The sequence below is a fragment of the Streptomyces sp. NPDC033180 genome, assembly GCF_055577645.1.
This window is the reverse complement of sequence record NZ_JBVIPU010000001.1, coordinates 1,132,956-1,190,626: the sequence shown is the minus strand read 5'-3', so window position 1 is coordinate 1,190,626 and position 57,671 is coordinate 1,132,956. Positions and strand designations below refer to the sequence as shown.

At 70.7% G+C, this 57,671-nt stretch carries 42 protein-coding genes, 1 tRNA gene and 2 pseudogenes (2 of these 45 cut by a window edge); 26 read left to right on the top strand and 19 right to left on the bottom strand.

Annotated elements, in window-relative coordinates; all coding sequences use genetic code 11:
- On the bottom strand, positions 1–1,237 hold the 5' portion of the coding sequence (locus ACZ5WE_RS05315) for a PucR family transcriptional regulator ligand-binding domain-containing protein (protein WP_467687321.1). It extends 293 nt beyond the left edge of the window; only the first 1,237 of its 1,530 coding nucleotides appear in the window; the start codon lies at positions 1,235–1,237; its stop codon lies off the left edge, out of view.
- A gap of 167 nt (positions 1,238–1,404) precedes the next feature.
- Between ACZ5WE_RS05315 and ACZ5WE_RS05310 the strand changes: the two genes are divergently transcribed.
- The 7 genes from ACZ5WE_RS05310 to ACZ5WE_RS05280 all read left to right on the top strand — a co-directional run bounded on the left by ACZ5WE_RS05310 (position 1,405) and on the right by ACZ5WE_RS05280 (position 12,661).
- Positions 1,405–2,874: a sodium:solute symporter family protein gene (locus ACZ5WE_RS05310; RefSeq protein ID WP_467687323.1), complete on the top strand. Its 1,470-nt coding sequence runs from the start codon at positions 1,405–1,407 to the stop codon at positions 2,872–2,874.
- 87 nt (positions 2,875–2,961) lie between these two features.
- Entirely contained in the window at positions 2,962–3,960 is a 999-nt protein-coding gene (gene speB / locus ACZ5WE_RS05305; RefSeq protein ID WP_467687325.1) for an agmatinase, read from the top strand.
- A complete protein-coding gene (locus tag ACZ5WE_RS05300; protein WP_467687326.1) occupies positions 3,957–5,642 on the top strand; it encodes a thiamine pyrophosphate-binding protein in 1,686 nt (561 codons plus the stop codon). Before speB ends, ACZ5WE_RS05300 begins: the two co-directional genes overlap by 4 nt.
- A 164-nt stretch (positions 5,643–5,806) precedes the next feature.
- Positions 5,807–6,745 carry a serine hydrolase gene (locus tag ACZ5WE_RS05295; RefSeq protein ID WP_467687328.1) on the top strand — a complete coding sequence of 313 codons (939 nt, stop codon included), beginning with the start codon at positions 5,807–5,809 and terminating at the stop codon, positions 6,743–6,745.
- Between the two features lie 128 nt (positions 6,746–6,873).
- A complete protein-coding gene (locus ACZ5WE_RS05290; protein ID WP_467687330.1) occupies positions 6,874–10,611 on the top strand; it encodes an ABC transporter ATP-binding protein in 3,738 nt (1,245 codons plus the stop codon).
- Positions 10,612–10,707: 96 nt separating this feature from the next.
- A complete protein-coding gene (locus tag ACZ5WE_RS05285) occupies positions 10,708–11,103 on the top strand; it encodes a hypothetical protein (protein ID WP_467687332.1) in 396 nt (131 codons plus the stop codon).
- 139 nt (positions 11,104–11,242) lie between these two features.
- The gene (locus tag ACZ5WE_RS05280; protein ID WP_467687334.1) at positions 11,243–12,661 is read left to right on the top strand and encodes a S28 family serine protease; all 1,419 of its coding nucleotides are present in this window, start codon (positions 11,243–11,245) and stop codon (positions 12,659–12,661) included.
- A 113-nt stretch (positions 12,662–12,774) separates the two neighbouring features.
- Here ACZ5WE_RS05280 and ACZ5WE_RS05275 read toward each other — a convergent pair whose 3' ends face one another.
- The 3 genes from ACZ5WE_RS05275 to ACZ5WE_RS05265 all read right to left on the bottom strand — a co-directional run bounded on the left by ACZ5WE_RS05275 (position 12,775) and on the right by ACZ5WE_RS05265 (position 16,688).
- The gene (locus ACZ5WE_RS05275) at positions 12,775–13,395 is read right to left on the bottom strand and encodes a hypothetical protein (RefSeq protein ID WP_467687335.1); all 621 of its coding nucleotides are present in this window, start codon (positions 13,393–13,395) and stop codon (positions 12,775–12,777) included.
- A 112-nt stretch (positions 13,396–13,507) separates the two neighbouring features.
- On the bottom strand, positions 13,508–15,346 hold the full coding sequence (locus ACZ5WE_RS05270; protein ID WP_467687337.1) for a glycoside hydrolase family 3 protein: 1,839 nt from the start codon (positions 15,344–15,346) through the stop codon (positions 13,508–13,510).
- Between the two features lie 397 nt (positions 15,347–15,743).
- Entirely contained in the window at positions 15,744–16,688 is a 945-nt protein-coding gene (locus tag ACZ5WE_RS05265) for a LysR family transcriptional regulator (protein ID WP_467687338.1), read from the bottom strand.
- A 123-nt stretch (positions 16,689–16,811) separates the two neighbouring features.
- On the opposite strand from ACZ5WE_RS05265, the gene ACZ5WE_RS05260 reads away from it, so the two are divergent.
- Positions 16,812–17,843: an EamA family transporter gene (locus ACZ5WE_RS05260; RefSeq protein ID WP_467687340.1), complete on the top strand. Its 1,032-nt coding sequence runs from the start codon at positions 16,812–16,814 to the stop codon at positions 17,841–17,843.
- Here the strand turns inward: ACZ5WE_RS05260 and ACZ5WE_RS05255 are convergent.
- From ACZ5WE_RS05255 to ACZ5WE_RS05240, 4 genes and pseudogenes are all read right to left on the bottom strand, one after another.
- Positions 17,791–18,513: pseudogene (locus ACZ5WE_RS05255) on the bottom strand (sugar phosphate isomerase/epimerase family protein); the annotation flags it as partial. The gene ACZ5WE_RS05260 and the pseudogene ACZ5WE_RS05255 overlap by 53 nt on opposite strands.
- Positions 18,510–19,469: a bifunctional helix-turn-helix transcriptional regulator/GNAT family N-acetyltransferase gene (locus tag ACZ5WE_RS05250; RefSeq protein WP_467687342.1), complete on the bottom strand. Its 960-nt coding sequence runs from the start codon at positions 19,467–19,469 to the stop codon at positions 18,510–18,512. The gene ACZ5WE_RS05250 and the pseudogene ACZ5WE_RS05255, both read right to left, overlap by 4 nt.
- 124 nt (positions 19,470–19,593) lie before the next feature.
- The gene (locus ACZ5WE_RS05245; protein ID WP_467687343.1) at positions 19,594–20,166 is read right to left on the bottom strand and encodes a Uma2 family endonuclease; all 573 of its coding nucleotides are present in this window, start codon (positions 20,164–20,166) and stop codon (positions 19,594–19,596) included.
- A gap of 41 nt (positions 20,167–20,207) precedes the next feature.
- Complete coding sequence (locus ACZ5WE_RS05240; protein ID WP_467687345.1) at positions 20,208–21,266, bottom strand: LacI family DNA-binding transcriptional regulator; 1,059 nt, start codon at positions 21,264–21,266, stop codon at positions 20,208–20,210.
- Positions 21,267–21,387: 121 nt separating this feature from the next.
- Here ACZ5WE_RS05240 and ACZ5WE_RS05235 point away from each other — a divergent pair, with 121 nt between their 5' ends.
- From ACZ5WE_RS05235 to ACZ5WE_RS05225, 3 genes are read left to right on the top strand one after another with little or no spacing between them, the layout of a single operon-like run.
- On the top strand, positions 21,388–22,554 hold the full coding sequence (locus tag ACZ5WE_RS05235) for a Gfo/Idh/MocA family protein (RefSeq protein ID WP_467687346.1): 1,167 nt from the start codon (positions 21,388–21,390) through the stop codon (positions 22,552–22,554).
- Positions 22,551–23,714 carry a dihydrodipicolinate synthase family protein gene (locus tag ACZ5WE_RS05230; RefSeq protein ID WP_467687348.1) on the top strand — a complete coding sequence of 388 codons (1,164 nt, stop codon included), beginning with the start codon at positions 22,551–22,553 and terminating at the stop codon, positions 23,712–23,714. Before ACZ5WE_RS05235 ends, ACZ5WE_RS05230 begins: the two co-directional genes overlap by 4 nt.
- Complete coding sequence (locus ACZ5WE_RS05225) at positions 23,711–24,547, top strand: sugar phosphate isomerase/epimerase family protein (protein ID WP_467687350.1); 837 nt, start codon at positions 23,711–23,713, stop codon at positions 24,545–24,547. Before ACZ5WE_RS05230 ends, ACZ5WE_RS05225 begins: the two co-directional genes overlap by 4 nt.
- A 511-nt stretch (positions 24,548–25,058) precedes the next feature.
- Here ACZ5WE_RS05225 and ACZ5WE_RS05220 read toward each other — a convergent pair.
- The gene (locus tag ACZ5WE_RS05220) at positions 25,059–25,577 is read right to left on the bottom strand and encodes a DUF937 domain-containing protein (RefSeq protein ID WP_467687352.1); all 519 of its coding nucleotides are present in this window, start codon (positions 25,575–25,577) and stop codon (positions 25,059–25,061) included.
- Positions 25,578–25,861: 284 nt separating this feature from the next.
- Between ACZ5WE_RS05220 and recD2 the strand changes: the two genes are divergently transcribed.
- Complete coding sequence (gene recD2 / locus ACZ5WE_RS05215) at positions 25,862–28,171, top strand: SF1B family DNA helicase RecD2 (protein ID WP_467687354.1); 2,310 nt, start codon at positions 25,862–25,864, stop codon at positions 28,169–28,171.
- 182 nt (positions 28,172–28,353) lie between these two features.
- On the top strand, positions 28,354–29,643 hold the full coding sequence (locus ACZ5WE_RS05210) for a citrate synthase (RefSeq protein WP_367042047.1): 1,290 nt from the start codon (positions 28,354–28,356) through the stop codon (positions 29,641–29,643).
- Positions 29,644–30,104: 461 nt separating this feature from the next.
- Here the strand turns inward: ACZ5WE_RS05210 and ACZ5WE_RS05205 are convergent, their stop codons facing one another.
- The 4 genes from ACZ5WE_RS05205 to ACZ5WE_RS05190 all read right to left on the bottom strand — a co-directional run bounded on the left by ACZ5WE_RS05205 (position 30,105) and on the right by ACZ5WE_RS05190 (position 34,243).
- The gene (locus tag ACZ5WE_RS05205) at positions 30,105–32,342 is read right to left on the bottom strand and encodes a heavy metal translocating P-type ATPase (protein ID WP_467687357.1); all 2,238 of its coding nucleotides are present in this window, start codon (positions 32,340–32,342) and stop codon (positions 30,105–30,107) included.
- An 81-nt stretch (positions 32,343–32,423) separates the two neighbouring features.
- A complete protein-coding gene (locus ACZ5WE_RS05200; protein ID WP_467687359.1) occupies positions 32,424–32,744 on the bottom strand; it encodes a heavy-metal-associated domain-containing protein in 321 nt (106 codons plus the stop codon).
- A 146-nt stretch (positions 32,745–32,890) separates the two neighbouring features.
- Complete coding sequence (locus tag ACZ5WE_RS05195) at positions 32,891–33,088, bottom strand: helix-turn-helix transcriptional regulator (RefSeq protein ID WP_467687361.1); 198 nt, start codon at positions 33,086–33,088, stop codon at positions 32,891–32,893.
- Positions 33,089–33,343: 255 nt separating this feature from the next.
- Complete coding sequence (locus ACZ5WE_RS05190) at positions 33,344–34,243, bottom strand: sugar phosphate isomerase/epimerase family protein (RefSeq protein ID WP_467687363.1); 900 nt, start codon at positions 34,241–34,243, stop codon at positions 33,344–33,346.
- Between the two features lie 165 nt (positions 34,244–34,408).
- Between ACZ5WE_RS05190 and iolC the strand changes: the two genes are divergently transcribed.
- The 9 genes from iolC to ACZ5WE_RS05145 all read left to right on the top strand — a co-directional run bounded on the left by iolC (position 34,409) and on the right by ACZ5WE_RS05145 (position 47,282).
- Positions 34,409–35,410, top strand: coding sequence for a 5-dehydro-2-deoxygluconokinase (gene iolC, locus ACZ5WE_RS05185; RefSeq protein WP_467687874.1), 1,002 nt, complete (start codon positions 34,409–34,411; stop codon positions 35,408–35,410).
- Positions 35,410–36,288 (top strand): Cgl0159 family (beta/alpha)8-fold protein, encoded by an 879-nt coding sequence (locus ACZ5WE_RS05180; RefSeq protein WP_467687876.1) that lies wholly within the window; start codon positions 35,410–35,412, stop codon positions 36,286–36,288. Before iolC ends, ACZ5WE_RS05180 begins: the two co-directional genes overlap by 1 nt.
- Positions 36,289–36,297: 9 nt before the next feature.
- The gene (iolB, locus tag ACZ5WE_RS05175; protein ID WP_467687365.1) at positions 36,298–37,113 is read left to right on the top strand and encodes a 5-deoxy-glucuronate isomerase; all 816 of its coding nucleotides are present in this window, start codon (positions 36,298–36,300) and stop codon (positions 37,111–37,113) included.
- A 34-nt stretch (positions 37,114–37,147) separates the two neighbouring features.
- Positions 37,148–39,022: a 3D-(3,5/4)-trihydroxycyclohexane-1,2-dione acylhydrolase (decyclizing) gene (iolD, locus tag ACZ5WE_RS05170; protein ID WP_467687367.1), complete on the top strand. Its 1,875-nt coding sequence runs from the start codon at positions 37,148–37,150 to the stop codon at positions 39,020–39,022.
- A gap of 24 nt (positions 39,023–39,046) precedes the next feature.
- Entirely contained in the window at positions 39,047–40,549 is a 1,503-nt protein-coding gene (gene mmsA, locus ACZ5WE_RS05165; protein ID WP_467687369.1) for a CoA-acylating methylmalonate-semialdehyde dehydrogenase, read from the top strand.
- A 125-nt stretch (positions 40,550–40,674) separates the two neighbouring features.
- Positions 40,675–43,320 carry an alpha/beta fold hydrolase gene (locus tag ACZ5WE_RS05160; RefSeq protein WP_467687371.1) on the top strand — a complete coding sequence of 882 codons (2,646 nt, stop codon included), beginning with the start codon at positions 40,675–40,677 and terminating at the stop codon, positions 43,318–43,320.
- Positions 43,317–44,204: an ABC transporter permease gene (locus ACZ5WE_RS05155; RefSeq protein WP_467687373.1), complete on the top strand. Its 888-nt coding sequence runs from the start codon at positions 43,317–43,319 to the stop codon at positions 44,202–44,204. The genes ACZ5WE_RS05160 and ACZ5WE_RS05155 overlap by 4 nt, the downstream gene beginning before the upstream one ends.
- A 162-nt stretch (positions 44,205–44,366) precedes the next feature.
- Positions 44,367–45,398, top strand: coding sequence for a pentapeptide repeat-containing protein (locus tag ACZ5WE_RS05150; RefSeq protein WP_467687375.1), 1,032 nt, complete (start codon positions 44,367–44,369; stop codon positions 45,396–45,398).
- 156 nt (positions 45,399–45,554) lie between these two features.
- Positions 45,555–47,282, top strand: a complete 1,728-nt coding sequence (locus ACZ5WE_RS05145) for a vWA domain-containing protein (protein WP_467687377.1) — start codon at positions 45,555–45,557, stop codon at positions 47,280–47,282.
- Positions 47,283–47,771: 489 nt separating this feature from the next.
- Here the strand turns inward: ACZ5WE_RS05145 and ACZ5WE_RS05140 are convergent, their stop codons facing one another.
- From ACZ5WE_RS05140 to ACZ5WE_RS05130, 3 genes are all read right to left on the bottom strand, one after another.
- Positions 47,772–49,466 carry an arabinofuranosyltransferase AftB family protein gene (locus ACZ5WE_RS05140; protein ID WP_467687379.1) on the bottom strand — a complete coding sequence of 565 codons (1,695 nt, stop codon included), beginning with the start codon at positions 49,464–49,466 and terminating at the stop codon, positions 47,772–47,774.
- A 276-nt stretch (positions 49,467–49,742) separates the two neighbouring features.
- A complete protein-coding gene (locus tag ACZ5WE_RS05135) occupies positions 49,743–51,020 on the bottom strand; it encodes an acyl-CoA dehydrogenase family protein (protein ID WP_467687381.1) in 1,278 nt (425 codons plus the stop codon).
- A 40-nt stretch (positions 51,021–51,060) separates the two neighbouring features.
- Positions 51,061–51,531 carry an SCP2 sterol-binding domain-containing protein gene (locus tag ACZ5WE_RS05130; protein WP_467687383.1) on the bottom strand — a complete coding sequence of 157 codons (471 nt, stop codon included), beginning with the start codon at positions 51,529–51,531 and terminating at the stop codon, positions 51,061–51,063.
- A gap of 69 nt (positions 51,532–51,600) precedes the next feature.
- On the opposite strand from ACZ5WE_RS05130, the gene ACZ5WE_RS05125 reads away from it, so the two are divergent.
- From ACZ5WE_RS05125 to ACZ5WE_RS05115, 3 genes and pseudogenes are all read left to right on the top strand, one after another.
- Positions 51,601–52,275 (top strand): TetR/AcrR family transcriptional regulator, encoded by a 675-nt coding sequence (locus ACZ5WE_RS05125; protein ID WP_467687385.1) that lies wholly within the window; start codon positions 51,601–51,603, stop codon positions 52,273–52,275.
- Between the two features lie 199 nt (positions 52,276–52,474).
- The gene (locus ACZ5WE_RS05120) at positions 52,475–54,460 is read left to right on the top strand and encodes an AMP-dependent synthetase/ligase (protein WP_467687387.1); all 1,986 of its coding nucleotides are present in this window, start codon (positions 52,475–52,477) and stop codon (positions 54,458–54,460) included.
- A 173-nt stretch (positions 54,461–54,633) separates the two neighbouring features.
- Positions 54,634–55,419, top strand: a pseudogene (locus ACZ5WE_RS05115) (GMC oxidoreductase); the annotation flags it as partial.
- 136 nt (positions 55,420–55,555) lie between these two features.
- Here the strand turns inward: ACZ5WE_RS05115 and ACZ5WE_RS05110 are convergent.
- From ACZ5WE_RS05110 to ACZ5WE_RS05100, 3 genes are all read right to left on the bottom strand, one after another.
- The gene (locus ACZ5WE_RS05110) at positions 55,556–56,014 is read right to left on the bottom strand and encodes a PIN domain-containing protein (RefSeq protein WP_467687389.1); all 459 of its coding nucleotides are present in this window, start codon (positions 56,012–56,014) and stop codon (positions 55,556–55,558) included.
- Positions 56,004–56,273, bottom strand: coding sequence for a prevent-host-death protein (locus tag ACZ5WE_RS05105; RefSeq protein WP_467687391.1), 270 nt, complete (start codon positions 56,271–56,273; stop codon positions 56,004–56,006). The genes ACZ5WE_RS05110 and ACZ5WE_RS05105 overlap by 11 nt, the downstream gene beginning before the upstream one ends.
- Before the next feature lie 201 nt (positions 56,274–56,474).
- Positions 56,475–56,547 (bottom strand) — tRNA-Arg (locus ACZ5WE_RS05100).
- 307 nt (positions 56,548–56,854) lie between these two features.
- On the opposite strand from ACZ5WE_RS05100, the gene ACZ5WE_RS05095 reads away from it, so the two are divergent.
- On the top strand, positions 56,855–57,671 hold the 5' portion of the coding sequence (locus tag ACZ5WE_RS05095) for a dynamin family protein (protein ID WP_467687393.1). Its footprint extends 839 nt past the window's final position; 817 of the gene's 1,656 nt are visible here — the first part of the coding sequence; the start codon lies at positions 56,855–56,857; its stop codon lies off the right edge, out of view.

The following is a 57,671-nucleotide window of genomic DNA, read 5'->3' as shown; positions in this document are numbered from 1 at the left end:
CGCGGGTGGCCTCGGCGCGGCGCAGGGCGCGGCCGGCCTGGGCGTCGGCGGCGGGCAGGTCCCCGGTGGTCGCCGGGGCGGACGCGCCGAGGGCCCAGCCCGGCTGCCCGGTGAGCTGGCGGTCGGCGGGGAGGAGGAGCCGTACGAGGTCCTGTCCGGCGTCCGTGTCGACCATGCCGCTGCCCAGCGCGGCGGCCAGCGCGGACGCGGCGACGGAGAGCGCCACAGGGTCGTTGCCGGCATCCCCGCGCGCGTGCACCACGGTCCACTCGTCGGCCCCCAGGAGAGGCGCGACATCGCCCACCGCCGAGCCGAGCAGCAGCCGCACGAGTGCCGCGGACCGCACGGAGTCGGCGGCGCCCTGGTGCTTCCCGGTGAGGAGGGAGAGCAGCACGACGGCCACCCCGGTGATGGTGTGGTCCCCCGGCTCGCGCTGCTCGGCGGCGACCCCGAGCGCGAACCCCTGCCCGCCGCCGAGCGCGTACGCGGCGAGGTGGACGCCGCCCACGGAGTCGGTGGCGGAGGCGGGAGCGGGGCCGGGGCGCCCCGCCGGACGTACGACTTCGGAGAGGTCACGCACCGCCTGTCGCGCCCCCGTGGCCGGAGCCGGCCCCGCGGTGTGGAGCACCGCGCCGTCCGGGGCGTAGAGCGCCGCCCAGCCGCCGAGCCGCGCCGCCAGCTGGCGAAGCACCGCGGGCACCGGGTCGGGGCGCGCGGCAGCCGTGGCGAGGCCTTGCTGTGCCTCGGTCACGCGCCGCAGCTCCGCGTGTCTGGCCTCCGCCACCAGCTGCCACACCGCGCGGGCGACGCCGCTGAAGGTCGTACGCGGCGGCACCTCGAGGAGCGGCAGACCGTAGTGGTCGCAGGCCGTCACCAGGGCCTGCGGCACCGTGTCGTGCACGGGCGCGACGCCGAAGCCGAGGGCCGCGCCGCCCGCCTCGACGATCCGCGCCACGTAGGCGTCGAGGTAGGCGCCCGCGCCGACCGGATCGGTGATGTGCACGCCCGCCGTCAACAGCAGCTCGCCGCCCAGGAGGTACGGGTACGGGTCCGCCATCTCCGAGGTGTGCACCCACTGGACGGCCGCCCCGCTCTCCCCGGCGTCAGGGCCCGCGATCTGGCGCAGGCCCAGATCCTCCCGGGCCAGGAGCGCGGTGAGCGGGACCGGCGGGGTGGGGGGAGCGATGGAGGAGGCGGATGAGGCGGCGGGGTCCGGCACGGTGGATGTTCCATCCATATCGATCACGGGGAGTGGATGAAACGTACACTTCAGCGTTGCTTTCCGGCCACCTAAGGTCGTGCCGACCCCAGGCCGCGGGTACGGGCGGATGTCCCCGCGGCCGGTTGCCACCCCCCCACCCCCATCTGCACGACACGCCACCGAGGTGCGCGAAGGAGGGCCCTATGGCCGTCGACTACACAGTGATCGTCGTCTATCTCGCCGGCATGCTCGCCATGGGCTGGTGGGGCATGCGCCGCGCCAAGTCCAAGAGCGAGTTCCTGGTCGCCGGACGCCGCCTCGGGCCGTGGATGTACTCGGGGACCATGGCCGCGATCGTCCTCGGCGGCGCGTCCACCATCGGCGGCGTCGGCCTCGGCTACCAGTACGGGCTCTCCGGCGCCTGGATGGTCTTCACGATCGGCCTCGGCCTGCTCGCGCTGAGCGTCTTCTTCTCGGCGCGCATCGCCCGCCTGAAGGTCTACACCGTCTCCGAGATGCTCGACCTGCGCTACGGCGGGCGCGCGGGCGTCATCTCCGGGGTCGTCATGTGGTCGTACACGCTGATGCTCGCCGTCACGTCGACCATCGCGTACGCCACGATCTTCGACGTCATCTTCGACATGAACCGCACCCTGGCGATCATCCTGGGCGGCTCGATCGTCGTCGCGTACTCGACGCTCGGCGGCATGTGGTCCATCACGCTCACCGACATGGTGCAGTTCGTGGTGAAGACCATCGGCGTGCTGCTCCTGCTGCTGCCCATCGCGGTCGTCAAGGCCGGAGGCTTCAGCGAGATGAAGGCCAAGCTGCCCACGGAGTACTTCGACCCGCTGGGCATCGGTGGCGAGACGATCTTCACCTACGTCCTGATCTATACGTTCGGCATGCTCATCGGGCAGGACATCTGGCAGCGCGTCTTCACCGCGCGCAGCGACAAGGTCGCCCGTTACGGCGGTACCGTCGCCGGTACTTACTGTCTCGTCTACGCGATCGCCGGCGCCGTCATCGGCACGGCGGCCAAGGTCATGTACCCGAAGCTGCCGAGCGCCGACGCGGCCTTCGCGACCATGGTCAAGGACGAACTGCCCATGGGCGTACGGGGCCTGGTGCTCGCCGCGGCGCTCGCCGCCGTGATGTCCACGTCCTCCGGAGCGCTCATCGCCTGCGCGACCGTCGCCAACAACGACATCTGGTCGCGGCTGCGGGGCGTAGTGAAGGCCGGCGGAGCGGACGACGAGCCGCACGACGAGGTGAAGGGCAACCGCCTCTTCATCCTGATCATGGGCATCGGCGTCGTCTGTATCGCCATCGCCCTCAATGACGTGGTCCAGGCACTCACCGTCGCCTACAACCTGCTCGTCGCCGGTCTTCTCGTGCCCATCCTCGGCGGACTGCTGTGGAAGCGCGGCACCGCCGAGGGCGCGCTCGCGGCCATCGTCACCGGTGGACTCTCCGTCGTCGGGCTCATGTGTGGGTACGGAATCCTCGCCAACGAGCCCATCTACTACGGCCTGTTGATCTCCCTCGGCGTGTACGTCGTCGTCTCCCTCGCCACGAAGCCCACCGACGCCGACGTCCTCGCGGCCTGGCGCGAGCGGCTCGCGGGCCGGGGGTCCGAAGAGGCGGAGCCGCAGGCTCCGGTGACCGTCTAGTTTCTCCGCGCGGCCCACTGCCAGTGGGCCGCGTGACACTTGTTCCAGCAGCACAGCATCACTCGCACCAGCAGGAGGAAACCGACCATGAGCAGCGCCGAGACCCCGACCCCCCGCGGCCCGGTCGATTCCTCCCGCGTCCCCCGGTACGCGGGCCCGGCGACGTACGCCCGCCTGCCCCGTCTCGACGAGGTGGGCGGCAGGACGGACATCGCCGTGGTCGGCGTGCCCTTCGACACCGGCGTCTCGTACAGGCCCGGCGCCCGCTTCGGCGGCAACGCGATCCGCGAGGCCTCGCGCCTCCTGCGTCCGTACAACCCCGCGCAGGACGCGTCGCCCTTCGCGCTCGCCCAGGTCGCCGACGCGGGCGACATAGCCGCCAACCCGTTCAACATCAACGAGGCGGTCGAGACGATCGAGGCCGCCGCCGACGACCTCCTCGGCTCCGGCGCCCGCATGATGACCCTCGGCGGCGACCACACCATCGCCCTGCCGCTGCTCCGTTCGGTCGCCAAGAAGCACGGCCCGGTGGCCCTGCTGCACTTCGACGCGCACCTGGACACCTGGGACACGTACTTCGGCGCCGAGTACACGCACGGCACGCCGTTCCGCCGGGCCGTCGAGGAGGGCATCCTCGACACGGAGGCGCTCAGCCACGTCGGCACGCGCGGTCCGCTGTACGGCAAGCAGGACCTCACCGACGACGAGAAGATGGGCTTCGGCATCGTCACGTCGGCGGACGTCTACCGCCGCGGCGCCGACGAGGTCGCCGACCAGCTGCGCCAGCGCATCGGCGACCGCCCGCTGTACATATCCATCGACATCGACTGCCTGGACCCGGCCCACGCGCCCGGCACGGGCACCCCGGAGGCGGGCGGTATGACGTCGCGCGAGCTCCTGGAGATCCTGCGGGGGCTCTCCTCCTGCAACCTCGTCTCGGCGGACGTCGTCGAGGTCGCCCCCGCCTACGACCACGCGGAGATCACGGCCGTCGCCGCCTCGCACACCGCGTACGAGCTGACGACGATCATGTCCCGCCAGATCGCGGAGGCCCGCCGGGCCACCGAGGGGAGCGCGGCCAAGTGACGCACGACCACGACGTAGTACTGCGGCCCACGGACGCGCAGCAGGAAGCGGCCCTGAACCCGCCCGCCGGGCGCAACGGCGGCGACCTCGTCGTCGAGACCCTCCAGGGCCTCGGCGCGACGACGGTCTTCGGCCTCCCCGGCCAGCACGCGCTCGGCATGTTCGACGCCCTGCGGCGCTCGTCCCTGTCGTACGTGGGGCTGCGCGTCGAGAACAACACGGGCTTCGCGGCGGACGCGTACGGCCGGATCACCGGTGAGGTGGCCCCGCTCCTTCTCTCCACCGGCCCCGGCGCGCTGACCTCGCTCGCCGCGCTCCAGGAGGCGGCTGCCGGGTCCTCGCCCGTGCTCGCGATCGGCAGCCAGATCCCGGTGGCGGGACTCGGTGGCGGCCGGCACGGCTACCTCCACGAGCTGCGCGACCAGCAGGCCTCCTTCCGCGACATCGTGAAGTCCGTCCACACGGTGCGCACCGCCTCGCAGATCCCCTCCGCGATCGCGGCGGCCTGGGAGTCGGCGCTCACCGCCCCGCACGGCCCGGTCTGGGTGGAGATCCCGCAGGACGTGCTGCTCGCCGAGACGACCCTGCCCGTGGTGACGGCCATGGACGCGACCCCGGACGAGGTCGTCCCGCGCCCCGAGCTGACCGCGGTGGCGGCCGACCTGCTGTCCCGGGCCGAGCGCCCGGCGATCATCGCGGGCGGCGGAGTCGTGCGGTCCGACGCCTCCGGAAAGCTGCTCGCCCTCGCGGAGCTCGTGAACGCCCCGGTCGTCACGACCTTCGGCGGCAAGGGCGCCTTCCCCTGGGAGCACCCGCTGTCGCTCCAGTCCTGGCTGGAGGACCGGTACACCACGGACTTCCTGGAGGACGCGGACGTCCTCCTGGTGGTCGGCTCGGGCCTCGGCGAGCTCTCATCGAACTACCACACGTTCAAGCCGCGCGGCCGGGTCATCCAGATCGAGGCCGACGCGGGGAAGCTGGAGTCCAACCACCCGGCGCTCGGCATCCACGCGGACGCGCGGCTCGCGCTCTCGGCGCTCCTGGAGACGATCGACGCCCCGAGGGAGGACGCTTCCGCCCCCGAGCGGGTCCGAGCCGTGCTCTCGCAGGTCAAGGAGCGGATCGCCGCCCAGGAACTCACCCTGGAGCAGCAGATCCTCACATCGGTCCGCGACGCCCTTCCGGACGCGGCCCCGTCGTTTTGGGACATGACGATCCTGGCGTACTGGGCCTGGTCCGCGTTCGACGCACGCCACCCGAACACGATGCACTCGGCCCAGGGCGCGGGCGGCCTCGGGTACGGCTTCCCGGCGGCGCTCGGAGCCGCTGCCGCCGACCCCTCGAAGCCGGTCCTTGCCGTATCGGGCGACGGCGGCGCGATGTACTCGATCGCGGAACTGGCCTCGGCCAAGCAGCACGACCTGCCGGTCACCTGGCTGATCGTGGACGACGGGGGCTACGGAATCCTCCGGGAGTACATGGCGGACGCCTTCGGCGAACCCACGGCGACGGAACTCTCCCGCCCCGACTTCGTCGCGCTCGCGGAGTCCTTCGGGGTGCCGGGCGTCCGTACGACTCCCGAGACCCTCCGCGACGACCTCGCGAAGGCCCTCGGGGAGCCCGGCCCCTCGGTGGTCGTGCTCCCGGCGGTGCTGCGGATGTTCGAGCCGACGCATCTCTGAGCCACGGGTGTCGTGACACGGGCTGATTACAGATCGGTCATCTGTTCTCAAACTCGTGCATCCATGTACGGGTACCGGTGAGTCATCTGGGGTGAGTGCGCCGGGGGGCGCGCTTGTACGGGCCCCGAGGGTCTTGTACGGACCCAAGGGGATGGGGAAACTCCATGACTCACCCGGTATCCGGGATATCCAGGCGTGCCCGCGTGCTCTCGGCGGGACTCGCCGCCGGGGTGCTCGTGCCGCTCGGCACGGCCGCGACCGCCACGCCCGCCGTCGCGGCGACGGCACCGGAGGTCACCTGCACCTCCGCGCAGTCCGGCCTGGCCGCCAAGCTGACGAAGGACATCACGGCGGCGCTGAAGAACCGCAAGGGCACGGTCGCGGTCGGCCTGCGCGATCGCGCCACGGGCACCACCTGCACCCTGCGCGCGGGCACCTCGTTCGACTCGGCGAGCGTCGTCAAGGCGACCGTTCTCGCGGCGCTCCTGTGGGACGCCCAGAAGACCGGCCGCGCGCTGACGTCCCGCGAGAAGTCCCTCGCGACCTCCATGATCACCAAGTCCGACAACGCGGCCACCAGCACGCTCTGGCGCCAGCTCGGCGCGGCCAAGGTGAAGGGCTTCCTCAGGGCCGCCAAGATGACGAAGACGGTGCCGGGATCCGGCGGCTACTGGGGCCTGACCCGGATCAACGTCACCGACGAGCAGAAGCTCCTCGCCCTGATCACCGGCGGGAACACCGTCCTGACCGACGCTTCCCGCGCCTACCTCCTCAAGCTGATGGGCAAGGTCGTCTCCTCGCAGCGCTGGGGCACCCCGGCGGGTGCGCCGTCCGGCGTCGCGATACACGTCAAGAACGGCTGGCTGCAGCGGTCGACCCACGGGTGGCGTGTGCACAGCATCGGCGCGTTCAAGGGCGGCGGCCACGACTACACCCTCTCCGTGCTCACCCACGGCAACAGCACCATGAACTACGGCGTCGCCACCATCCAGGGCGTGGCCAAGGCCGTCCACAAGGACCTGGCACCCAGGACCTCGGCGGCCGGGCGCTACGCCCCGACGGCCACGCCGCGGGAGGCGTTCGTGCCGGCTCCCGCCGCTTGATCGTAGGTTCGAGTCGCCCCACCTCTGAGTGGTCCTAGGACCTCCGACCTGTCTTTGTTGCGGTGGGATGAAATTCTCGTCCCGCCGCGTTGGGCCTCTCGGCAGGTCAGGTCGACGGGAGGCAGCACGTGGTGGAGCAACGGGGCGGGGCCGGGCCGGAGAAATCCGGCTGGGGCAAGCGACTGACCGGGTACGCGTGGCGCTACCCGAAGGACGTCGTGCTCGCGCTCGGCGCCTCGCTCGCCGGCATGGCCGTCATGGCGCTCGTCCCGCTCATCACCAAGGTGATCATCGACGACGTCATCGGGGACAAGTCGCGCGAGATGGGCCCCTGGGTCGGCGCCCTCATCGGCGCCGCCGTCCTCGTCTACGTCTTCACCTACATCCGCCGCTACTACGGCGGCCGCCTCGCCCTCGACGTCCAGCACGACCTGCGGACCGAGATGTACGAGACGATCACCGGGCTCGACGGACGGCGGCAGGACGAGCTGTCCACCGGTCAGGTCGTCGGACGTGCCACCAGTGACCTCCAGCTCATCCAGGGCCTGCTCTTCATGCTGCCGATGACCATCGGCAACATCCTCCTCTTCGTGATCTCCCTCGTGATCATGGCGTGGCTCTCCATCCCGCTCACCCTCGTGGCGCTCGCCGTGGCCCCCGCTCTCTGGTTCATCGCCAAGCGCAGCCGGGGCCGCCTGCACCCCTCCACCTGGTACGCGCAGGCCCAGGCCGCCGCCGTCGCCGGAGTCGTGGACGGCTCCGTCTCCGGCGTACGCGTCGTGAAGGGGTTCGGCCAGGAGGATCAGGAGACCGGGAAGCTCAGGGAGGTCGGGCGCAAGCTCTTCGCGGGACGCCTTCGCACCATCCGGCTGAACTCCAAGTACACGCCCGCCCTGCAGGCCGTGCCCGCGCTCGGGCAGGTCGCGATGCTCGCGCTCGGCGGCTGGCTCGCGGTGCGCGGGCAGATCACGCTCGGCACGTTCGTCGCCTTCTCCAGCTACCTCGCCCAGCTCGTCGGACCCGTCCGCATGCTCGCCATGGTCCTCACCGTCGGCCAGCAGGCCCGCGCGGGCGCCGAGCGCGTCCTGGAGCTCATCGACACCGAGCCGACGCTGACGGACGGCACCAAGGAGCTGCCCGCCGACGCCCCGGCCACCGTCGAGTTCGACGACGTCTCCTTCGCGTACGAGGACAGCCGCCCCGTCCTCGACGGGCTCTCCTTCGAGATCCAGCCCGGCGAGACCCTCGCCGTCGTCGGCACGTCAGGCAGCGGCAAGTCCACCGTCTCGCTGCTGCTGCCCCGCTTCTACGACGTGACGCACGGCGCCGTCCTCGTCGGCGGCCACGACGTGCGCGAGCTGACCACCGACTCGCTGCGGGCCGCGATCGGCCTCGTACCCGAGGACTCCTTCCTCTTCTCCGACACCATCCGCGCCAACATCGCGTACGGAAAGCCGGACGCCACCCAGGAGGAGATCGAGACCGCGGCACGCGCCGCCCAGGCCGACCGCTTCATCGCGGAGCTGCCCGACGGGTACGACACCACCGTCGGCGAGCACGGGCTCACCCTCTCCGGCGGCCAGCGCCAGCGCGTCGCCCTCGCCCGCGCCATCCTCACCGACCCCCGCCTGCTCGTCCTCGACGACGCGACGTCCGCGGTGGACGCGCGGGTCGAGCACGAGATCCACGAAGCCCTGCGCGGCGTCATGGCCGGGCGGACCACCCTTCTCATCGCCCACCGCCGATCGACCCTCAACCTCGCTGACCGCATCGCCGTCCTGGACGGCGGACGCCTCGCCGCCATCGGCACGCACGAGGAGCTGACGGCCGACTCCCCGCTCTACCGGCGCCTGTTGACCGACCCTGACGAGCTCGGCGGCGTCTCGCCGGGCCGCACCGTCCCGGTCGACCTCCCCGAGGACACCTCCGTACGCGACGAGCTCGACGCCGAGTTCGACGCCGAGCGCGGCATCACCCCGCAGCTCTGGGTCGGCGACCGTGAGCCGAAGGACACCGCGATGTCCGGGATGCCCGCGACGCCCGAACTCCTCGCGCAGGTCGACGCGTTGCCCCCGGCCACCGACGCTCCCCACGTCGACGAGGCACGCGCGGTCGCCAAGGAGGATTCGTACGGCCTGCGTCGTCTCCTCGCCGGATTCGGTAAGCCGCTGCTCCTCGCCCTGCTCCTGGTCGCGGTCGACGCGGGCATGGGCCTGCTGCTTCCCGTGCTGATCCGGCACGGCATCGACGAGGGCGTGTCGCAGCTCGCGCTCGGCGCCGTGTGGGCGGCCTCCGGCCTCGCGCTGCTCACCGTGCTCGCCCAGTGGACTGCGCAGATCGGCGAGACGCGGATGACCGGACGGACCGGCGAGCGCGTGCTCTACTCGCTGCGTCTGAAGATCTTCGCCCAGCTCCAGCGGCTCGGACTCGACTACTACGAGCGGGAGTTGACCGGGCGGATCATGACCCGGATGACCACGGACGTGGACGCCCTGTCCACCTTCCTGCAGACCGGCCTGGTCACCGCCTTCGTCTCCGTCGTCACCTTCTTCGGCATCATGGTCGCGCTCGTCGTCATCGACGTGGAGCTCGCGCTCGTCGTCTTCGCGACGCTGCCGCCGCTGATCATCGGTACGTTCTTCTTCCGCCGCTCCAGCGTCAAGGCGTACGAGCTGGCGCGTGAGCGCGTCTCGGTGGTCAACGCCGACCTCCAGGAGTCCGTCGCGGGGCTGCGCATCGTGCAGGCGTTCCGGCGCGAGCGCTCGGGCGGAAGGAAGTTCGCGCAGGCCAGCGCCGACTACCGCAGCGCCCGTATCCGCGGGCAGTGGCTGATCTCCATCTACTTCCCGTTCGTGCAGCTGCTCTCCGCGGTCGCCGCGGCGGCGGTCCTGATGGTCGGCGCGGGACGCGTGGAGGCGGGGACGCTGACGACCGGCGCCCTGGTCGCCTACCTCCTCTACATCGACCTGTTCTTCGCGCCCGTCCAGCAGCTCTCCCAGGTCTTCGACGGCTACCAGCAGGCCACCGTCTCGCTCGGTCGCATCCAGGAACTGCTCCGGGAGCCGACATCGACCGAGGCCGCGGACGAGCCACTCGACGTCCTCTCCCTGCGCGGCGAGATCGCCTTCGAGGACGTGAACTTCGCGTACGGCTCCGCCGACGAACCGGAGGAGGCGCTCAGCGACGTACGCCTGCGCATCCCCGCGGGCCAGACCGTCGCGTTCGTCGGCGAGACCGGCGCGGGCAAGTCGACCCTGGTCAAGCTCGTCGCCCGGTTCTACGACCCGACCGGCGGCCGTGTGACGGTGGACGGCACGGACCTGCGGTCCCTCGATCTGACCTCGTACCGCCACCGCCTCGGCGTCGTGCCGCAGGAGGCCTACCTCTTCGCGGGCACGGTGCGCGACGCGATCGCCTACGGGCGGCCCGACGCCACCGACGCCCAGGTGGAGGCCGCGGCCCGCGCGGTCGGCGCGCACGACATGATCGCCACCCTGGACGGCGGCTACCTCCACGAGGTCTCCGAGCGCGGCCGCAACCTCTCCGCGGGCCAGCGCCAGCTGATCGCCCTGGCCCGCGCGGAACTCGTCGACCCGGACATCCTGCTCCTGGACGAGGCGACCGCGGCCCTCGACCTCGCCACGGAGGCGCAGGTCAACCAGGCCACCGACCGCATCGCGGGCAAGCGCACCACGCTGGTCGTCGCCCACCGCCTCACCACGGCCGCCCGCGCGGACCGGGTGATCCTGATGGACCACGGCCGGGTCGCGGAGGACGGCACGCACGACGAGCTGCTCGCACTCGACGGGCGGTACGCGACGCTGTGGCGCACGTTCGTGGGGGAGACGGAGCCGACGGCAGCCTGACCCGGTGAACCAATCGGGGCGGGGGCGCAACCACGCGCCCTTCGGTCCGCGTCCGTACATCAGTACGCTGATGCGGATGTGTCGGGAGGGAAACCGGTGAGCAGTGGTCGAATACGGCGGAGCCTTGCGCTCGGCGCCGTCGTCCTTGCGGCTGCCGTCCTGCTCGGTGTCGCGGGCGCCGGTGCGGCGCAGGCGCAGGCATCGGCCGGGCGCTGCGCCGGGCACAAGGTGCGCACCCTCTCCTTCAGCACCGGCAAGGTCGTCGTCTACAAGAGCCGCGGCTATGTCTGCGCCGTCACGTTCGCCAAGCGCCCCGGCGCCCGCAAGACGATGTCCGTCAGCGTCCAGGCCCGCGGCAACCGCCCGGCCAGGGACAAGGGCCGCTACACGCGTCAGGCGGGCCCGGTGACGGTGCACGCGGGGCACCGGTGCGTGTGGGTGAAGGGGTCCGTGGGCGGCGGGAGCACCAGCTCGGGCTGGATCCTGTGCTGACGGCTCACTGATCGCATGGTGCACGTTGTGTGCCCCTTTGTGACGTACTGCTTCCTGACGTGACGCAAGAGCCCCTAGTGGTGAGCGAGTTGCTCCGATAAGTTCCGGCGGACGCAATCGCGAACTTAGGGGAGAGTGCATGCGCAAGGCGCTCAGATGGCTGCTGTCGCTCGTCGTGCTGATAGGCATAGGCACCGCGGGCACAGTGAGTGCGGCAGGGGCGGCCACCGCCGCGAAGCCGCAGGCCACCGACATCAAGGACAGGCTCCTCGCGATACCGGGCATGAGCCTGATCGAGGAGAAGCCGTACACCGGCTACCGCTACTTCGTCCTCAACTACACCCAGCCGATTGACCACCGGCACCCCTCCAAGGGCACCTTCAAGCAGCGCCTGACGGTCCTGCACAAGGACACCGCCCGCCCCACGGCCTTCTTCACCAGTGGCTACGGGGTTTCCACGACCCCCAGCCGCAGCGAGCCGACGCGGATCATCGACGGCAACCAGGTCTCCATGGAGTACCGCTTCTTCACGCCGTCCCGCCCCGAGCCGGCCGACTGGTCCAAGCTCGACATCTGGCAGGCCGCGAGCGACCAGCACCGCATCTTCAAGGCGCTGAAGCCCGTCTACGACAAGAAGTGGGTGGCCACCGGCGGCTCGAAGGGCGGCATGACCGCCACGTACTACGAGCGCTTCTACCCGCGTGACATGGACGGCGTCGTCGCGTACGTCGCCCCGAACGACGTGGTGAACAAGGAGGACTCGCGCTACGACGAGTTCTTCGAGACGGTCGGCACCAAGGAGTGCAGGGCCAAGCTGGAGGCCGTGCAGCGCGAGGCGCTCGTGCGCCGCGAGCCGCTGGAGAAGAAGTACGCCGCGTTCGCCGAGGCGGGCGGCTACACCTTCAAGACCGTCGGCAACCTGGACAAGGCGTTCGAGGCCGTCGTCCTCGACCTGGTGTGGGGCTTCTGGCAGTACCAGCCGGAGTCGGCGTGCGCGGCTGTGCCGGACGCGTCCACCGCCTCCGACCAGGTGATCTTCGACTACGTCGACACGGTCGGCGGCTGGACCTCCTACACGGACCAGGGCCTGACCCCGTACACCCCGTACTACTACCAGGCCGGTACGCAGCTGGGCTCGCCCGACATCTCGCAGCCCTGGCTCGGCGACCTGAGCCGCTACGGCTACCAGCCGCCGCGCAACTTCGTGCCGCGTGAGATCCCGATGAAGTTCCAGTCGGGCGCCATGAAGGACGTGGACCGCTGGGTGCGCCACAACGCGCAGCGGATGCTGTACGTCTACGGCGAGAACGACCCGTGGGGCGCGGAGCCGTTCCGTCCCGCCAGGGGCGCGAAGCACGACTCCCACGTCTTCACCGCGCCGGGCGCCAACCACGGCGCGAACGTGGCCGGCCTCGTCCCCGCGGAGAAGGCAAAGGCGACGGAGCGCATCCAGGCCTGGGCCGGGGTCTCCACTGAGGCCGCCGCGAAGCCGCTGGCTCCTTACGACGCGAAGCTCGACCGCAAGGACACGGACCGGGAGCTGAGTCTGCGGCCGTAGGGACAGAATCTCGCCGGACGGGCTGAGAATCAGCCCGTCCGGCGTTTGAGGACCGGGGTCTGGGGCGGAGCCCCAGTTTCGGGAAGGGGCGGGATCGGGGAAAAGAAACCCGCTCACACCCGCACCGCACACCCCACCGGCTCCCCACCCCCCAGTGACACGTACAGCTGTGTCGCGGCGGGACACGCGTCACGTGACGGAGCCGCCGAAGTCACCCTGTACTCAGGGGGCTTCGCCCCGGACCCGTCGCAGGCGGTCTCCCGCACCTCTCCCCGCCCCGCGCTGTAGACGCAGTCCCCGACCACCGTCCGGGGCCCGCCCCCGCCCCCGGGGTCCCCGGGATGCGGCAGCTCCAGATTCCGCATGCAGGCGTACCCCCGCGGCACCTCCCCGTTCCCGTCCTCGTCCCCCGTGGGCCGGTTCTCGCTGATGTGGAGTACGAAGTCCGTGCGGGCGGGGCACGAAGGGCCCTCCGCGACCTTGCCGTCGTAACGGGCGATGACCCTCGCCGCCGCCCGCTCACTGGTGCAGGACACCTCCGTGAACGTCTCGCGCCCCCGCGAACTGCACTCGTCCACCGAGAGGAAGACGGCTCCGTACCCGGATGACACCGACGAGGACGGCTGCCGGTTCCCCGCCTCCGATCCCGGGTCCGGGGACTTCTGGCAGCCGGTCACGCCGACGAACGCCACCAGCAGCAGCCCCGCACACCTCAGGCCAAGCATGACAAGCATGGCGAACCCCCCGATTGTGCACCCAGCGTGACCCGCCGGGGCGGGCGCACGCCAGGCGCGTGGGGTGCTTTGGGTCAGGTGGCGGTGGCGCGCGGGTGGCGCGGCGTACGGATCAGTACGTAAGGCCGTGCCCGACCGGATACAGCACCTGCCCCGGATCATCCGCGCGCTGCACCGGCACGGGCAGCCGCCCCCGCGGCTCCGCGCGCCCCGCGATCACCCGTACCGCGGCGCGCAGTTCGACGTCCGTCCAGCAGTACGCGGCAAGCGACGCGCCCACGCCCCGAAGCCACGCCACGTCGTACGGATTGCGGATCGCCACGGCGACGACGGGAACGCCCGTCGCCACCAACGCCTCGACCAGGGCGATCTGCGCGCTCCCCGCCCCCACGTTGTACGTGCCCACGACCACCGCGTCCTTGCCCGCGGCCGACGCCACCGCTTCGGCGATCTTCGCGGCGGAGGGTGCCGTGCCCGTCGGCAGGACCGTCGGCGAGAAGCCGAGCTCCGTCAGCTCGCGCCCGATGACGGTCGTCGGCGGGCCCGTCGTCCCCGACGGCGACGCCGGGTCCGCGCCCACGACGAGTACCTCCCGGTGCCTGCGCCGTGACAGCGGAAGCAGCCCGTCCGCGTTGAGGAGGAGGGTCGCCGTCTTCTCCGCGATCCGGTCGGCCGCGGCGAGATGCGCCCGCGTGCCGACCGCCCGGTCGACGCCGCGCGAGGTGACATAAGGGTCGGAGAAGAGGTCCAGCTTCGCCTTGAGGCGCAGGATGCGAAGGATCGATTCGTCAAGCCGCGCCTCGGTCAACTCGCCGTCCCGCACGGCCTGGAGCACCGCGTTCCAGGCGATCTCCGGCTTCGGCGGGTTCAGGAGCTGGTCGACGCCCGCCTTCAGCGCGAGCACCGGCACGCGGTCGTCGCCGTACTTCGTGCGCACCCCCTGCATGCCGAGCGAGTCCGTCACCACGACCCCGTCGTAGCCGAGTTCCTCGCGCAGGATGCCGGTGAGGATGGGGCGGGAGAGCGTGGCCGGGTCCTCGGCAGGGTCGAGAGCAGGGACCACGATGTGCGCCGTCATGATCGAGTCGATGCCCGCTTCCACCGCCGCGCGGAACGGCGGGGCGTCCAGGGTCTCCCACTGCTCACGGGTGTGGTGGATGTACGGCAGCTTGGAGTGGCTGTCGTCCTTGGTGTCGCCGTGCCCGGGGAAGTGCTTGGACGTGGCCGCGATGTCCGTGCCCTGGTAGCCCTTGACCTGCGCGGCGACCAGGTCGGCGACCGCTTCGGGGTCCGAGCCGAAGGAGCGTACGGCGATGACGGGGTTGGCGGGGTTGACGTTCACGTCGGCGACCGGGGCGTAGTTCTGCCGGATGCCGAGCGCGCGCAGTTCGGTGCCCGCGACGCGGGCCGCCTCGCGGGCGGTGGAGCGCGAACCCGCGGCGCCCAGGGCCATCGCGCCGGGCAGGAGCGTGGCGGGCATGCCGACGCGGGCGACGGCGCCGTGCTCCTGGTCGGTGGAGATGAGCAGCGGGATGCGGGCGGTGGGGGAGTCCGCGGGGGCCTTCGGGGTGAGGGCCGCGCGCTGGATGCCGTTCGACAGGTCGGCAATCTGGTGCGGGGCGCGGGTGTTGTGGGCCCAGCCGAAGTAGATGATGCCGCCGAGGTGGTACTTGGCGACCGCCTCCGCGGCGGTGCGGACGCCGAGGTGACCGAGGTTGGAGTCGATGTCCGCCTGGTCGGGCTCGGTGGCGGAGTGGCCGTACACATGCATCACGAAGAGCTGACCGACCTTCTCCTCGAGGCTCATGCGGGAGATCAGCTCCCGCAGCTTCCGGTCGCGACCGCGATCGCCGCTGCCGGCCGCGTGGGCGGCGGAGGGCGCGGCCAGGGCCGTCGCCGCGACGGCCGTGGCGGTGAGCAGGGTGCGTCTGGAGGCGTTGCGGTGGGGCATGTGAGCTCCTTCGGGGACGTCCTTCGTGGACGGATGCCGGACCGGAGCCGGACTGGGGAAACCGGCTGAAGGAAACTTTCCGAGAGTCACGGATATCCCGAAGATTTCTGCCGGTCAAGAGACTCGGCAGCGACAGTCGGCCCACTGCGGAGAAGAGGGGCCGTCACCGGCGCTGTTGGAGGGGGGCGCACCGGTGACGGCATGCTGCCGGCCGCGGGCGGCAGAGAGGGTGGTCAGCGTTCGCAGCCAGCAGCGATGCCGACACCGCCCAGCGGAGACTCACCCGGCAGTACGCCGGTTGGACGGTGGCCGCTCCGCGCGGGTTCCCGGCAGAGGGCGTTTTCCGGAAAGTGGTGCGCAAGGGAATCCTGGGAGTCGGGAGGCTGCTCCGTGGGGCTCAGGAGGCCAGGGCCCTGGGGCTCAGGAGGGGCTGCTTCTCGGGCGCCGCGTCGGGCCAGCGCCCCTGGAGGGTCCGCACCGTCTCGGCGATCGCGGGGCGCCGGGACGCCCCGGCCCGCCACAGGGCGTAGAGCCGCCGCACCGGCAGCGGATCGAGCCGCACGGTGACGGCGCCGTCCGGGATCGGGCCGCGCCCGAGGCGGGGGATGAGCGCGATACCGAGCCCCGCGGCGACCAGCGCGACCAGGGTGGGGTTCTCCTCCGCCGTGTGCGCGATGTCCGGCTCGCAGCCCGCCTCGCGCAGGGTGCGCACCAGCCACTCGTGGCAGACGAGCCCCGGCGGCTGCGTGATCCACCGCTCGCCCTTCAACTCCTCTCGGCGTACGGCGTCACGGCCCGCCAGCCAGTGTCCCGCGGGCACGACGAGGTCGCAGAAGTCGTCGCCGATGACGGCCTGTTCGACGCCCGGAGGCGTGGGCAGCGGTGCGATGTCCCAGTCGTGCACGACCGCCATGTCCACCGCCCCCTTCGTCACGAGGTCCACGGAGAGGTGCGGGTCGATCTCCGACATCCGGGCGTCGAGCGCCGGGTGTCGCCGGGCGAGATCCGCGAGGGCGACCGGCATCAGACCACGCGCGGCCGAGGCGAACGCGGCGATGGTCAGACGCCCCGCGGGCAGCCCGCGCCGCTCCTCCAGCTCGGTCTCCGCGCGCTCCACGATCGCCATCAACTCCTGTGCGGTCGCGGCGAGGTGGCGTGCCTCCTCGGTGAGCGCCACACCCCTGCCCTGCCGTTCGAGGAGGGTGGTGCGGGTCTCGCGCTCGAGCTTGGCTATCTGCTGGGAGACGGCGGAGGGGGTGTAGCCGAGCGCGGTGGCGGCGGCGCCCACGGTGCCGTGCACGGATACGGCGTGCAGGGCACGGAGCCGAGCGAGATCGAGCACGAGAAGCCCTCCCCAGTGGTCGGCGACGCCTGGCCGCGTCGCCCGATCCGTAAGCGTTGCTTCATCCCATCATGCAGAGATCCGCGCTGGTCCTACATGGTCGGGGCGGGTGATCCTCGACGCATGCGACCCGCACATGTCCTTCTGGCCGTCCTCGTCACCGCCGTATGGGGCGTCAACTTCGTCGTCATCGAGGTGGGCCTCGACCACTTCCCGCCGCTGCTCTTCTCCGCCCTGCGCTTCCTGGTGGCGGCGCTGCCCGCGATCTTCTTCGTGGGGCCGCCGAAGGTCGCGTGGAAGTGGATCGTGGGGGTCGGACTCGTCCTGGGGGTCGCCAAGTTCGGGCTGCTGTTCATCGGCATGGACGCGGGGATGCCGGCGGGGATGTCCTCCCTGGTCCTCCAGATCCAGGCGGTGTTCACCGCGCTCTTCGCCTTCGTGTCCCTCGGGGAACGACCCGGCCGCGTCCGCCTGTCGGGCATGGTCATCGCGCTCGCCGGCATCGGTGTCGCGGCGGTCGACGAGGGGGAGGCGGGCCCGCTCACGGCCTTCGCGCTGCTGATCGGCGCCGCGGCCTGCTGGGGCGCGTCGAACGTCCTGACCCGCAAGGCGTCCCCGCCCGACCCGCTGAACTTCATGGTGTGGGTGAGCACGGTCCCGGTCCTGCCGCTGCTCGGGCTCTCGTTGCTGTTCGAGGGCCCGACGGCGGACCTCGACGCCCTGGGCGCACTGGACTGGCAGGGCGTGGGCATCATCGTCTACGTCGCGTGGATCACGACGGTCTTCGGCTTCGGCGCCTGGGGCCATCTGCTGCGCCGCCACCCCGCATCGACCGTCGCTCCCTTCTCGCTCCTGGTCCCGGTGTCCGGGATGTCCGCCGCCGGTCTCGTCCTGGGCGAGTCGGTGAGTGCCCTCGGGTGGTGCGCGGCGGCGCTCCTGGTGGGCGGGGTGAGCCTGACGTCCCTGGCGGGCGTCAGGCGTGGCGGCGGTGTCAGGCGTGGCGGTATCAGGCGTGGCGGTGTCAGGCGTGGCGGTTCAGGAGCCGGGACAGGAAGTCCCGCCCCTGGCCCAGGAGTTCGGGAAGCGGAGCCGCGTCCTCGTACCACCGCTTCTCGTACTCCCAGCACAGCCAGCCGTCCCGGTGCTCCCCGCTGAGCAGCACGGCCACGCACTCGGCGAGCGGCAGCACGCCCTCGCCGAGTCCGATGGGTGTCGTGTCGTCGGCCGACGCGATGTCCTTCACCTGTACGTAGCCGAGGTACGGGGAGAGCGCCGCGTGGCTCTGAGCGGGGGACTCACCGCCGAGCCAGGTGTGCATCACGTCCCACAGGGCGCCCGTGTGCCGGTGGCCCACCGCGCCGAGCACGCGGGTCGCCGCGGTGCCCGTACGGTGCGAGTCGTGGGTCTCCAGGAGGATGCGTACGCCGAAGTCCGCGGCGAACTCGGCTGCCGTGCCGAGCCGTCGGGCGGCCGTCGCGTCGGCCTCGTCCGCGCTCTGCTCGGTGCCGCCGCCGGGAAAGACGCGGATGAAGGGGGCGCCGAGGTCGCGGGCGAGGGTGAGCAGGGAGCGTATGTCGTCGAGTACGGGTTCGTCGTCGCCGGGAGCGGCCACGCGCGCGTACCCGGCGATGGTGAGGAGCTCGATGCCCGCTGTCTTGAACTGGGCTGCCACATCGGCCCGTTCGGTGAGGCCGATGCCCGGGTGGACGGGCTCTTCGGGATGCGCGCGCAGTTCGATGCCCTGAAAGCCGTGGGTGGTGGCCAGGTTCAGCACGTCGGCGAGGGGGAGCCCGGGCACGCCGAGGGTGGAGAAGGCGAGTTTCATGACGCAGACCCTAGGTGCAGTTGCCAGTCCTGCCCCAGCAGGTCGACGCCGAACGAGCGGTGCGGTTTCTCGTCGACGAGGACGAAGCCGTGCCGCTGGTAGATGGCGCGGGCGGCGCCGAGGATGTCGTTGGTCCACAGGGCCATCTCGCGATATCCCACGCCGCGCGCGAACTCAATGCAAGCGCCGACGAGTTGGTCCCCGATCCCGCGCCCCCGCGCGTCCGGCTCGACGAGCAGGAGCCGCAGCCGGGCGGTCCCGGGCGCCTCGTCGCGCACGCACATCACTGACCCCACGGGCCGCCCGTCGAGCTCGGCGACCCACACCCGCTCCAGGTGCGGGTCGTGGTCCTCCGCGAAGTCGGCGACGATCCGGGCGACCAGGCCCTCGTAGTCGATGTTGAACCCGTACTCGGCCGCGTACAGGGCGGCGTTGCGCTGCACGATCCACCCGAGGTCGCCGGGCCCGGGCTCCCGCAGAACCACCTCCGGGACCTCGGCGCCCTGGCCCGCCCTGCTGCCCTCCAGGATCTCCCGCACGGTGCGCATGGCCTCCGCCAGCCGGATGCGCTCGCCGGGCGCCACGGTCGAGAGCAGTGAACCGACCGCTTCGTTCGACCGCTCGTCCAGGAGCGCGGCGGCCTCGCGCCCGCGGGCGGTGAGCGTGATGCTCTGACGCCGGGGATCACGCGCGGAAGGAGCCCGCTCGACGAGCCCGGACTTCTCGAACTTGCCGAGGAGCCGACTCAAGTATCCGGCATCGAGGGTCAGTTCGGCCCGCAGGTCGGCCGCGTCGGTGCGGGGCGAATGGGCGAGTTCGTAGATGACGCGGGACTCGGTGAGGGTGTACGGGACGTACGTGTGCCGGCTGTAGTCGAGGGCGCCGATGAGGTTCGTGTAGAAGCGGTTGAAGGCGCGGATGTCACGGATGGGGGTGTCGGGGGAGGCGTGCGGCATGGGATCACTCCGAGGCCAGCGGAAAGGGTCACCTTTGACTGAGTCAACGGTACGCCGTGTCGCCCGCGATCGCCATGTCTCGCCGCGATCGCCATGCCTCGCCGCGCGGGAAACGCGGCGCCGCTCAGTCCAGATCCCCGGCCTTCGGGAAGCCGCCGGTGGTGATGGTGATGTCGCGTCCCTGGAGGGGCAGGGTGAGGTCCTGGCCGAAGGGGATCTTGGTCTCCTCCTCGTAGCTCCCGGTCCTGGTCGGTCCGCGGTGGACGGTGCAGACGCCGTCCTCAGGGTCGATGACCACGTAGACCGGGATGCCGCATTCCGCGTAGAGATGGAACTTCTTGGCGAAGTCGTTGTCCCGGCTGCTCCGCGAGACGACCTCGATGACCGCCTCCAGGCTGTGCCACTCGAAGCGGCCACGGCTGTTGCGCTCGGATCCGGGGGCGACGATCGCCAGGTCGGGTGCGTAGCCGTACTGGCTGGACGGGAAATCGATCATGACGTCCGAGAGGATGTCACCGTGAGCGGCGAGCTGTTGCTCGATCTGAGGCGCCGCCTTCAGGATGACTTTCCACTGGTACTCACCTTGCGGCGTCATGATGATCTTCCCCTCGGTGATCTCGACGCGGTAGCCGCGGGGAAGGTTGACGCCGTCCAGTACGTCCCAGGCGCTGGGTGCATCCATGACCATGACTGCCATATGAGCCTCCTTTTCCCGGTGATGTCAACGACATCAAGGGCTCACCGACACGGCGGCGCCGTGGACCCCCGCACCATCAGCTCCGCCCCGATCGTCGCCACGCCACCGGGCGGCGCCTCCTCCGAGCCCGTGGCCAGGCGGCCCGCGCGGGCGCCCGCCTCGTACAGCGGCAGGCGTACGGTCGTCAGGGCGGGGACGGCGTCCACCGAGAAGGGCAGGTCGTCGAAGCCCGCCACCGAGATGTCGTCGGGGATGCGCAGGCCGCGCTCGCGCAGGGCGGCGCACGCGCCCAGGGCGACCGTGTCGTTGGCGGCCACGATGGCGGTCAAGTCCGGCGCGCGGCGCAGGAGTTCGAGGGTCGCCTCGTAGCCGGACCGGCGGGTGTAGGGGCCGTGGACGGTCAGCTCGTCCTGGTCGCCGCTCCCGGTGCCGAAGGCTTCGATAGCCTCCCGGTGGCCTTCGAGTCGATGCCGGGTCGTCGTCCGCTCCATCGGTCCCGCCACGTATCCGATCCTGCGGTGCCCCAGCGTCAGCAGATGCTCCGTGAGTCGCCGTCCGCCGCTGCGGTTGTCGAAGGTGAGCGTGGCCACCGCCGCGTCCGAGTCCTCCAGCGGCGGACGTCCGCAGAGCACGATCCGGGTGCCCGCATCCGCCAGGCGTGCCAGCTTCGCGGACATCGCGGCGGCGTGCGCGGGGTCCTCGAGGGCGCCGCCGGTCAGGACGACCGCCGCTGCGCGCTGGCGCTGCAGCAGGGTCAGATAGGTCAGCTCGCGCTCCGGGGAGCCGCCCGTGTTGCAGACCACGGCCATGCGCTCGCCGCCGGCCCGCCCACCGGGACCGCCGATCTCGGACTGGACCGCGCCGGCCATGATCCCGAAGAAGGGGTCGGCGATGTCGTTCACGAGGATGCCGACCAGGTCGGACGTGGCCGCGGCGAGTGAGCTCGCGGGGCCGTTGAGGACGTAGTCGAGGTCGTCCACGGCCCGAAGGACACGCTCCCGGGTGGCCGCGGCCACGGGGTAGTTGCCGTTCAGTACGCGGGAGACGGTAGCGGGGGAGACCTGGGCGCGGGCCGCCACGTCGGCCAGGGTCACGGTCATCTCGTCGTCCTCCGGTCACGGCTCTGGTCCGAAGCCCTTGTCCGAACCTTGTGCGGCAGGCTAGCTTCTTCTCGTGTAGAAAGCGCTTGCTATGCGCTTACCTGCGTACGGAGGGACCCCTGTGACTCGCAAGACGGTGCGCATCGCCATGAACGGTGTGACGGGACGGATGGGCTACCGCCAGCACCTCGTCCGCTCCCTGCTCGCCCTGCGCGAGCAGGGCGGACTCGCCCTCGGTGACGCCGACAACACGGTGCTGTGGCCCGAGCCGGTCCTGGTGGGCCGCAGGGAACACGCCCTGCGGGAGATCGCGGAGCGCCACGGACTTGACCCCGGGACGCATGTCTCGACCGACCTGGACGCGGTCCTCGCCGACCCGACCATCGACATCTACTTCGACGCGCAGGTCACGTCCGCGCGCGAGGAAGCCATCAAGCGTGCCATCACCGCGGGCAAGCACATCTACACGGAGAAGCCGTCCGCGACCGGACTGGCCGGCGCCCTCGAACTCGCTCGTATGGCCCAGTCCGCCGGCATCAAGCACGGCGTGGTCCAGGACAAGCTCTTTCTACCGGGGCTGCTCAAGCTGAAGCGCCTGATCGACGGCGGCTTCTTCGGTCAGATCCTGTCCATCCGGGGCGAGTTCGGCTACTGGGTCTTCGAGGGCGACTGGCAGAGCGCCCAGCGCCCCTCCTGGAACTACCGCGCGGAGGACGGCGGCGGCATCGTCGTCGACATGTTCCCGCACTGGGAGTACGTCCTGCACGAGCTGTTCGGCCGCGTACGCAGCGTCCAGGCACTGGCCGCGACCCACGTACCGCAGCGCTGGGACGAGCAGGACAAGCCCTACGACGCGACGGCGGACGACGCGGCGTACGGCATCTTCGAGCTCGAAGGCGGCGCGATCGCACAGATCAACTCCTCCTGGACGGTCCGCGTGAACCGCGACGAGCTCGTCGAGTTCCAGGTGGACGGCACGGAGGGCTCGGCGGTGGCCGGCCTGCGCAACTGCCGCGTACAGCACCGCGGTAACACCCCCAAGCCGGTCTGGAACCCGGACCTGCCCGTCACCCACTCCTTCCGTGACCAGTGGCAGGAGGTCCCCGACAACCAGGAGTTCGACAACGGCTTCAAGGCGCAGTGGGAACTCTTCCTGAAGCACGTGTACGCGGACGCGCCCTACCACTGGGACCTGCACGCGGGCGCACGCGGCGTGCAACTCGCCGAACTGGGCTTGAAGTCCTCGGCGGAGGGCCGCCGCATCGAAGTACCGGAGATCGTCCGGTGACGCTCCTGCTCCCGCGCGATGACGGCACCACGCGCCCGTACGAGCCCCTCCGGGCGCCCTCGCAGGCGCCGCCCGGAGGAGGCGGCTCCCCCCTCACCTCCCGCACGGTCCTCTCGGCGGCACACGTGGTGGCGGATCCCCGCGCCGACGTGTCCCCGGACTCCCCGGCGGCCGTCGACTGGGACGCGACCCTCGCCTTCCGCCGCCACCTGTGGGCGCAGGGCCTGGGGGTGGCCGAGGCGATGGACACGGCGCAACGCGGAATGGGCCTGGACTGGAAGGGCGCCGCGGAACTGATCGGGCGTTCCGCGGCGGAAGCGAAGTCGGTGGGCGGCGCGATCGCCTGCGGCGCGGGCACGGACCAACTCGAGGGTCCCACCGATCTGCTGACGGTCCGTGCGGCGTACGAGGAACAACTGGCCCTGGTCGAGTCGAGCGGCGCACAGCCGATTCTGATGGCATCGAGGGCGCTCGCCGCCGTCGCCACATCGCCGGACGACTATCTGGGGACGTACGGGCACCTCCTGGGCCAGGCGAGCGAGCCGGTGATTCTGCACTGGCTCGGCCCGATGTTCGACCCGGCGCTCACCGGATACTGGGGCAGCGAGGACCTGGACGCGGCGACGGAGACCTTCCTGGAGGTCATCACCGCGCATCCCGACAAGGTCGACGGCATCAAGGTCTCCCTCCTCGACCCCGGGCGCGAGATCGCCCTGCGCCGCCGCCTCCCGGACGGCGTCCGCTGCTACACGGGCGACGACTTCAACTACCCCGAGCTGATCGCGGGGGACGAGCAGGGCTTCAGCCACGCCCTCCTCGGCATCTTCGACCCGCTGGCTCCCCTGGCGGCCAAGGCGGTGCGTCGTCTCGACACGGGCGACACGGAGGCGTTCCGCGCCTGCCTGGACCCCACGGTCGAACTCTCCCGCCATCTCTTCCAACCCCCCACCCGCTTCTACAAGACGGGTGTGGTGTTCCTGGCCTGGCTGGCAGGCCACCAGACCCACTTCACGATGGTGGGCGGCCTCCAGTCGGCGAGGTCGCTGCCGCACTTGGCCCGCGCCTACGAACTGGCGGACGGCCTTGGCCTGTTTCCCGACCCGCTCCTCGCCGAGTCCCGGATGAAATCCCTGCTCACCATGTACGGAGTCCAGCAATGAGCGAGAGCGAGGCTCTGGCGCGCTTCTCCATCAACCAGATGACGGTCAAGCAGCTGTCGCTGCCGGAACTGGTGGCGGCGTGCACGGATTTGGGCGTCCCCGGGGTCGGCCTCTGGCGAGAGCCGGTCCAGTCCTACGGCCTGGAACGTACCGGCAAGCTGATGCGCGACGCGGGCCTGACGGTCACCACGCTCTGCCGGGGCGGTTTCCTCACGGCGATCGAGCCGCACGCGCGCGCGGGGGCCGTCGACGACAACAGGGCGGCCATCGACGAGGCGGCGACGCTGGGTACGGACACGCTGGTCCTGGTCTCGGGGGGCCTGCCCGCCGACAGCAAGGACCTGCACGGGGCGCGCTCGCGGATCGCCGACGCGCTGGCGGAACTCGCCCCGTACGCAGCGTCCCGCGGGGTCCGCCTGGCCATCGAGCCCCTCCACCCCATGTTCGCGTCGGATCGCTGCGTGGTCTCCACGCTGGCCCAGGCGCTCGACCTGGCGGAGCGCTTTCCGGCTTCGCAGGTCGGGGTCTGCGTCGACACCTACCACGTGTGGTGGGACGACAGGGCTCCCGCGCAGATCGACCGCGCGGGGCGGGGTGGCCGCCTCCACGCGTTCCAACTGGCGGACTGGGTGACGCCGTTGCCGGAGGGCGTGCTGAACGGGCGGGGGCAGCTGGGGGAGGGCGCGGTCGACCTGCGGTCGTGGCGGTCCTTGGTGGAGGGGGCGGGTTACGGGGGGCCCGTCGAGGTCGAGCTCTTCAACGAGGCGCTGTGGTCGAGGGACGGGTACGAGGTCCTGTCGGAGACGGTACGGAGCTACCTGCGGCACGCGTGACCCTGCGGGGCGGGGGCCTCTCCCCCCGCATCCGCCCCTGCCCGAACAACCTCTCCCACGCACCCACCGACCCGATTGCCCCGCATCCACCCCTGCCCGAACAACCTCTCCCACCCACCCACCCACCCGGCACCCCGCATCCACTCCTGCCCGAACAAGCTTTCCCGCCCACCCGCCCGATTGCCCCGCATCCACCCCTGCCCGAACAACCTCTCCCACGCACCCACCCGGCACCCCGCATCCACTCCTGCCCGAACAACCTTTCCCGCCCACCCACCCGGCACCCCGCAGTCGGGAGCGCTCGCGAGGGGACGTGCCGGTATGTCTGCCCGGAGCACGGCTCCCGGAGGCTTCGGGGCCGAAGCAACCCCGCGGCCACCGGACGATAGCGAGGACGGACATACCGGCGCGGCCCCGCACCCACAGACGGACCGGCCCCGCGGCGCGCACGCACGCACGCACCCGCACCCGGCAGCGCTCGCGAGCCGCACACGACCCGCCCCCGCCAGGGCTACCTCTTCCTGCCGCCCAGGATCTGGCTCAGGAGGTCCCCGACTCCGCCCCCGGCGGATCCCGTGCCCGCACCCGGCTTCCCCGAAGTCCGCGCCCGCTTCGTCAGCACCGTGAGCAGCACCGGAATCAGCAGCTCGATCACCCGCGTCACAGAAGCCGCCGGCAGCCCCGTCTTCTTCGCCACCGCATTGGCCACCGGCCTGCTCATCTTCGCCAGCACCCCAGAAAGCATCCCGCCCGCCGCGAGCCCTCCGAACCCACCGAACCCGGCGATCCCCTGCGGAGGAGACGCCTCGGCGAACGCCTGCTGGACCTCCTCCGCCTCCGCGGGGTCCTCCGCCTTCTCCTGCAGGTTGCCCGAGAGCGCGGTCACCGTGGTCCCCACCACGTCCTGCGCCCCCGCGGCATCCGTACCGAGAAGCCCCGCGATCTCCTGAAGCCTGTCGTCGCCCAGTTCGTCGAGTACGTCCCTCTCCAGCGAGGTTCCATCAGAAGTTTCCGGCGATTCTTCGTTCATGCGTTAAAAGCTACTTCTGCCCCACTTCGTCGGCACCCCGAAAACTCGTGGGCCAGTCCGTGCAACCCTTCCCACCCGACGCGGGTCGTACTGTGCGTCGGGACTTCCGTGGGGGGATCTGGGGGGATCAGCGGAGTACTGACAGGGGAGGGGAGACCCGAGGGGGCCCGGTCAAAGACCGGGCCCCCTCGAAGCTGTTCCCGCCCCGGCTGAAGCAGCTGAAGCCATCGCAGAGTTATCCACAGGCTCCCCGCGCTGTCAGCGTCGACCGATAGCGTCGGCTCATGTCGAGTCCAGCAAAAGCGACGGCCGCAGCCACAGCCGCAGTCGTCGAGGGGGTCCTGGAGCGGATCACCTACGCCAACGAGGAGAACGGGTACACGGTCGCCCGCGTGGACACGGGCCGCGGCGGCGGCGACCTCCTCACCGTCGTCGGCGCGCTCCTGGGCGCCCAGGTGGGAGAGTCCCTCCGCATGGAGGGCCGCTGGGGCTCCCACGCCCAGTACGGCAAGCAGTTCACGGTGGAGAACTACACCACCATCCTCCCCGCCACCATCCAAGGCATCCGCCGCTATCTCGGCTCGGGCCTCATCAAGGGCATCGGCCCCGTCATGGCCGACCGCATCACCACCCACTTCGGCGTGGACACCCTCGACATCATCGAGAAAGAGCCCAAGCGCCTCGTCGAAGTCCCGGGCCTCGGCCCCAAACGCACCAAGATGATCGCCGCGGCCTGGGAGGAGCAGAAGGCCATCAAGGAGGTGATGGTCTTCCTGCAAGGCGTGGGCGTCTCCACCTCCATCGCCGTCCGCATCTACAAGAAGTACGCGGACGCCTCCATCTCCATAGTGAAGAACGAGCCCTACCGCCTCGCCGCGGACGTCTGGGGCATCGGCTTCCTCACCGCGGACCGCATCGCCCAGTCCGTCGGCATCCCGCACGACAGCCCGGAACGGGTCAAGGCAGGCCTGCAGTACGCACTTTCCCAGTCCACCGACCAGGGCAACTGCTATCTCCCCGAGGAGCGCCTCATCGCGGACGCGGTGAAGCTGCTCCAGGTGGACACGGGCCTGGTCATCGACTGCCTGGCGGAACTGGCCACCGAAGGGGAAGGCGTCGTACGCGAGACCGTCCCGGGCCCCGACGGGGAAGAGGAAGTCACCGCCGTCTATCTCGTCCCCTTCCACCGCGCGGAACTCTCCCTCTCCGCCCAGCTTCTGCGCCTCCTCAGGACCCCGGAGGACCGCATGCCGGCCTTCCAGGACGTGGCCTGGGACAAGGCGCTCTCCTGGCTCGCCACCCGTACGGGCGCCGACCTCGCCCCCGAGCAGGAGGAGGCGGTCAGGCTCGCGCTGACGCAGAAGGCAGCCGTCCTCACCGGAGGCCCCGGCTGCGGCAAGTCCTTCACGGTCCGGTCCATCGTGGAGCTGGCCCGCGCCAAGAAGGCCAAGGTCGTCCTCGCCGCCCCCACGGGCCGAGCCGCCAAACGCCTCGCCGAGCTCACCGGAGCCGAGGCCTCCACCGTCCACCGCCTCCTGGAGCTCAAGCCGGGCGGAGACGCCGCCTACGACAAGGACCGTCCGCTCGACGCCGACCTCGTCGTGGTCGATGAGGCATCCATGCTGGACCTGCTCCTGGCCAACAAGCTGGCGAAGGCCGTCGCCCCCGGCGCCCACCTCCTGTTCGTCGGAGACGTGGACCAGCTGCCGAGCGTCGGCGCGGGCGAGGTCCTGCGGGACATGCTCAGCGAGCGGAGCCCCGTCCCCGCGGTCCGACTCACCCACATCTTCCGCCAGGCCAAGCAGTCCGGCGTCGTCACGAACGCCCACCGCATCAACTCCGGAGTGCCCCCCATCACCCAGGGCCTGCAGGACTTCTTCCTCTTCGTCGAGGACGAGACCGAGGACGCGGGGCGGGTCACGGTGGACGTGGCCGCGCGCCGCATTCCGGCCAAGTTCGGCCTCGACCCCCGCCGCGATGTTCAGGTGCTCGCCCCCATGCACCGCGGCCCCGCGGGCGCGGGGAACCTGAACGGCCTGCTCCAGCAGGCCATCACCCCCAGCAGACCCGACGTACCGGAGAAGCGCTTCGGCGGCCGGGTGTTCCGCGTCGGCGACAAGGTCACCCAGATCCGCAACAACTACGAGAAGGGGCAGAACGGCGTCTTCAATGGCACCGTCGGAGTAGTCACCTCGCTCGACTCCGACGAGCAGCGGCTCACGGTCCTGACGGACGAGGACGAGGAGATTCCGTACGACTTCGACGAACTGGACGAACTGGCGCACGCGTACGCGGTCACCATCCACCGCTCCCAGGGCAGCGAGTATCCGGCGGTGGTGATCCCCGTGACCACGGGCGCGTGGATGATGCTCCAGCGGAATCTGCTCTATACGGCGGTCACGCGCGCCAAGAAGCTGGTCGTCCTTGTCGGTTCGCGCAAGGCTCTGGGGCAGGCGGTGCGCACGGTCTCCGCGGGCAGACGCTGTACGGCCCTGGACTTCCGGCTCGCCGGAGGCCGTGGTTCCACACCAGGATCCGCCCCCGGATCCAGACCCGGATCCAACCCCGGAAATTTTGATCGATCAAACGAGTAGGAAAGGTCACACACCACTTCCGCAACCGGGGCGAAGAGGGGCAGGATGAGTAAGTTGGCGGCACTCAGTGCCGCCAATAGGCCCAATGGTCGACCCCGAGTGCACTCTCCAGGGCCAAATGGGGGATGGTAGAGACAGTCAGGGCACCTCGAAGAAGAGGCACAACGTCGGTGAGGGATGACGTGAGCGACAACTCTGTAGTACTGCGGTACGGCGATGGCGAGTACACCTACCCGGTGATCGATTCGACCGTCGGCGACAAGGGCTTCGACATCGGGAAGCTCCGCGCCCAGACCGGTCTGGTGACCCTGGACAGCGGCTATGGCAACACCGCCGCCTATAAATCCGCCATCACCTATCTCGACGGTGAGCAGGGGATCCTCCGGTACCGCGGCTACCCGATCGAGCAGCTGGCCGAGCGCTCCACCTTCACCGAGGTGGCGTACCTGCTGATCAACGGCGAACTGCCGAAGGTCGACGAGCTCGCCAGCTTCAAGAACGAGATCACGCAGCACACCCTGCTGCACGAGGACGTCAAGCGGTTCTACGACGGCTTCCCGCGTGACGCCCACCCGATGGCGATGCTGTCGTCCGTGGTCAGCGCGCTGTCGACGTTCTACCAGGACAGCCACAACCCGTTCGACGAGAAGCAGCGTCACCTTTCGACGATCCGCCTTCTCGCCAAGCTTCCGACGATCGCGGCCTACGCGTACAAGAAGTCGCAGGGCCACCCGGTCGTCTACCCGCGCAACGACCTCGGCTACGTCGAGAACTTCCTGCGCATGACCTTCTCGGTGCCGGCCGCCGAGTACGACCTCGACCCGGTCGTCGTCTCCGCGCTGGACAAGCTCCTGATCCTGCACGCGGACCACGAGCAGAACTGTTCGACCTCCACCGTGCGTCTGGTGGGCTCGTCGCAGGCGAACATGTTCGCCTCGATCTCCGCCGGCATCTCGGCCCTCTGGGGCCCGCTGCACGGTGGCGCCAACCAGTCCGTCCTGGAGATGCTCGAGGGCATCAAGGCGGACGGCGGCGACGTCGACACCTTCATCCGCAAGGTGAAGAACAAGGAAGACGGCGTGAAGCTCATGGGCTTCGGGCACCGCGTCTACAAGAACTTCGACCCCCGGGCGAAGATCATCAAGGCGGCGGCGCACGACGTCCTCTCGGCGCTCGGCAAGTCCGACGAGCTCCTGGACATCGCGCTCAAGCTCGAAGAGCACGCGCTGGCCGACGACTACTTCGTCGAGCGCAAGCTGTACCCGAACGTGGACTTCTACACGGGTCTCATCTACCGCGCGATGGGCTTCCCGACCGAGATGTTCACCGTGCTGTTCGCGCTGGGCCGGCTTCCGGGCTGGATCGCGCAGTGGCACGAGATGATCAAGGAGCCGGGATCCCGCATCGGGCGCCCGCGCCAGATCTACACCGGAGAGGTCCTGCGGGACTTCGTCCCGGTCGAGGGTCGCTGACCCGCACGCCGTAGGCGCCGAAGCGGGCGCCGAGCGAAAAGCGCCCCGCCGTCGATCCCCCCACGGGTCGACGGTCGGGGCGCTTTCCTGTTTCCCGGTGCGGATTCCCCCCACGGGATCCGGCCGGGCGTCTGTGGTGGCAGCGCGCCAGTTGTGCTGCTCGTCGTGCTCGTACTGCGATCTGCCGGGACGCGTACGAACCAGGAGGGCCGCTCAAGCTCCCCGGTGCACGTGCCCCGGCCAACGCATTCCTAGGAACATCCCCCAAGATGTCCCCGATGTCTAGAGACGTCCCCCAAGACGTCCCTGGCATCGCCCTCTTAGACTCGCGAGCCCCCCGAATGGTTACGTTGGGATCGCTGTGATCTGCGTCTCCATCATATGTCCTGTACATGCGCAAGAGGCCCGATATGCCGATCGGGACTCAGGCGTGAGAATGCTGCGACCAACATGTGAAGAGCTTATGTGAAGTTCCTGAGGCGGAGGCTATTGGTGACCACAAATACCGAGGAAAATGCCATCGCGGCCCCCGCGATCATCGGGTTCAGGAGCCCGGCGGCGGCGAGCGGCAGCGCGGCGACGTTGTAGCCGAAGGCCCAGAAGAGATTGCCCTTGATCGTGGCGAGGGTCCTACGGGAGAGCCTGATCGCGTCGGCGGCTGCGCGCAAGTCCCCGCGCACCAGCGTCAGATCACTCGCCTCGATGGCCGCGTCCGTGCCCGTGCCCATCGCGAGGCCCAGATCGGCCGTGGCGAGCGCCGCGGCGTCGTTCACCCCGTCCCCGACCATGGCGACGACCTTGCCCTCGTCCCGCAACCGCCGTACGACATCGACCTTGTCCTCGGGCAGCACCTCGGCGTACACGGCCTCCGCCTCGATGCCGACGGCCTTCGCCACCGCCCGGGCGACGGCGCGGTTGTCCCCGGTGAGCAGCACCGGCGTCAGACCCAGGCCGCGCAGCTCGCGTACCGCTTCGGCGCTGGTGTCCTTGACGGTGTCGGCGACGGTGAGCACACCGCGCGCCACGCCGTCCCAGGCGACCAGGACGGCCGTACGTCCCGCCGCCTCGGCCTCCGCCTTGAGCGCGGCCACCGAGGTGAGCCCCTCGACTCCCGCGTCCGCGAGCAGCCGTTCACGGCCCGCGAGCACCAAGTGCCCTTCCACCGCGCCGCGCAGGCCCGACCCCGCGACGTTCTCGAAGCCCGCCACGGCGGGCAGCGCGCCCACCGAGAGCCCCAACTCCGCGGCGGCGCCCGCCGCGACCGCCCGCGCCACGGGATGCTCGGAGGCGTGCTCCAGGCCCCCCGCGAGCCGCAGCAACTCCTTCTCCTCGGTCTCCCCGACGGCGTACACGCCCCGCAGCGTCATGCGCCCCGTCGTCACCGTCCCGGTCTTGTCCAGGACGATCGTGTCCACACGGCGGGTGGATTCGAGGACTTCGGGGCCCTTGATGAGGATGCCGAGCTGCGCGCCGCGCCCGGTGCCGACCATCAGGGCGGTCGGGGTCGCGAGGCCGAGGGCGCACGGACAGGCGATGATCAGGACGGCGACGGCCGCGGTGAAGGCGGCGGTCACGTCGCCGGTGGCGCCGAGCCAGCCGCCGAGCGTGGCGGTGGCGATCATCAGGACCACCGGCACGAAGATCCCCGCGATCCGGTCGGCCAGGCGCTGCACCTGGGCCTTGCCGGTCTGCGCGTCCACGACGAGCCTGGCCATCTGGGCCAGTTGGGTGTCGGAGCCGACGCGGGTGGCCTCGACGAGGAGCCGCCCCGAGACGTTCGTGGTCGCCCCGGTCACCGCGTCGCCCGCGCTCACGTCCACCGGAACGGACTCACCGGTCAGCATCGAGACGTCGATCGCGGACGTGCCGTCGACGACGGTGCCGTCGGTCGCGACGGTCTCCCCGGGGCGTACGACGAAACGGTCGCCGACCACGAGGCGCGCGACCGGTATACGGACCTCCGTGCCGTCCCGCAGCACGGCCGCTTCCCTGGCGCCCAGTTCGAGCAGGGCGTGCAGGGCCGAGCCCGCCGTCCGCTTGGCGCGTGCCTCCAGCCAGCGGCCGAGCAGGATGAACGTGATGACGCCGGCGGCCACTTCGAGGTAGAGCGTCGATGAGGCGTCGGCGCGCGACACCGTGAACTCGAAGCCGTGCCGCATCCCCGGCATCCCCGCGTCCCCGAGGAAGAGCGCCCACAGCGACCAGCCGAACGCGGCGAGCGTGCCCACCGACACCAGGGTGTCCATGGTCGCCGCGCCGTGCCGCAGGTTCGTGAACGCCGCTCTGTGGAAGGGGAACCCGCCCCAGACGACGACGGGAGCCGCCAGGGTCAGCGAGAGCCACTGCCAGTTGTCGAACTGGAGCGCGGGGATCATCGCGAGCAGGATGACGGGCAGCGAGAGCAGCGCCGAGCCGATGAGGCGTTGGCGCAGGGTGTCGGGCTCGGTGATGTCGGCGGTGGTGGCCGGCGCCTCTCGCTCGGGGGGAGCCGGGGCGATCTCCCGCGCGCTGTAGCCCAGCTTCTCGACCGTCGCGATCAGCTGCGCGACCTCGACCCCTTCCGCGTACGAGACTTTCGCCTTCTCCGTGGCGAGGTTGACCGACGCGGTCACGCCCTCCACGCGGTTCAGCTTCTTCTCGATGCGGGCGGAACAGGAGGCGCAGGTCATTCCGCCGACGGCGAGTTCGACTTCGTTCATGGCTCTTTCGTACGTCTGGGGTGAAGCGGCTGCGGGCCCTGTGACGGTGTCACAGGGCCCGGGGTACCCGGCAGGGGCGCGTCAGGCCTTGCTGACACCGGCGAGCTCGTAACCCGCCTCGTCGACCGCGGCGCGGACCGCGGCCTCGTCCAGCGGGGCCTCGGAGACCACGGTCACCAGGCCCGTGGAGGCCACCGCCTTGACGGAGCTGACGCCGGCGATCTCCGAGACCTCACTGCTGACGGCACCCTCGCAGTGACCACAGGTCATGCCGGTCACCTCGTACACGGTCGTCACTGCGCCCTGCGGCGTCCCTGCGGCGCCCTCGGAGTGGCAGGAACCGCTGGGGGAGCAGCAGGAGCCGGCGGTCTCGGCCTGCGGGAGCTCGGTCTGGGCGCTCATGTCGTTCTCCTCGGTGAGGGGGCGGCGTGCGTGCGTGCCTACTTATGCGTCGTAATGTGCAGGAGTGTTCCCGGTGTCCCCGGAAACCCCCTGACACTCACCACACTATACCCCTAGGGGGTACACCTCAACGGGGGGGGGGGTGGTCACTCTCTCCTCCCACGATTGCGCGGCCTCGCGGCGACCCAGGCGCGGATGGTGTCCGCGTACCAGTAGGGCTTGCCGGACTCCACGTGGTCGGGCGCGGGAAGCAAGCCGTGCTTGCGGTAGGAGCGCACGGTGTCGGGCTGCACCCGGATGTGTGCGGCGATGTCTTTGTACGACCAGAGCCGTCGGTCGGTCATCAGTGGCACCTCCCTGCGGGCGCCACAGGGGCGGCTCGGGGGGAGCCGTCGGGGGAGCTGTGGCGCGACGCTGGCGATCACTCAGCCTGTGCCCGGTGAACGACGCCGAGTGAGCGCAGGAGGACGGCTGTCGACCGCCTGTGACGGAAGACCCGCGTAGGCGGGACATGTGTGACAGGGAGAGGTTGTTTGTGACGGTTGTGATGCATCCGGGGGTGCGGGGCCGCGAGCGCGATCTCCCAGCCGCCCACCGGCCTACGCCCCGCAGGAGCGCAGATACGAGCGGGTGCGGCGGGCGATGGGCAGCGGCTTGTCCGGCGGGCACGGGTACATGTCCTGCTCGACGATGGCGAACAGCTCGACGCCCAGCTTCTGCGCCGCCGCGAGGACCGGCTCGATGGCGGGCACCCCGGTCGGCGGCTCGCACATCACGCCGCGGGCCACGGCGGGACCGAACGGCAGTTCCTGCGCGCGCACTTCGGCCAGGACGGCCGGGTCGACCTGCTTGAGGTGCAGATAGCCGATGCGCTCGCCGTACGTCTCGATCAGCTTGACGTTGTCGCCGCCGCAGTAGGCGTAATGCCCCGTGTCCAGGCAGAGCGAGACGAGGTCGGGGTCGGTCGCGTCGAGGAAGCGGGTGACGTTCTTCTCGTCGTCGATGTGCGTGTCGGCATGGGGGTGGACGACCACGCGCAGGCCGTAACGCTCGCGTACCTCGTACGCCAACCGCTCGGTCTGCAACGTGAGCTGGCGCCACTGCTCGGGGGTGAGCGTGCGGTCCTCCAGGACCTCGCCGGTCTTGTCGTCGCGCCAGAAGGAGGGGATCACGACGAGGTGCTCGGCGCCCATCGCCTGCGCGAGCGCGGCGTTGTCGGCCACATGGGTCCATGTCCTGTCCCATACGGAGGGTCCGTGATGCAGGCCGGTGAAGACCGTTCCCGCCGACACCTTCAGGCCGCGCTTGTGCGTCTCGGCGGTCAGCACGGCCGGATCGCTGGGCAGATAGCCGTACGGACCGAGCTCGATCCACTCGTATCCGCAGTCCGCGACCTCGTCGAGGAAGCGGCTCCAGGGGACCTGGCCCGGATCCTCGGGGAACCACACGCCCCACGAGTCGGGAGCCGAACCGATCCGGATGCGTGACAGCGTCGTCATGTCCGCCAGCTTTCAGGGCGCCGCGGAACGGTGTCAAGGAGTGGTCCGAATGTAAGGACAATGTGTTGACAGGGCTGTAGGGCGCGATTAGACCTAGGGGTGGACGTGGGGGAGGGCGACGCCGAGAGGGAGTGCAGGGTGACCGATCCGTACGACGTGATCACGATGGGCCGGATCGGGGTGGACCTGTATCCCCTGCAGGCCGGGGTCGCTCTCGCCGACGTCAGCACGTTCGGCAAGTTCCTCGGCGGCTCGGCGTCGAACGTCGCCGTCGCCGCGTCCCGGCTCGGCCGCCGGGTCGCGGTCGTCACGCGCACCGGCGAGGACCCCTTCGGGGACTATCTGCACCGGGAGCTGCGGGAGTTCGGCGTCGACGACCGGTGGGTGAGCGGCGTGCCGGGGCTGCCGACCCCGGTGACCTTCTGCGAGATCTTCCCGCCGGACACCTTCCCGCTCTACTTCTACCGGCAGCCGAAGGCCCCCGACCTGGAGATGTACGAGAAGGAACTCGACCTCGACGCGATCGCCTCCGCACGGGTGTTCTGGATGACGGGTACGGGGCTCTGCGCGGAGCCCAGCAGGTCGACCACGCTGGCGGCGCTGCGCCGGCGGGCGAAGGCGGGGCTCACCGTCTTCGACCTCGACTGGCGGCCGATGTTCTGGGAGCGGGCCGATGAGGCGCGTGGCTTCTACGCGGAGGCCCTCTCCCAGGCCACCGTCGCGGTCGGCAACCTCGACGAGGTCGAGGTCGCCACGGGCCTGCGTGAACCCATGGCCGCGGCGTGCGCGTTGCTGGAGACCGGCGTCGAACTCGCCGTCGTCAAGCAGGGCCCCAAGGGCGTGCTCGCCATGAACAGCTCGGGCGAGGCCGCCGAGGTGCCGCCGCTGCCCGTGACGGTGCTCAACGGCCTCGGGGCGGGGGACGCCTTCGGCGGGGCGCTGTGCCACGGGCTGCTCGCCGGCTGGGAGTTGGAGCGCATCATGCGGTACGCGAACGCGGCGGGGGCGATCGTCGCTTCCCGACTCGAGTGCTCCTCCGCGATGCCGTTCCCGGACGAGGTCGAGGCGGCGCTCGCGGCAGGGAAGGTCCAAGCCTGTCCGGCGATTGAGGACGAACTCGGCGGAGCCGGTGATGGGCCGCAGCCAGGCACTGGGGGCAACAGGTGATCGACGTCGCTCGGCTCGCCCGGGTCAGGGCCTCGCGGCCGGAGGCCATCGCCGAAGCCGCCGCTCGGCGCCCCCGGCGACCGCTCCTCGGTGACGCCGGAAGGCTGATGATCATCGCCGCCGACCATCCCGCCCGAGGCGCCCTCGCCGTCGGCGGGGACAAGCTGGCCATGGCCAACCGCGGCGACCTCCTTGAGCGGCTCTGCCTCGCCCTCTCGCGCCCCCGCGTGGACGGCGTGCTCGCCACCGCCGACATCCTCGAAGACCTCCTGCTGCTGGGCGCCCTGGACGGCAAGGTCGTCATGGGGTCGATGAACCGGGGCGGCCTCGCCGGCGCCTCGTTCGAGCTGGACGACCGGTTCACGGGATACCGGGCCGAGGACATCGACCGGCTCGGGTTCGACGCCGGGAAGCTCCTGCTGCGGGTCGACTACGACGACCCCGGATCCCTCGACACGCTGCACTCCAGCGCCCGCGCCGTCGACGCCATGGCCGCCAGGAAACTGCCCGTCTTCGTCGAGCCGTTCCTCTGCCGCCGCGCTCCCGACGGCGGACCTCCGCGCAACGACCTGAGCGCCGAGGCCGTCACCACCTCCATCGCCATCGCATCGGGGCTCGCCGGGACATCGGCGTACACCTGGCTGAAGGTCCCCGTGACCCAGAATCCGGACGACATGGCGCGCGTCATGGAGGCATCGACCTTGCCCGCGGTCCTCCTCGGTGGTGACATCGGTGACGACAGTGACACCGCGTACGAGAAGTGGCGCGGGGCCCTGCAACTGCCCACCGTGCACGGGCTCGTCGCCGGGCGCACGCTGCTGTACCCGGCCGACGGCGACGTGGCGGGCGCCGTCGACACCGCCGTCGGACTGCTGTAGGAGGGCCATATGACGTACGTACCGAAGGGCAGCACGGCCGAAGGCCCCTATGCCATCGAACTCGACCCCAAGCGGTCCGGTCTTGTCTATTCCGCGCTGCGCGTGGTCGACATCGAACCCGGCGCCTCACACTCCTTCGCCACAGGGGAGAGTGAATGGATCGTGCTCCCGCTGGCCGGCGGCTGTACGGTGCACGCAGAAGGCGAGATCATCGAACTGCTGGGCCGGCAGGACGTGTTCAGCGGAGTGAGCGACTTCGCCTACGTGCCTCGTGACGCCCAGATCCAGATCGCCTCCGGCGCGGGAGGCCGCTTCGCCCTGGCAGGAGCGAAGTGCGAGCGTCGACTCCCCGCCCGCTACGGCTCCGCGCCGGAGGTTTCCGTCGAACACCGCGGCAGTGGCACCTGCGCCCGCGAGGTCCGCAACTTCGCGTCGGCCGACGCCTTCGAGTGCGACCGCCTCATCGCCGTCGAGGTGATCACACCCGGCGGCAACTGGTCCTCGTACCCGCCCCACAAGCACGACGAGCACCGCCCCGGTGTCGAGGCCGAGCTCGAAGAGATCTACTACTTCGAGATCGAGGCCGACCGGGGCGGCAGGGAAGGGTTCGGCTACCAGCGTGTCTTTCCGTCCCGCCCCGGAGGGACGGACACCCTCGCCGAGGTCCGCACGGGCGACGCCGTGCTCGTCCCCGACGGCTGGCACGGCCCGTCGATCGCCCAGCCCGGCCACGCCATGTACTACCTGAACGTGATGGCGGGTCCCGGCGAGGAGCGGGAGTGGAAGATCTGCTTCCATCCCGACCACACGGAGGGATACCGATGAAGGCGGAGGGACACCTATGACAGCGGAGGGAAAGATGACCTCGATCAGGCTGACCACCGCACAGGCCCTCGTCCGCTTCCTGTCCCGGCAGTGCACCGAGCGCGACGGCGAGCGGCAGCGTCTCATCGGCGCCACCTGGGGCATCTTCGGGCACGGCAACGTGGCGGGCATCGGCCAGGCGCTCGTCGAGTACGGCGAGGAGATGCCCTTCCATCAGGGCCGCAACGAACAGGCCATGGTGCACGCCGCCGTCGGGTACGCACGCCAGTCCGGCCGCCTGTCCACGCACGCCGTCACCACCTCCATCGGCCCCGGCGCGACCAATCTCGTCACCGGCGCCGCGCTCGCGACCGTCAACCGCCTCCCTGTCCTGCTGCTGCCCGGCGACACCTTCGCGACCCGCCCCGCCGACCCGGTCCTCCAGCAGCTCGAAGTCCCGTACGCGGGCGATGTGTCGGTGAACGACTGCCTGCGCCCGGTGTCGAGGTACTTCGACCGGATCACCCGGCCCGAGGCCCTGATCCCGGCCGCCCTCGCCGCGATGCGCGTGCTCACCGACCCGGCGGACACCGGCGCCGTCACCCTCGCGCTCCCGCAGGACGTACAGGCGGAAGCCTTCGACTGGCCGGCGGAGTTCTTCGCCCGGAGGGTGTGGGGCGTACGCCGTCAAGCGCCCGATCCGCGTGAACTGGCCGTCGCCGCAAGGGCCGTGCGCGAGGCGCGGCGCCCGCTGATCGTCGCGGGCGGCGGGGTCCACCACAGCGCGGCCGAGGAGGCGCTGCGGGAGTTCGCGGACGCGACCGGCATCCCCGTCGCTTCCACCCAGGCGGGCAAGGGGTCCCTGCGGTTCGACCACCCGGCCGACGTCGGCGGCATCGGGCACACGGGCACGGCCACCGCCGACGAACTCGCCCGCACCGCCGACCTGGTGATCGGCGTCGGCACCCGCTACAGCGACTTCACCACCGCGTCCGGCACGCTCTTCGAGACGCCGGACGTCCGCTTCCTGAACCTCAACATCGCCGCGTACGACGGCCACAAGATGGCGGGCGCCCCCCTCGTCGCGGACGCGCGAGCGGGCCTGGAGGCCCTGACCGCCGCACTGGAGGGGTGGCGCGTGCCGCCCGCGTACGTCGCCGAGTACACCGAGGACAAGGCACGGTGGGAGCAGCGGGTCGACGCGGCGTACGCGGCCGACGAACCCGACGTACGGCCCACGCAGATCCAAGTCCTCGGGTTGCTGGACGAGTTGGTCACGGACGAGGACGTGATCATCAACGCGGCGGGGTCCCTGCCCGGCGATCTCCACAAGCTGTGGAGGGCGCGCTCTCCCCGGCAGTACCACGTCGAGTACGGCTACTCCTGCATGGGATACGAGATCCCCGCCTCGATCGGGGTGGCCCTCGCGGCGCCGGACCGGCCGGTCTGGGCGCTGGTGGGCGACGGGACGTATCTGATGATGCCCACCGAGATCGTCACGGCCGTCCAGGAGAACATCCCGGTCAAGATCGTGATCCTGCAGAACCACGGGTACGCGTCCATCGGCGGGCTCTCCGAGTCCGTGGGCGGCGAGCGGTTCGGCACGGCCTACCGCTTCCGGGCGCCGGACGGGACGTACACCGGCGCCCCGCTGCCCGTCGACCTCGCGGCCAACGCGGCCTCGCTCGGGATGCGGGTGATCCGCGCCAAAACAGTGGCTGACCTGCGCGATGCCCTCGCCGACGCGCGCGGGGCCGACGGTCCCACATGTGTCTACGTGGAGACGGAAACGGCAGACACAGTGTCGCCCCCGCCCCCGGCGCAGGCGTGGTGGGATGTGCCCGTGGCCGAGACCGCGGACCGACCGTCGGCGGTCAAGGCCAGGAAAGAGTACGACCGGCACGTCTCAGCCCGACGCCGCCACCTGTGAGATGTGAGAGTAGGGATGCTTGTCATGACGAAGACCGTCAACCACTGGATCGGTGGCAAGACTGTCGAGGGCGCGTCGGGTACGTACGGCCCGGTGACCGACCCCGCGACCGGCGCCGTCACCACGCAGGTCGCCTTCGCCTCCGTGGACGAGGTGGACTCCGCCGTCGCCTCCGCGCGTGAGGCCTACGCCACGTGGGGCAAGTCGTCGCTCGCCAAGCGCACCTCGGTCCTCTTCGCCTTCCGCGCGCTGCTCGACGCCAACCGTGACGCGATCGCCGAGCTGATCACCGCCGAGCACGGCAAGGTGCACTCGGACGCGCTCGGCGAGGTCGCCCGCGGCCTGGAGATCGTGGACCTCGCGTGCGGGATCACGGTCCAGCTCAAGGGCGAGCTGTCGACGGAGGTCGCCTCGCGCGTGGACGTCTCGTCCATCCGCCAGCCGCTCGGCGTCGTCGCGGGCATCACGCCGTTCAACTTCCCGGCCATGGTGCCGATGTGGATGTTCCCGCTGGCCATCGCGTGCGGCAACACCTTCGTCCTGAAGCCGTCGGAGAAGGACCCGTCGGCCGCGATGAAGATCGCGGAGCTGCTCTCCGAGGCCGGGCTCCCGGACGGCGTCTTCAACGTCGTGCACGGCGACAAGGTGGCCGTGGACGCGCTCCTGGAGCACCCGGACGTGGCGGCCGTCTCCTTCGTCGGCTCCACCCCCATCGCCCGCTACATCCACACCACCGCGACCGCCAACGGCAAGCGCGTCCAGGCGCTCGGCGGTGCCAAGAACCACATGCTGGTCCTGCCGGACGCGGACCTCGACGCGGCGGCCGACGCGGCCGTCTCGGCGGCGTACGGCTCGGCGGGCGAGCGCTGCATGGCCATCTCGGCCGTCGTCGCGGTCGGCTCGGTCGGCGACGAGCTCGTCGCGAAGATCAAGGAGCGGGCCGAGAAGATCAAGATCGGCCCCGGCAACGACCCGACCTCCGAGATGGGCCCGCTGATCACCGCGGCGCACCGCGACAAGGTCGCCTCGTACGTCACCGGCGCCGCGGCCGAGGGCTGCGAGGTCGTCCTCGACGGCACCGGCCACACGGTCGACGGCTTCGAGGACGGCCACTGGATCGGCCTCTCGCTCCTGGACCGCGTGCCGGTGACGGCCGACGCGTACAAGGACGAGATCTTCGGTCCCGTGCTGTGCGTGCTGCGGGTCGACACCTACGAGGAGGGCGTGGCGCTGATGAACGCCTCCCCCTTCGGCAACGGCACCGCGATCTTCACGCGCGACGGCGGCGCCGCGCGGCGCTTCCAGCTGGAGATCGAGGCGGGCATGGTCGGCGTGAACGTGCCGATCCCGGTGCCGGTCGGCTACCACTCCTTCGGTGGCTGGAAGGACTCGCTCTTCGGCGACCACCACATCTACGGCAACGACGGCACGCACTTCTACACCCGGGGCAAGGTGGTCACCACCCGCTGGCCCGACCCGTCGGACGCGCCGGCCGGCGTCGACCTGGGCTTCCCGCGCAACCACTGAGCGTGGTCAGGGGCCCGCGTACCGCGATCGTGGTACGCGGGCCCCGCTGCCTACTCCCCAGGTAGGCAACCGGGTTCAGACCACCGGCTGCCTCGGTTGTCAGCCCTCGCCCGTACGGTTGACGCATGGATCTACGACTGCCCAGGCGCAGACTGCTCGCCGCCGCGGCCGCCCTCGCCATCCTGGCGGGGGCGGGCACGTGGACGGCGGCGGCATCGGACGACGGGCCCGCCGTGCACCGCGAGGACCGCATGATGCGGATGCCGGGGGCGGGCGGCGCGAAGATCGACACGTCGTACTTCACCGCGGGGGACCCCGACACGAAGCGCCCCGCCGTCCTCATCGGCCACGGCTTCGGAGGCAGCAAGGACGACCTGCGCGCCCAGGCCGAGGACCTCGCCGAGAAGGGGTACGCGGTCCTCACCTGGTCCGCCCGCGGCTTCGGCAGGTCCACCGGCAAGATCGGGCTCAACGACCCGAAGGGCGAGGTCGCCGACGCCCGGGGGCTCATCGACTGGCTGGCCGGGCGCCCCGAGGTGCAGCTGGACAAGAAGGGCGACCCCCGCGTGGGCATGACCGGCGCCTCGTACGGCGGCGCGGTCTCCCTCCTGGCCGCCGGGTACGACGACCGGGTGGACGCCGTCGCCCCCCAGATCACGTACTGGAACCTCAGCGACGCCCTCTTCCCGAACGGCGTGTTCAAGAAGCTCTGGGCCGGGCTCTTCATCAACACCGGCGGCGGCTGCGAGCGGTTCGAGAAGCGGCTGTGTGAGATGTACAACCGCGTCGCGGTCGCCGGGAAGCCGGACGCCGAGGCGAAGAAGCTCCTCGCCGACCGCAGCCCGGCCGCCGTCGGCGACCGCATCAAGGTGCCCGCCCTGCTCTTCCAGGGCCAGACCGACTCCCTCTTCCCGCTCGGCCAGGCCGACGCCATCTCCAAGGCGATCCGCGGCAACCACGCGCCCGTGTCCGTCGACTGGATCTCGGGCGGTCACGACGGCGGCGACCGCGAGACCGGCCGCGTGAACGCCCGGATCGGCTCGTGGTTCGACCGCTATCTGAAGGACGACAAGAGCACCGACACCGGCCCCGCGTTCCGGGTCACGCGCACCGGAGGCGTCGACTCCACCGACGGCGCCGCGCAGCTGCGGGGCGCGAGCGGCGACACGTACCCCGGCCTGGAGAACGGGCGGCGGGACATCGCGCTCAGCGGACGCGAGCCGCAGCGCGTCGAGAACCCCGCGGGCGCGGCGCCGCCCGCCATCTCCGCGCTCCCCGGCGCGGGCGGCGGCGGACTCAACCAGCTCTCCTCGCTCGGCGTCGGCGTCTCCCTGGACTTCCCCGGCCAGCACGCCGCGTTCCAGTCGGCGCCGATCCAGGACGACCTGCGGGTCACCGGATCACCGCAGGTGCGGGTGCACGTCAAGTCCGACAGCGAGGACGCCGTGCTCTTCGGGAAGGTGTACGACGTGGGGCCGGGCGGCGGGCAGAAGGTGCTGCCCTCGCAGCTGGTCTCGCCGATCCGCGTGGAGGGCGCGAAGGCGGGCAAGGACGTCACCCTCACCCTGCCCGCCATCGACCACGACCTGCAGAAGGGCCACCGCCTGCGCCTCGTCCTCGCATCGACCGACCTGGGCTACGCCTCTCCGGAGCAACCCGCCACGTACACGGTGTCCCTGAAGAGCGACCTGAAGGTCCCCACCGCGCCCGGCGTGAAGACGGCCGCGGCTCCGCTGCCCGCCTGGGTGTGGTGGCTCCCGGCGTCCGGAGCGGTGATCGCGGCGCTGCTCCTGGTCACCGCGCGGCGCCGGACATCGGCGCCCGCCCCTGACCCGGAGCTCGCGGAAGTGCCGCTGCGGATCACGGACCTGAGCAAGAAGTACGCCAAGTCGACGGACCGTTACGCGGTCCGCGATGTCTCCTTCAGCGTCGAGAAGGGGCAGGTGCTCGGCCTCCTGGGTCCGAACGGCGCGGGCAAGACGACGACCCTGCGCATGCTCATGGGCCTGATCCGGCCCGACGCGGGCGAGATCCGCGTCTTCGGGCAGGCGATCAGGCCGGGCGCTCCGGTCCTGTCCCGCGTCGGCGCGTTCGTCGAGGGCGCGGGCTTCCTGCCGCACCTCTCCGGGCGCGAGAACCTGGAGCTGTACTGGAAGGCCACCGGGCGCCCCGCCGAGGACGCCCGCATGGACGAGGCGTTGGAGATCGCCGGGCTCGGCGACGCGCTGGCCCGGGCGGTGCGGACGTACTCGCAGGGCATGCGGCAGCGGCTCGCGATCGCGCAGGCGATGCTCGGCATGCCGGACCTGCTGATCCTCGACGAACCGACCAACGGCCTCGACCCGCCACAGATCCGCGAGATGCGCGAGGTGATGATCCGGTACGCGTCGGGCGGCCGCACGGTCATCGTCTCCAGCCACCTCCTCGCCGAGGTCGAGCAGTCCTGCACCCACCTGGTGGTCATGGACCGCGGGCGCCTGGTCCAGGCGGGCCCGGTAGCGGAGATCATCGGCTCCGGCGACACCCTGCTCGTCGGGCTCGCGGACGGCATCTCCGACCCCATGGTCGACAAGGTGGCCGCGCTGCCCGGCGTCGCGTCGGCGGCCCGCGCGGACGGCGGCCTCCTCGTACGGCTCGACGGCACGGAGGCAGGCAGCGCCGCACGGCTGCTGCCCGAACTGGTGCGCCTGGAGCTCCCGGTGGAGTCCATGGGCCCGCACCGCCGCCTAGAGGACGCGTTCCTGACCCTGATCGACGGAGGCACGGCATGAGCGCCCCAGCCCCAGCCACACTCACGGAGCCGGGCACGGAACGCGCCACGGCCCCCGGATACCGCCCCGGCCGTACGCTTCCGCTGCGCGTCGAGGCGGTCCGCCAGCTGAAGCGGCGCCGGACGCTGGTCATGGGCGGCGTGATGGTCCTGCTGCCCTTCGTGCTGATCCTCGCGTTCACCATCGCCGGCTCCCCGGAGTCCAGAAGCGGCCGGGTGACGCTGATGGACACGGCCACGGCGTCGGGCGCGAACTTCGCGGCCACGTGTCTGTTCGTGTCGGCGGGCTTCTTGCTGGTCATCCCGGTCGCGCTGTTCTGCGGGGACACGGTCGCATCGGAGGCCAGCTGGTCGTCACTGCGCTATCTGCTGGCGGCCCCTGTCCCTCGGGCCCGCCTCCTGTGGTCGAAGCTGGCCGTCGCGCTCGGCCTCAGCGCGGCGGCGATGATCCTGCTCCCACTGATCGCCCTCGCGGTCGGGACGATGGCCTACGGCTGGGGCCCGCTGCAGATCCCGACCGGCGGAGCCCTGCCCGCGGGCACGGCCGCGCAACGCCTGGTGATCGTCGTGGCGTACATCTTCGTCTCCCAACTGGTCACGGCCGCCCTCGCGTTCTGGCTCTCGACGAAGACGGACGCACCCCTGGGCGCGGTGGGCGGCGCGGTCGGCCTGACCATCGTCGGCAACGTCCTGGACGCGGTGACGGCACTGGGCGGCTGGCGCGACTTCCTGCCGGCGCACTGGCAGTTCGCCTGGGCGGACGCGATCCAGCCACGGCCCGAGTGGGGCGGGATGATCCAGGGTTCGGCGGTGTCGGTGACGTACGCACTGGTGCTTTTCGCGCTGGCGTTCCGGGGGTTCGCGCGGAAGGACGTGGTCAGCTGAGAGCAGTGGTGCGGCGCGCGTTCCCCACCGCGGAGTTTGAGGTGCGTCGCGGGGACGCAACCTCTTGGGATGGCGCGTACTGGGAGAAGGCCCGGAGCCTTGCCGGGGCGCCGGGTGCGAGGAGTGCCGCGCCCCGCGGTGCAGGGTGCCGACCGGTCTTGGATGCTGGGCACCGGGGTGGCGCTCGCGAGCGTGCTTCTCATCGTGCTGATCGTGGTCGTGGCGCCGCGCCATCTGCTGGACTGGGACACCGGTGGAGTCCGTGTCCCGGACCGTGCGAAGGCGATCAACGACATTCGGACCACGCTGCTGCAGGGGCTGGCCGGGCTGGCTCTGCTGGTGGGAGCGTTCTTCACGTGGCGGCAGCTGCAGGTGAGCCGCCATGGACAGTTCACCGGCCGATTCGCCGCCGCAGTGGAGCAGTTGGGCCATGAGAGCGCGGGTGTGCGCATAGGTGCGATCTTCGCGCTGGAGAGAATCGCCGTCGACTCACGGGACGACCGCGGGGCCGTTGTCGAGGTGCTCTGTCTCTTCGCGCAGCGCAACGCACTCGCCCTGCCGCTCGAAGCCCGCCCCTCCCCTCGTGACGTCGCGCGGAACCGTGAGGTCGCCCTGGCGCACGCGGGGGAGACCCTGCTGGTCATTCGCTCCCCGGATGTGCACGCGGCGCTCACTGTGCTCGGTCGCGCTCCGAGACCCAAGGAGCTGCAACTGCGTCTCCAGCGAGTGGACTTACGGCGCGCGATGCTGGACTTCGCCCATCTCGAGAATGCCGACCTGCACTATGCCGACCTGACGAACGTGCATCTACGGGCCGCGCATCTGAAGCAAGTCGATCTGTCCGGCACATGGCTGGTCAGAGCCGTGCTCATGGGTGCTGACATGCGGCAGGCCTCCCTGCGGTCCGTCCTGCTGTGCCATGCCCGGCTCGATCGGACCGACCTGCGCGCAGCGGACCTCAGCAACGCTGATCTGACGGCGGCAGTCGTCGCAGGTACGCGATTCGAGTCGGCCGATCTGCGTGGTGCCGTTCTGACGGACACCAACCTGACCGAGGCGACGCTCACCGGAGCCGTGGCCGACTCCACGACGGTCTGGCCCGCTGGATTCGACGCGACAGCCGCGGGGGTGCTCCCAGCTCACGACGCGCCGCCGCCGCGCCCCCTGAGCGTGTTCCCGCAGGACCCCGCCTAGCGGGAGCGGACGCGGCCCGTGTCCGAGAGGGAGCAGGCATGGCCGAGGGCGGCTCCACCGTTCCCGCATCGAGACGCTTCCGCAACGGTTTTGAGCGAGCGTTCGCGGAGCCTCGCGCGTCACAGTCATGTGAACCGACGACGCGAGGGGGCCAGGATGCGGACCTGGAAAGTACGGCGGGGGATGCTCGCCGCGGCGCTGGCCGGTGGGTTGTTGCTCACCGGGTGCACTTCCGGTGGCGAGAACGCGGACCGGGCCACGGGAGGCGGCAAGCGGGACCGGAGTGGTACCGCGCCGCTGCCCGCGCCGGGTCCCGCCTCGCCGGAGGGCGGTGACGCGGCCACCCCCGGCGAGCAACAGGACAGCAAAGACCGCGGCTTCGCCCCGCCCCCCGACTACCTCTCCACCTTCGCCCTGGACGTGGACACCGCCTCCTACGGCTTCGCCCGTCGAACCCTCGCCGCCGGCAGCCTCCCGGACCCGGCGACCGTACGCCCCGAAGAGTTCGTCAACAGCTTCCGCCAGGACTATCCGCGCCCCGAGGGCGACGGCTTCTCGGTGAACGTGGACGGCGCCCGCACCGACGAGGACGACTGGTCCCTGATGCGGGTGGGGCTCGCGACCCGCGGCGACGGCTCGGACGCCGAACGCCCGCCCGCCGCCCTCACCTTCGTGATCGACGTCTCCGGCTCGATGGCGGAGCCCGGCCGCCTCGACCTGGTCAAGGAGTCGCTCGGGATCATGACCGACAAGCTGCGCGACGACGACTCCGTCGCGCTCGTCACCTTCAGCGACAGCGCGAAGAAGGTGCTGCCCATGACCCGCCTCGGCGACCACCGCGACAAGGTGCACTCGGCCATCGGCGCCATGGAGCCCACCCAGTCCACCAACCTCGAAGCGGGCATCCGCACGGGGTACGACACCGCCGTGGGTGCCCGGCGCGACGGCGCGACCAACCGCGTCGTGCTCCTCTCCGACGCCCTCGCCAACACCGGCGAGACCAGCGCCGACGGAATCCTGGAGCGCATCTCCGACGCCCGCAGCGAACACGGCATCACCCTCTTCGGGGTCGGCGTCGGCAGCGACTACGGGGACGCGCTGATGGAGCGCCTCGCCGACAAGGGCGACGGCCACACCACCTACGTGTCGGACAGCGAGGAGGCCCGCAAGGTCTTCTGCGAGCAGCTCCCGGCCAACATCGAGCTGCGCGCCCGCGACGCGAAGGCTCAGGTCGCCTTCGACCCGCAGACCGTCAAGCAGTTCCGGCTCATCGGCTACGAGAACCGGGCGGTGGCCGACGACGACTTCCGCGACGACAGCGTGGACGGCGGCGAGGTCGGGCCCGGCCACACCGTGACCGCGCTGTACGCCGTACGGACGAGGCCCGGCGCGAGCGGGCACGTGGCGACGGCCAGCGTCCGCTGGCTCGACCCCGACAACCGAGTCCCGCACGAGGAGTCGAACGAGATCGAGACGGCGGACATGGAGGGCGGGCTGCACGACGCCGACCACGGCCTGCGCACCACGGCGGTCGCCGCGTACTTCGCGGACGCGCTCCGGAACGGGGCCTCGGCGCAGAGTGGGTCCGGCGACCCCGCCGTGCGCCCCGACACCGGCACGACGGCCAACGCCCCCGAGCCGATGTCCACCTCCACCGGCTCACCCGCCGGGCAGCCCCTGCCCGGCGCTCCCTCGCTGGCCGAACTGGCCAGGAGCGCCGATGAGTTGTCCGAGTCGTCATCGGGCGGCGACAAGGCGCCGGGCGGTGACAAGGCGCTGCGCGACCTGGCGACCGCCGTCCGCCAGGCGGACCGCCTCACCGGCGGGCACGGGGACGGCGGAGGCGGGCCTGAGGACGAGGGTGAGATCACCGGCAGCGGTTAGCGGCCGCCTGCGGGGCAGTGGCCGGGTCCTGCTGCGGGGTTGCCGTTAGCGTCCGCCCGCGGGGCAGTTGCTAGGAGCTGCTGCGGGGGCAGAGCTGCCGGGTCCTGCTGCGGGGCAGTTGCCGGGACCTGACGTGGGGCAGCTGCCGGGACCCGCCGCGGAGCTGCCGTTAGCGTCCGCCTGCGGGGCAGTTGCCGGGTCCTGCCGTGGGGCAGAGCTGCCGGGACCTGCTACGGGGCAGTTGCTAGGCCCCGCCGCGGAGCTGGTGCCGGGACCCGCCGCGGAGCTGCCGCTAGCGTCCGCCCGCGGGGCAGTTGCTAGGTGCTGCTGCGGGGGCAGAGCTGCCGGGTCCTGCTGCGGGGCAGCTGCCGGGACCCGCCGTGGAGCAGTCGTTAGCGTCCGCCCGCGGGGCAGTTGCTAGGACCCGCCGCAGGGCAGCTGCCGGGACCTCCTGCGGGGCAGCTGCCGGGGCCCGCCGTGGAGCTGCCGCTAGCGTCCGCCGCAGAGCTGCCGCTCGGCCCGCACCGGATCGTTCGGGAAGCGGAACGACGTCCGCTCCCACACCCCGGTGACATTGCGCAGGAACCGCCCCGGCGTCATCGGATCCCGTGTCGCCGCCCGCAGCTCGGCCAGCGCGCCGCAGTCGAGCGCCCGCCGGGCGGCGGCGACACCCGCCGGGTCGAGGCCCTCGGGGAGAGGCCCGCGGCCACGGTCGGCGAAGATCCACGTGTCCGGGAGCCGCTTGTCGTGGCCCACCCGGGCGTCGAGGCGCTCGGAGTGCGCGGCCAGCGGATAGGCGAGCCCGATCGGGTCGAGAGCGGCACCGTCCAGCGGGACCACCGTGCCGCTGAAGCCGAGCGTGCTCCAGACGCCGGTGACACCGGGGGAGTTGGCGGTGACGGCGGTCTTGGCGAGCAGGAGCGTGGGGGTCTCGGCGTGATCGGCGTCGCGTACGAGCCGTTCGTACGCGAGGTAACTCGGGTAGTTGGCGAAGCCGTGGTGGAGGGGGTGGGGGGAGGCGTTCTGCCGGACGTACACCCCGCGCTCGTCCGCCACGCCGTCCGGCCCGATATGCCCCTCGTAGGGAATCCGCAGCAGACTCGCGCAGGCCACGGCCCAGATGCCGACGCCCGCGACCGCGATGGTCCACGCGCGCGTGACGGGTACCAGGAAGACCGGCAGGACCATGAGGAGCAGCCCCGGCAGGAACATCCGGCCGTGCATGAAGTCGCCGCCCACCTTGATGACGTAGACCCAGCACAGCAGCCCCGCGACGATGGGCGCGAGCGCGGGTACGAGGGAGGCGGCATCCCGCCGCGTGGCCGCCGTCGGCAGCAGGGCCGCGAGCAGGAACAGCGCGGGCACCCACAGCAGATAGGGCTCCGCGAAGTCCGCGAGGTAGCCGAACCCCCGCCCCCACAGGCTCTGCGAGGCCTCCTTGGTCACACCGGGCAGCGGCATCAGCTGCCCGTAGTACCCGACCCGGAAGACCTCGTACGCGACCGGCAGCGCGAGGGCGGCTCCGAGCCCGCCGAACGTGGCACGCCGCGACGGCTGCGCCAGCAGCCACTGCGCGACGAGGAAGACGGCGGACACGAGCGCCAGGTCGGGCCGTACGAGGGGGCCGAGGCCAAGGACCACGCAGGTGGAGAGCGACTCGGGCCGCGTGACGAGCAGCAGCCAGGCTCCCGCGATCCAGCAGGTGACGAGCCCGGTCTCCAGGCCGGAGGTGGCGAAGTCCCAGACGGGCGGCAGCGCGAGCAGGACCAGGCAGCCGAGGGGGAGGACCGCCTTGTCCGCGTACAGCCGCATCGCCCCGAGCGAGGCGAGCGCGAACCCGGCCGCGGTCAGCAGCAGCCCGCCGTACATCGCGGCTCTGGCGATGTCGATGCCCGGCAGCCCCGCGAGCACCAGCAGCCACTGCCAGAGGGTGCCGGTGGACGCCTCGGCGCGTTCGCCCGCGTTGAAGACGGGGCCGTTGCCCGCCAGGATCTGCCGGACCGTACGGACGTAGATGTGGCCGTCGTCGGACATCCAGCGCCGCTGGAACCCGGCGAACGCGATGACGCAGGCCGGCAGCAGGCAGACGACGACGCGCCGGAGCCTGCCCCTGGTGTCGCTTCGGCTGTTGATCAGCCCGAGGACGGCGTCGGGCTCGCGGAAGAAGAGTTGCGTCGATGTCATGATCTTTTCATCGGCGCAGCTCTGCGGTGGCTTTAGGCGGGTTTGGCAGCAATCGTCGGCCGGGCCGGACGCCTGGCGGATCTGCCACCTGGCGGACGCTTACCGGTTCTGCCGCCCGGAACCGGACGCTTACCGGATCTGCCATCCGGCGGACGCTTACCGGTTCTGCCGCCCGGAACCGGACGCTTACCGGTTCTGCCGCCCGGAACCGGACGCCTACCGGATCTGCCGCCCGGAACCGGACGCTTACCGGTTCTGCCGCCCGGAACCGGACGCCTACCGGATCTGCCGCCCGGAAATCGCCCGGGCGATCACCAGGCGCTGGATCTCACTCGTCCCCTCGAAGATCGTGTAGATCTTCGCGTCCCGGTACATCCGCTCCACCGGATGCTCCCTGCTGTACCCCGCGCCCCCCAGCACCTGCACAGCCTTCTCAGTCGCCGAAACGGCCAGCTCACCGGCGCGCAGCTTGGCCATCGAGCCCTGGCCCGCGTCGAACGACTTGTCGTTGCGCGCCATCCACGACGCCTGCCAGATCAGCAGCCGCACGGCCTCGATCTCGGTCCGCAGGTCGGCGAGCGCGAAGGCGATGGACTGGTTCTCGATGATGGGGCGGCCGAAGGCGACCCTGGAGCCCGCGTAGTCGAGGGCGTACTCGTACGCGGCCCGCGCGATGCCGAGCGCCTGCGCCCCCACCGTCGGGCGGCTCACCTCGAAGGTCGCCATGGCGGCCTGCCCGCGTCCCCCGGAATCCGCCTTCGCACCGCTCCCCGCCTTCGCACCGCTCCCCGCCTTCGTACCGCTCCCCGCCTTCGCCGCCTCGCGTGCGCGGGCGAGCCGGGCGTCGAGACGCTCCTTGCCGCCGAGCAGGCAGTGCCCCGGCACGCGTACGTCGTCCAGGAACACATCCGCGGTGTGCGAGGCCCGCAGTCCCAACTTCCTTATCTTCTTGGCGCCTTCGAGGCCCCGCGTGCCGGGCGGCACGATGAAGGCCGCCTGTCCGCGCGAGCCGAGCGCCGGATCGACGGACGCGACCACCACATGGATGTTGGCGATGCCGCCGTTCGTGATCCACGCCTTCTGACCCGACAGGGTCCACTCGTCGCGTGCCGCGTCGTACGTCGCCCGCGTCCGCATCGCCGACACGTCCGAGCCCGCGTCGGGCTCGGAGACGCAGAACGCCGCCACCTTGGGGTCGTCCTCGTCACCGAAGCACTGCGGCACCCACTCGGCGAGCTGGTCGGGCGTGCCCGCGGAGAAGATCCCGGCCACCGCGAGCGAGGTGCCGAACAGGGCCATCCCGATGCCCGCGTCGCCCCAGAAGAGCTCCTCGTTGGCGATCTGCAGCGAGAGCCCGCTGGGGTCGCCGAACAGGTCGGCCAGGGACTCGAATCCGTACAGGCCGATCTTGGCGGCCTCCTGGATGACGGGCCAGGGAGTCTCCTCGCGCTCGTCCCACTCGGCGGCGGCCGGCCGCACCACGTCGGCGGCGAAGCCGTGCACCCAGCCGCGCAGGTCCCGCTGTTCTTCGGTCAGTTCGAGCGAGAAGGCCATGGGGATGTCCCCTTCCGGAAGTCGGTTCGGGCGTCAGGGGTCAGGCCTTCGGGATGTCGAAGTAGCGGGTCAGACCGGCGGCGAACGCCACGTCACCCGCGATCTTGATCTTGCGCATCATGAACATCGTCACGGGGCTCGCGTTGCCGGACACCAGCTTGAGGAACTCGGCGTCGGCCATGACGAGCGTGACACGCGGCTCGGCGTCCGAGCGGCCATCGCGGACGGTGCAGGTGCCCGCCGAGATGTCCGTCTCGTAGACGACGTCGTCGACCCCCGTGATCTTCCAGCGGATCAGCGCCTCGACGGTGCCCGCGGCCTCCGGCTTGAACTGCCTGCCCATCCGTCCGAAGACCTCCGCCAGGACGCGGGCGCGCAGCTCGGCGTCCTGGGCGATCTCGGTGATCTCCTTGCCGGAGAGCCCCTTCACGATCTTCGCGAACTCCTCGGGGGTGACGCTCGCGAAGTCCAGGCCGGCCAAGCCGTCAGCGCCGCCGATGCCGTCCGCCATGGCAATCTCCTTACTCAAAAGTAAACTTACTAAGGGGTAAGGTAGCCCCGAGTCTGGGAGGCTGCAAGAGTGACGGTCAACGGGAGAACTGAGGGAAGGCGTCGGCGCGTTCCGCGCCAGGAGCGCGAGCAGCAGATCATCGATGTGGCGGTGACGGTCTTCGCCAAGCGCGGCTATCACGCCGCGTCCGTGGACGAGATCGCCGAGCTGGCCGGGATCTCCAAGCCGATGGTCTATCTCTACCTCGACTCCAAGGAGGGGCTCTTCCTCGCCTGCCTGCGGCGCGAGGCCGACCGCCTGGTCGCCGCCTTCCAGAGTGCGGCGCGGTCCGGGGGCGGGGCGCCCGAACTGCGCCTGTACGCCGGCCTCTCGGCGTTCTTCGCCTTCGTCGCCGAGCACCGCGACAGCTGGGTGGTCCTGCACCGCCAGGCATCGGAGCTGAGCGAGGTGATCGCGTCCGCGGTCGCCGAAGCGCGGCGGGCGGTGATGGCGCAGGTCGCGGGCCTGGTCCGGGACGGCATCGCGGAGAGCCCCGGCGGCTCTCAACTGGACGACGAGGACGCCGACTTCGTCGCGCACGCGCTGGTCGGCGCGGCGGACTCGCTCACCGACTGGATGGGCGGTCACCCGGGCCAGTCGCCGGAGGGGGTCACGCTGCGGCTGATGAACATGGTGTGGGTGGGGATGGGGCGCGTGCTCGAGGGGGAGGTCTGGGTGCCGGGGGCCTCGCCCTCATCGGAGTGAGCGCTCTTGTCGCCGAGGTGATGGTCACGCGGTGATTTCTTCGGCGTTCGCCCCATTGAACTTTCCCTACGCTTGAGTAAGTTGACCTCCCAGTAAGTACGCACCGCATCACCTCTGCACGACCTCTGCACGACCTCTGCACGACCTCTGCACGACCTCTGCACGTCAGTTGGTAGGTAGCCGGGAGCCGGGAGCCGTCATGGGCGTACGCAAGGATCTGAAACGGGCGCAACGCCACGGCGAGCTGGCCGATCGCGCCCCGGTGGAGATCGTCAAGGACGAGCACGGAACCGTGCGCGAGGCGCGCACCGCCCGGCTCGCGGCGAAGGCCACCACGGGCAGCACCGCCGATATTCCCTTCACCAACGCCGCAGAGGCGCCGGGCGCGATCGTCCTGCGCCGCAAGCAGGGCGGCCAGTGGCGTCCGGTCACCGCGGCGGCCTTCGCGCACGAGGTCACGGCCACGGCCAAGGGATTGATCGCAGCCGGGCTCCAGCCGGGCGGCCGGGTCGCGCTGATGTCCCGTACGCGGTACGAGTGGGCCGTACTGGACTTCGCGATCTGGGCGGCGGGCGGGCAGACCGTGCCCGTGTACGCAACGTCGGCGGCGGAACAGATCGAGTGGATCGTGCGGGACTCCGGGGCGACGCTGCTGATCGCGGAGACGGAGGAGAACGTCGCGACGGCCGATGCGGCGGTCAAAGACCTCACCGAGCCGCCGCGTGTCCTCTGCGTCGATGACGGAGCTCTGCTCGAACTCGCGACTCGGGGCCGGGAGTTGACGGACGAGGCAGTGGTCAAGCGGAGGGCCGCCCTCACGCCGGAATCCATCGCCACCATCTGCTACACGTCGGGCACGACGGGCAAGCCCAAGGGCTGCGTCCTCACCCACGGCAACCTGCACGCCGAGGCCGCGAACACGGTCGACCTGCTGCACCCCATCTTCAAGGAGATCACCGGCCAGGTGGCCTCCACCCTCCTGTTCCTGCCGCTCGCCCACATCCTGGGCCGCACCATCCAGATCGCCTGCATGCTCGCCCGCATCGAACTCGGCCACTGCCCGAGCATCAAACCGGACGAACTGAGGCCCGAACTCCGCTCGTTCAGGCCGACGTTCGTCGTCGGCGTCCCTTACCTCTTCGAGAAGATCCACGACACGGGGCGCGCGACCGCGGAGAAGATCGGTCGCGGCGCGTCCTTCGACCGGGCCGAGGGGATCGCGGTGCGGTTCGGCGACGCGTATCTGAACAAGTTCCTCGATGCGGGGAAGGGCAAGGATGCGGGGAAGGGCAAGGATGCGGGGAAGGGCAAGGGCGCGCGCGGCCCCGGCCCCTCCGTCGGGCTCTACCTCGGCTGGGCGCTGTACGAACTGCTCGTCTACCGCCGCATCCGCAAGGAGGTCGGCGGCAGGCTGCGGTACGCGATCAGCGGCGGCTCGCCCCTCGACCGGCGCCTCAACCTCTTCTTCTACGCCGCCGGAATCATCATCTACGAGGGGTACGGCCTGACGGAGACCACGGCCGCCGCGACCATCACGCCGCCGCTGAAGCCCCGCCCCGGCACGGTGGGTACGCCGGTGCCGGGCACAGCCATACGCATCGCGGACGACGGCGAGGTGCTCATCAAGGGCGGCATCGTCTTCGGCTCGTACTGGAACAATCCGGCAGCGACGGACGCCGTGCTGCGGGACGAGTGGTTCGCCACCGGTGATCTGGGGGCGCTCGACGAGGACGGCTATCTCACGATCACCGGGCGCAAGAAGGACATCATCGTCACGTCCGGGGGCAAGAACGTCTCCCCGGCGATCCTGGAGGACCGGCTGCGCAGCCGGGCGCCCGTCGGGCAGTGCATCGTCGTCGGCGACAACCGGTCGTACGTCGCGGCGCTCATCACGCTGGACCCGGAAGCTGTCGAGCACTGGCTCGCCGTGCGCAAGCGCCCCAAGGAGACCCCGCTGGCCGAGCTGTGCCGGGACCCGAAGATGATCGCGGAGATCCAGAAGGCCGTGGACTACGCCAACTCGGCGGTGTCACGAGCCGAGTCCATCCGCAGATTCACCCTCGTCGAGGGCGAGTTCACCGAGGAAAACGGTCTGCTCACCCCCTCCCTGAAGATCAAACGGCATGCGGTGACGGCGGCGTACGCGGGCGAGATCGAGGCGCTGTACGGCGAGGCCGCGCGGTGAGCGAGGAGCCTGGCCGCGCGGTGAGCAAGGAGCCCGACGGGGCGTATGAGCCTGACGGAGCGTACGAACCTGATGGGACGTACGAGCCTGATGGGACGTACGAGCCTGATGGGACGTACGAGCCTGATGGGACGTACGAGCCGGACGGGGCGTACGACTTCGACGTACTGGCGCTGGCCGCCGTGCTCGCCTTCCTCACCCACCCGGTGCTGGTGGCCCGGGTGGCATCGACACACCGCTGGTCGGAGCGCACGATCATCGGCCTCGTCATGCAGACCCACGACAACTCCCTCACCACACGCCTGGGGCGCCGCCGGCTGCTGACGGCGGAACAGGGCCACGGCGCACCCAACCCGGTGCACATACCGGAGGGCTGGCAGGCGGCGGGACTGGTGGCCGACCGCATCAACGGCTTCGCGGGCACGAACCTGGGAGAACTACTCAACAAGCCCCTGACGGCGCACTTCCTGGGCGGCTGCCCGATAGGCGACTCACCCGGCGGGGGAGTGATCGACCCCTACCACCGCCTCTACGGCCACCCGGGCATCTCGGTGGTGGACGGCTCGGCGATCTCGGCGAACCTCGGCGTGAACCCCTCCCTGACGATCACAGCCCAGGCCGAACGAGCAATGGCGCACTGGCCCAACAAGGGCGACCAGGACCCCCGCCCACCCCAGACCACGCCCTACACCCGAGTACGCCCCGTCCCCCCAAGAACCCCAACGGTCCCAAGGGCCGCTTACGGGGAGCTGCGGCTACCGATTCAAGGGCCCACGGGGGCGGGCTGCTCGGAGTGCCAGCGTGAGGGCCACGATCGACTGTCTCTGTTATCTCCTCATTCTGCGGCGACGATCCCACCCAGACCGGCCAAGCGCAGCGCCAGGTTCCGGGGAGAATCGATCAGCTCGTCCACCTCCTGCCGGGGCGGCCGGGCAGCGAGTTTGCGAGTAGTGCAGTAGGCGGACCGGCGAACCTGCTCTAGATGCGAACAGGGCGGAAGGTGCTCTCAGCAGAGCTCGGCCCTGAGCGATACGCCACGAAGCGTGCACTGCTGATGGCTGGCGTGATCCCCCATCTGCGCCGCTCGGGCGCGTGCTACCAGTCGTGCAGGATCTCGGGGCGCGTGACGGGCACGATGGTGATCAAGTTGCCGAGGCCCTTGAAGTCGTCGGGGTTGGTGGTGAAGAGAGGGAGTTCTTCGGCGGCCGCGATGGCGGCGATCATCAGGTCGGCCACGCGGGGGCGGGATTTGCGACCTGCGGAGACGACGGCGGCGCAGATTCTGCCGTAGAGGCGGGCCGCCTCCACATCGAAGGGGATGGGGTCGAATTCGTTCTCCGCGCGCTGCAAGACGTCCATGCGGCGGGCTCGTTCGGCATGTTCGTCGTAGTCGCTCTGCTCGTTGCTACCACGTACCTGGTGGGGGCCTGCGGAGAGTTCAGCGAGGGTGATGGCGGTGATGGCCATCTCGGCGGGCAGTTCGTCGGCGTTGATCCACTTGCGCAGGATCATGATGTTCGTATCGAGAAGGCCCTGCTCGTGCTCAACGGGCATACGGGTCGTCCAACTCCTGCTCGACGACGTCGTCCTGATCGTCACGGAAGGCGTCCAAGGAGATGTCGGGTGCGGTGCGCGACATGGTCGCGAACTCGGCGCGAGGGACGAAACGGCGACGGCGCCGCAGCGGGACGAGCTCACCCACATGGTGGCCGTCACGAGTGACCGTGAAGGCTTGCCCACCCTGGACGGCGTCCATGATCTCTTTGGAGCGAGTGCGTAGATCGCGCTGAGTGATCTCGGGCTGCACTGTCATGCCGACCACGATAGCGAAGGTGTGCCACCCGGTGCTACACGGTGCTCCGAGGCGTGAATCTGTCGATGCGAGTCGCCGGCACCACGATGCCAGGCCTGTCGGGATTCGGGTCGCGCGTAGGTGAAGGCGCTTGCTCGCAGAGCGACGTGCAACCGGGCATGAAGAGCCCCTCGCGCATTTTCCCAGGTGAAGAACTTTTTGCGCCCCCGGCAGGACTCGAACCTGCGGCCAAGCGCTTAGAAGGCGCCTGCTCTATCCACTGAGCTACGGGGGCCGGATGGTGGCCGGTGGCCTGGAGCCCGGGTGGGGACGAGCCGTGACCTTGCCGGGGACAAGGATAGGGCTCCCGGGTCCTTGTCCCTGGCGCTTCGCCTCCGCGGCACTATGTGGAGGTTCAGTGAAGCGGTCCTGATAATCGCAGGCAGGTGCGAATCTCGCATCGCTTTTGGCGTCTCGCGCCCCGGGTGTTGTGCACTCGTTATGCCTGCGCCCCAGTCGCCCCTTCCATCCCATGTGTCCGATCGGCGCGCAGGGGTGCCCATATGCTTCAGAAAGCCGCCAAAATTGGGCATTCTTCGCATGTGGTGACCTTGGACGTACGGCCTCAACTGCTCGACGCTCTCTCCGCCCTGCGCGAGCGTGTCGCCGCCGCACGCTTTCCGCTCCCCTTGGCGGGGGCGCCACGCGCGCGTGCCAACCGGGACGAGCTCCTTGCCCAGCTCGACGACTACTTGGTGCCCCGCTTGCGGGCCCCCGAAGCGCCGCTGCTCGCCGTGATCGGGGGTTCCACCGGGGCGGGCAAGTCGACCCTCATGAACTCCCTCGTCGGGCGGCAGGTCAGTGAGGCGGGGGTGCTGCGGCCGACGACGCGGACACCGGTTCTTGTGTGCCATCCGGAGGATCATCACTGGTTCGCCGGAATGCGCGTACTGCCCGACCTCACGCGCGTGTGGGTGCCCCGCCCTGAGCCCTCGGCCGCGGACGACGAGGACGACGACGGGAGCGATCACCTGCTGCCGCCCGGGCCCGACGGCGAGCGCGCGCTGCGGATCGAGACGGCGGAGACCCTGCCCCAGGGGCTCGCGCTTCTGGACGCCCCCGACATCGACTCGCTCGTCTCCGACAACCGGAACCTCGCCGCCGAGCTGATCTCCGCTGCCGACGTCTGGGTCATGGTGACCACCGCGTCGCGGTACGCGGACGCCGTGCCCTGGCATCTGCTGCGTACCGCCAAGGAGCACGACGCCTCCCTCGTCACCGTCCTGGACCGGGTTCCGCACCAACTGGTGGCCGAGGTGTCGCGCCAGTACGGAGCGCTCCTGGTCAAGGCGGGCCTGGGCGACGTGCCGCGCTTCACCGTGCCCGAGCTGCCCGAGTCCACGGGCGGTGGCGGGCTGC

Bases quoted from the DNA above. Each gene is read 5' to 3' on its own strand.
- ACZ5WE_RS05310 (WP_467687323.1), top strand. From the start codon at position 1,405: ATGGCCGTCGACTACACAGTGATCGTCGTCTATCTCGCCGGCATGCTC.
- speB (WP_467687325.1), top strand. From the start codon at position 2,962: ATGAGCAGCGCCGAGACCCCGACCCCCCGCGGCCCGGTCGATTCCTCC.
- ACZ5WE_RS05295 (WP_467687328.1), top strand. From the start codon at position 5,807: ATGACTCACCCGGTATCCGGGATATCCAGGCGTGCCCGCGTGCTCTCG.
- ACZ5WE_RS05280 (WP_467687334.1), top strand. From the start codon at position 11,243: ATGCGCAAGGCGCTCAGATGGCTGCTGTCGCTCGTCGTGCTGATAGGC.
- ACZ5WE_RS05275 (WP_467687335.1), bottom strand. From the start codon at position 13,395: ATGCTTGTCATGCTTGGCCTGAGGTGTGCGGGGCTGCTGCTGGTGGCG.
- ACZ5WE_RS05270 (WP_467687337.1), bottom strand. From the start codon at position 15,346: ATGCCCCACCGCAACGCCTCCAGACGCACCCTGCTCACCGCCACGGCC.
- ACZ5WE_RS05260 (WP_467687340.1), top strand. From the start codon at position 16,812: ATGCGACCCGCACATGTCCTTCTGGCCGTCCTCGTCACCGCCGTATGG.
- ACZ5WE_RS05250 (WP_467687342.1), bottom strand. From the start codon at position 19,469: ATGCCGCACGCCTCCCCCGACACCCCCATCCGTGACATCCGCGCCTTC.
- ACZ5WE_RS05245 (WP_467687343.1), bottom strand. From the start codon at position 20,166: ATGGCAGTCATGGTCATGGATGCACCCAGCGCCTGGGACGTACTGGAC.
- ACZ5WE_RS05240 (WP_467687345.1), bottom strand. From the start codon at position 21,266: ATGACCGTGACCCTGGCCGACGTGGCGGCCCGCGCCCAGGTCTCCCCC.
- ACZ5WE_RS05225 (WP_467687350.1), top strand. From the start codon at position 23,711: ATGAGCGAGAGCGAGGCTCTGGCGCGCTTCTCCATCAACCAGATGACG.
- ACZ5WE_RS05220 (WP_467687352.1), bottom strand. From the start codon at position 25,577: ATGAACGAAGAATCGCCGGAAACTTCTGATGGAACCTCGCTGGAGAGG.
- recD2 (WP_467687354.1), top strand. From the start codon at position 25,862: ATGTCGAGTCCAGCAAAAGCGACGGCCGCAGCCACAGCCGCAGTCGTC.
- ACZ5WE_RS05205 (WP_467687357.1), bottom strand. From the start codon at position 32,342: ATGAACGAAGTCGAACTCGCCGTCGGCGGAATGACCTGCGCCTCCTGT.
- ACZ5WE_RS05200 (WP_467687359.1), bottom strand. From the start codon at position 32,744: ATGAGCGCCCAGACCGAGCTCCCGCAGGCCGAGACCGCCGGCTCCTGC.
- ACZ5WE_RS05195 (WP_467687361.1), bottom strand. From the start codon at position 33,088: ATGACCGACCGACGGCTCTGGTCGTACAAAGACATCGCCGCACACATC.
- ACZ5WE_RS05190 (WP_467687363.1), bottom strand. From the start codon at position 34,243: ATGACGACGCTGTCACGCATCCGGATCGGTTCGGCTCCCGACTCGTGG.
- iolC (WP_467687874.1), top strand. From the start codon at position 34,409: ATGGGCCGGATCGGGGTGGACCTGTATCCCCTGCAGGCCGGGGTCGCT.
- iolB (WP_467687365.1), top strand. From the start codon at position 36,298: ATGACGTACGTACCGAAGGGCAGCACGGCCGAAGGCCCCTATGCCATC.
- iolD (WP_467687367.1), top strand. From the start codon at position 37,148: ATGACCTCGATCAGGCTGACCACCGCACAGGCCCTCGTCCGCTTCCTG.
- mmsA (WP_467687369.1), top strand. From the start codon at position 39,047: ATGACGAAGACCGTCAACCACTGGATCGGTGGCAAGACTGTCGAGGGC.
- ACZ5WE_RS05160 (WP_467687371.1), top strand. From the start codon at position 40,675: ATGGATCTACGACTGCCCAGGCGCAGACTGCTCGCCGCCGCGGCCGCC.
- ACZ5WE_RS05155 (WP_467687373.1), top strand. From the start codon at position 43,317: ATGAGCGCCCCAGCCCCAGCCACACTCACGGAGCCGGGCACGGAACGC.
- ACZ5WE_RS05150 (WP_467687375.1), top strand. From the start codon at position 44,367: ATGCTGGGCACCGGGGTGGCGCTCGCGAGCGTGCTTCTCATCGTGCTG.
- ACZ5WE_RS05145 (WP_467687377.1), top strand. From the start codon at position 45,555: ATGCGGACCTGGAAAGTACGGCGGGGGATGCTCGCCGCGGCGCTGGCC.
- ACZ5WE_RS05140 (WP_467687379.1), bottom strand. From the start codon at position 49,466: ATGACATCGACGCAACTCTTCTTCCGCGAGCCCGACGCCGTCCTCGGG.
- ACZ5WE_RS05135 (WP_467687381.1), bottom strand. From the start codon at position 51,020: ATGGCCTTCTCGCTCGAACTGACCGAAGAACAGCGGGACCTGCGCGGC.
- ACZ5WE_RS05130 (WP_467687383.1), bottom strand. From the start codon at position 51,531: ATGGCGGACGGCATCGGCGGCGCTGACGGCTTGGCCGGCCTGGACTTC.
- ACZ5WE_RS05120 (WP_467687387.1), top strand. From the start codon at position 52,475: ATGGGCGTACGCAAGGATCTGAAACGGGCGCAACGCCACGGCGAGCTG.
- ACZ5WE_RS05110 (WP_467687389.1), bottom strand. From the start codon at position 56,014: ATGCCCGTTGAGCACGAGCAGGGCCTTCTCGATACGAACATCATGATC.
- ACZ5WE_RS05105 (WP_467687391.1), bottom strand. From the start codon at position 56,273: ATGACAGTGCAGCCCGAGATCACTCAGCGCGATCTACGCACTCGCTCC.